The organism is Erythrobacter sp. W36, assembly GCF_057364935.1.
In genome coordinates this window covers 3,247,154-3,302,206 of the sequence record NZ_CP200281.1, presented here as the reverse complement: position 1 = coordinate 3,302,206, position 55,053 = coordinate 3,247,154, and the positions used below count along the sequence as shown (strand labels likewise).

58 protein-coding genes, 1 tRNA gene and 4 pseudogenes (2 of these 63 only partly in view) are annotated in these 55,053 nt (G+C 60.1%); 30 read left to right on the top strand and 33 right to left on the bottom strand.

Annotated elements, in window-relative coordinates:
• From hemH to AC0V6U_RS16305, 3 genes and pseudogenes are all read right to left on the bottom strand, one after another.
• On the bottom strand, positions 1-721 hold the 5' portion of the coding sequence (gene hemH, locus AC0V6U_RS16315; RefSeq protein ID WP_472644172.1) for a ferrochelatase. 314 nt of this gene lie to the left of the window's left edge; only the first 721 of its 1,035 coding nucleotides appear in the window; it begins with the start codon at positions 719-721; its stop codon lies off the left edge, out of view.
• A 34-nt stretch (positions 722-755) separates the two neighbouring features.
• Positions 756-3,032 (bottom strand): molybdopterin cofactor-binding domain-containing protein, encoded by a 2,277-nt coding sequence (locus AC0V6U_RS16310; protein ID WP_472644171.1) that lies wholly within the window; start codon positions 3,030-3,032, stop codon positions 756-758.
• 4 nt (positions 3,033-3,036) lie between these two features.
• Positions 3,037-4,039 (bottom strand): annotated as a pseudogene (locus AC0V6U_RS16305) (Mrp/NBP35 family ATP-binding protein).
• Positions 4,040-4,148: 109 nt separating this feature from the next.
• Here AC0V6U_RS16305 and hflK point away from each other — a divergent pair.
• From hflK to AC0V6U_RS16285, 4 genes are all read left to right on the top strand, one after another.
• Positions 4,149-5,159, top strand: coding sequence for a protease modulator HflK (gene hflK / locus AC0V6U_RS16300; RefSeq protein ID WP_486169528.1), 1,011 nt, complete (start codon positions 4,149-4,151; stop codon positions 5,157-5,159).
• Positions 5,143-5,310 carry a hypothetical protein gene (locus AC0V6U_RS16295; RefSeq protein WP_472644169.1) on the top strand — a complete coding sequence of 56 codons (168 nt, stop codon included), beginning with the start codon at positions 5,143-5,145 and terminating at the stop codon, positions 5,308-5,310. The genes hflK and AC0V6U_RS16295 overlap by 17 nt, the downstream gene beginning before the upstream one ends.
• 2 nt (positions 5,311-5,312) lie before the next feature.
• Positions 5,313-6,155, top strand: coding sequence for a protease modulator HflC (hflC, locus tag AC0V6U_RS16290; RefSeq protein WP_472645793.1), 843 nt, complete (start codon positions 5,313-5,315; stop codon positions 6,153-6,155).
• Between the two features lie 206 nt (positions 6,156-6,361).
• Positions 6,362-7,906 carry a Do family serine endopeptidase gene (locus tag AC0V6U_RS16285; RefSeq protein ID WP_472644168.1) on the top strand — a complete coding sequence of 515 codons (1,545 nt, stop codon included), beginning with the start codon at positions 6,362-6,364 and terminating at the stop codon, positions 7,904-7,906.
• Between the two features lie 162 nt (positions 7,907-8,068).
• Here AC0V6U_RS16285 and AC0V6U_RS16280 read toward each other — a convergent pair whose 3' ends face one another.
• From AC0V6U_RS16280 to AC0V6U_RS16260, 5 genes are all read right to left on the bottom strand, one after another.
• Positions 8,069-10,309: a transglycosylase domain-containing protein gene (locus AC0V6U_RS16280; RefSeq protein WP_472644167.1), complete on the bottom strand. Its 2,241-nt coding sequence runs from the start codon at positions 10,307-10,309 to the stop codon at positions 8,069-8,071.
• A 140-nt stretch (positions 10,310-10,449) separates the two neighbouring features.
• Positions 10,450-10,854, bottom strand: coding sequence for a peptide-methionine (R)-S-oxide reductase MsrB (gene msrB / locus AC0V6U_RS16275; RefSeq protein ID WP_472644166.1), 405 nt, complete (start codon positions 10,852-10,854; stop codon positions 10,450-10,452).
• Positions 10,855-10,997: 143 nt separating this feature from the next.
• The gene (locus AC0V6U_RS16270) at positions 10,998-11,669 is read right to left on the bottom strand and encodes a glutathione S-transferase family protein (protein ID WP_472645792.1); all 672 of its coding nucleotides are present in this window, start codon (positions 11,667-11,669) and stop codon (positions 10,998-11,000) included.
• A gap of 105 nt (positions 11,670-11,774) precedes the next feature.
• Complete coding sequence (locus tag AC0V6U_RS16265; RefSeq protein ID WP_472644165.1) at positions 11,775-12,224, bottom strand: hypothetical protein; 450 nt, start codon at positions 12,222-12,224, stop codon at positions 11,775-11,777.
• Between the two features lie 81 nt (positions 12,225-12,305).
• The gene (locus AC0V6U_RS16260) at positions 12,306-12,689 is read right to left on the bottom strand and encodes a hypothetical protein (RefSeq protein ID WP_486169527.1); all 384 of its coding nucleotides are present in this window, start codon (positions 12,687-12,689) and stop codon (positions 12,306-12,308) included.
• Between the two features lie 75 nt (positions 12,690-12,764).
• Here AC0V6U_RS16260 and AC0V6U_RS16255 point away from each other — a divergent pair, with 75 nt between their 5' ends.
• Positions 12,765-13,154: a VOC family protein gene (locus tag AC0V6U_RS16255; protein WP_472644163.1), complete on the top strand. Its 390-nt coding sequence runs from the start codon at positions 12,765-12,767 to the stop codon at positions 13,152-13,154.
• A 162-nt stretch (positions 13,155-13,316) separates the two neighbouring features.
• Here the strand turns inward: AC0V6U_RS16255 and metW are convergent.
• Positions 13,317-13,905: pseudogene (metW, locus tag AC0V6U_RS16250) on the bottom strand (methionine biosynthesis protein MetW).
• Positions 13,902-15,015: pseudogene (gene metX, locus AC0V6U_RS16245) on the bottom strand (homoserine O-acetyltransferase MetX). Before metX ends, metW begins: the two co-directional pseudogenes overlap by 4 nt.
• Before the next feature lie 84 nt (positions 15,016-15,099).
• Here metX and AC0V6U_RS16240 point away from each other — a divergent pair.
• Both AC0V6U_RS16240 and AC0V6U_RS16235 read left to right on the top strand, forming a co-directional pair.
• Complete coding sequence (locus AC0V6U_RS16240; RefSeq protein ID WP_472644162.1) at positions 15,100-16,200, top strand: pyridoxal phosphate-dependent aminotransferase; 1,101 nt, start codon at positions 15,100-15,102, stop codon at positions 16,198-16,200.
• Positions 16,197-17,108 (top strand): prephenate/arogenate dehydrogenase family protein, encoded by a 912-nt coding sequence (locus AC0V6U_RS16235; protein ID WP_472644161.1) that lies wholly within the window; start codon positions 16,197-16,199, stop codon positions 17,106-17,108. Before AC0V6U_RS16240 ends, AC0V6U_RS16235 begins: the two co-directional genes overlap by 4 nt.
• A gap of 185 nt (positions 17,109-17,293) precedes the next feature.
• Here the strand turns inward: AC0V6U_RS16235 and AC0V6U_RS16230 are convergent, their stop codons facing one another.
• The 4 genes from AC0V6U_RS16230 to ftsE are packed head-to-tail and all read right to left on the bottom strand — an operon-like array spanning position 17,294 to position 20,218.
• Positions 17,294-17,989, bottom strand: coding sequence for a lysophospholipid acyltransferase family protein (locus AC0V6U_RS16230; protein WP_472644160.1), 696 nt, complete (start codon positions 17,987-17,989; stop codon positions 17,294-17,296).
• Positions 17,990-18,000: 11 nt separating this feature from the next.
• Positions 18,001-18,546 (bottom strand): YdcF family protein, encoded by a 546-nt coding sequence (locus AC0V6U_RS16225; protein ID WP_472644159.1) that lies wholly within the window; start codon positions 18,544-18,546, stop codon positions 18,001-18,003.
• Positions 18,543-19,487 (bottom strand): cell division protein FtsX, encoded by a 945-nt coding sequence (locus AC0V6U_RS16220; RefSeq protein WP_472644158.1) that lies wholly within the window; start codon positions 19,485-19,487, stop codon positions 18,543-18,545. The genes AC0V6U_RS16225 and AC0V6U_RS16220 overlap by 4 nt, the downstream gene beginning before the upstream one ends.
• The gene (gene ftsE / locus AC0V6U_RS16215; protein ID WP_472644157.1) at positions 19,484-20,218 is read right to left on the bottom strand and encodes a cell division ATP-binding protein FtsE; all 735 of its coding nucleotides are present in this window, start codon (positions 20,216-20,218) and stop codon (positions 19,484-19,486) included. Before ftsE ends, AC0V6U_RS16220 begins: the two co-directional genes overlap by 4 nt.
• 73 nt (positions 20,219-20,291) lie before the next feature.
• Here ftsE and AC0V6U_RS16210 point away from each other — a divergent pair, with 73 nt between their 5' ends.
• From AC0V6U_RS16210 to AC0V6U_RS16100, 23 genes are all read left to right on the top strand, one after another.
• A complete protein-coding gene (locus AC0V6U_RS16210; RefSeq protein ID WP_486169526.1) occupies positions 20,292-21,374 on the top strand; it encodes a zinc-ribbon domain-containing protein in 1,083 nt (360 codons plus the stop codon).
• Positions 21,375-21,492: 118 nt separating this feature from the next.
• Positions 21,493-21,579: transfer RNA gene (locus tag AC0V6U_RS16205), tRNA-Leu, on the top strand.
• Between the two features lie 179 nt (positions 21,580-21,758).
• Positions 21,759-22,325: a sigma-70 family RNA polymerase sigma factor gene (locus AC0V6U_RS16200; protein ID WP_472644155.1), complete on the top strand. Its 567-nt coding sequence runs from the start codon at positions 21,759-21,761 to the stop codon at positions 22,323-22,325.
• Positions 22,318-23,106, top strand: a complete 789-nt coding sequence (locus tag AC0V6U_RS16195; RefSeq protein WP_472644154.1) for an anti-sigma factor — start codon at positions 22,318-22,320, stop codon at positions 23,104-23,106. Before AC0V6U_RS16200 ends, AC0V6U_RS16195 begins: the two co-directional genes overlap by 8 nt.
• 199 nt (positions 23,107-23,305) lie before the next feature.
• Positions 23,306-23,977, top strand: coding sequence for a DUF4331 family protein (locus AC0V6U_RS16190; RefSeq protein WP_472644153.1), 672 nt, complete (start codon positions 23,306-23,308; stop codon positions 23,975-23,977).
• Entirely contained in the window at positions 23,977-24,681 is a 705-nt protein-coding gene (locus tag AC0V6U_RS16185) for a DUF4331 family protein (protein WP_472644152.1), read from the top strand. Before AC0V6U_RS16190 ends, AC0V6U_RS16185 begins: the two co-directional genes overlap by 1 nt.
• Before the next feature lie 99 nt (positions 24,682-24,780).
• Positions 24,781-26,121, top strand: coding sequence for a tetratricopeptide repeat protein (locus AC0V6U_RS16180; RefSeq protein ID WP_472644151.1), 1,341 nt, complete (start codon positions 24,781-24,783; stop codon positions 26,119-26,121).
• 399 nt (positions 26,122-26,520) lie between these two features.
• Complete coding sequence (locus AC0V6U_RS16175; protein ID WP_472644150.1) at positions 26,521-27,171, top strand: helix-turn-helix transcriptional regulator; 651 nt, start codon at positions 26,521-26,523, stop codon at positions 27,169-27,171.
• A 324-nt stretch (positions 27,172-27,495) separates the two neighbouring features.
• The gene (locus AC0V6U_RS16170; protein WP_472644149.1) at positions 27,496-27,996 is read left to right on the top strand and encodes a hypothetical protein; all 501 of its coding nucleotides are present in this window, start codon (positions 27,496-27,498) and stop codon (positions 27,994-27,996) included.
• On the top strand, positions 27,993-28,604 hold the full coding sequence (locus AC0V6U_RS16165; protein WP_472644148.1) for a hypothetical protein: 612 nt from the start codon (positions 27,993-27,995) through the stop codon (positions 28,602-28,604). Before AC0V6U_RS16170 ends, AC0V6U_RS16165 begins: the two co-directional genes overlap by 4 nt.
• Positions 28,605-28,627: 23 nt before the next feature.
• Positions 28,628-29,665, top strand: a complete 1,038-nt coding sequence (locus AC0V6U_RS16160; protein WP_472644147.1) for a hypothetical protein — start codon at positions 28,628-28,630, stop codon at positions 29,663-29,665.
• Positions 29,666-29,808: 143 nt separating this feature from the next.
• Positions 29,809-30,540, top strand: a complete 732-nt coding sequence (locus tag AC0V6U_RS16155) for a C39 family peptidase (RefSeq protein ID WP_486169525.1) — start codon at positions 29,809-29,811, stop codon at positions 30,538-30,540.
• A 28-nt stretch (positions 30,541-30,568) separates the two neighbouring features.
• Positions 30,569-31,420 (top strand): hypothetical protein, encoded by an 852-nt coding sequence (locus tag AC0V6U_RS16150; protein ID WP_472644145.1) that lies wholly within the window; start codon positions 30,569-30,571, stop codon positions 31,418-31,420.
• Between the two features lie 28 nt (positions 31,421-31,448).
• Positions 31,449-32,042, top strand: a complete 594-nt coding sequence (locus AC0V6U_RS16145; protein ID WP_472644144.1) for a peptidoglycan-binding domain-containing protein — start codon at positions 31,449-31,451, stop codon at positions 32,040-32,042.
• A gap of 49 nt (positions 32,043-32,091) precedes the next feature.
• A complete protein-coding gene (locus tag AC0V6U_RS16140) occupies positions 32,092-33,468 on the top strand; it encodes a transporter family protein (RefSeq protein ID WP_472644143.1) in 1,377 nt (458 codons plus the stop codon).
• A gap of 203 nt (positions 33,469-33,671) precedes the next feature.
• Complete coding sequence (locus tag AC0V6U_RS16135; protein ID WP_472644142.1) at positions 33,672-34,193, top strand: LuxR C-terminal-related transcriptional regulator; 522 nt, start codon at positions 33,672-33,674, stop codon at positions 34,191-34,193.
• A gap of 47 nt (positions 34,194-34,240) precedes the next feature.
• The gene (locus tag AC0V6U_RS16130) at positions 34,241-34,576 is read left to right on the top strand and encodes a hypothetical protein (RefSeq protein ID WP_472644141.1); all 336 of its coding nucleotides are present in this window, start codon (positions 34,241-34,243) and stop codon (positions 34,574-34,576) included.
• Positions 34,519-35,394, top strand: coding sequence for a hypothetical protein (locus AC0V6U_RS16125; protein ID WP_472644140.1), 876 nt, complete (start codon positions 34,519-34,521; stop codon positions 35,392-35,394). Before AC0V6U_RS16130 ends, AC0V6U_RS16125 begins: the two co-directional genes overlap by 58 nt.
• 11 nt (positions 35,395-35,405) lie before the next feature.
• Positions 35,406-36,209, top strand: a complete 804-nt coding sequence (locus tag AC0V6U_RS16120) for a hypothetical protein (protein WP_472644139.1) — start codon at positions 35,406-35,408, stop codon at positions 36,207-36,209.
• Between the two features lie 333 nt (positions 36,210-36,542).
• Entirely contained in the window at positions 36,543-37,049 is a 507-nt protein-coding gene (locus tag AC0V6U_RS16115; protein ID WP_472644138.1) for a c-type cytochrome, read from the top strand.
• 80 nt (positions 37,050-37,129) lie between these two features.
• The gene (locus AC0V6U_RS16110; protein ID WP_472644137.1) at positions 37,130-37,810 is read left to right on the top strand and encodes a cytochrome b/b6 domain-containing protein; all 681 of its coding nucleotides are present in this window, start codon (positions 37,130-37,132) and stop codon (positions 37,808-37,810) included.
• A gap of 122 nt (positions 37,811-37,932) precedes the next feature.
• Positions 37,933-39,141 (top strand): Na+/H+ antiporter NhaA, encoded by a 1,209-nt coding sequence (gene nhaA / locus AC0V6U_RS16105; RefSeq protein ID WP_472644136.1) that lies wholly within the window; start codon positions 37,933-37,935, stop codon positions 39,139-39,141.
• 24 nt (positions 39,142-39,165) lie between these two features.
• Positions 39,166-40,035, top strand: a complete 870-nt coding sequence (locus AC0V6U_RS16100) for an alpha/beta hydrolase (protein ID WP_472644135.1) — start codon at positions 39,166-39,168, stop codon at positions 40,033-40,035.
• A 20-nt stretch (positions 40,036-40,055) separates the two neighbouring features.
• Here the strand turns inward: AC0V6U_RS16100 and AC0V6U_RS16095 are convergent, their stop codons facing one another.
• From AC0V6U_RS16095 to AC0V6U_RS16005, 19 genes and pseudogenes are all read right to left on the bottom strand, one after another.
• Positions 40,056-40,469 carry a hypothetical protein gene (locus tag AC0V6U_RS16095; RefSeq protein WP_472644134.1) on the bottom strand — a complete coding sequence of 138 codons (414 nt, stop codon included), beginning with the start codon at positions 40,467-40,469 and terminating at the stop codon, positions 40,056-40,058.
• 10 nt (positions 40,470-40,479) lie between these two features.
• Positions 40,480-41,913 carry a flagellar filament capping protein FliD gene (gene fliD, locus AC0V6U_RS16090; RefSeq protein WP_472644133.1) on the bottom strand — a complete coding sequence of 478 codons (1,434 nt, stop codon included), beginning with the start codon at positions 41,911-41,913 and terminating at the stop codon, positions 40,480-40,482.
• A 30-nt stretch (positions 41,914-41,943) separates the two neighbouring features.
• On the bottom strand, positions 41,944-42,429 hold the full coding sequence (locus tag AC0V6U_RS16085; RefSeq protein ID WP_472644132.1) for an EscU/YscU/HrcU family type III secretion system export apparatus switch protein: 486 nt from the start codon (positions 42,427-42,429) through the stop codon (positions 41,944-41,946).
• Positions 42,404-43,090, bottom strand: a complete 687-nt coding sequence (locus AC0V6U_RS16080) for an EscU/YscU/HrcU family type III secretion system export apparatus switch protein (protein WP_472644131.1) — start codon at positions 43,088-43,090, stop codon at positions 42,404-42,406. The genes AC0V6U_RS16085 and AC0V6U_RS16080 overlap by 26 nt, the downstream gene beginning before the upstream one ends.
• The gene (fliR, locus tag AC0V6U_RS16075; protein WP_472644130.1) at positions 43,087-43,884 is read right to left on the bottom strand and encodes a flagellar biosynthetic protein FliR; all 798 of its coding nucleotides are present in this window, start codon (positions 43,882-43,884) and stop codon (positions 43,087-43,089) included. Before fliR ends, AC0V6U_RS16080 begins: the two co-directional genes overlap by 4 nt.
• 21 nt (positions 43,885-43,905) lie before the next feature.
• The gene (locus AC0V6U_RS16070; RefSeq protein WP_472644129.1) at positions 43,906-44,178 is read right to left on the bottom strand and encodes a flagellar biosynthetic protein FliQ; all 273 of its coding nucleotides are present in this window, start codon (positions 44,176-44,178) and stop codon (positions 43,906-43,908) included.
• Between the two features lie 22 nt (positions 44,179-44,200).
• Positions 44,201-45,006: pseudogene (gene fliP, locus AC0V6U_RS16065) on the bottom strand (flagellar type III secretion system pore protein FliP).
• On the bottom strand, positions 45,003-45,311 hold the full coding sequence (locus AC0V6U_RS16060; RefSeq protein WP_472644128.1) for a flagellar biosynthetic protein FliO: 309 nt from the start codon (positions 45,309-45,311) through the stop codon (positions 45,003-45,005). The pseudogene fliP and the gene AC0V6U_RS16060 overlap by 4 nt, the downstream one beginning before the upstream one ends.
• Positions 45,308-45,631, bottom strand: coding sequence for a FliM/FliN family flagellar motor switch protein (locus AC0V6U_RS16055; RefSeq protein ID WP_472644127.1), 324 nt, complete (start codon positions 45,629-45,631; stop codon positions 45,308-45,310). The genes AC0V6U_RS16060 and AC0V6U_RS16055 overlap by 4 nt, the downstream gene beginning before the upstream one ends.
• Positions 45,628-46,548, bottom strand: a complete 921-nt coding sequence (locus AC0V6U_RS16050) for a FliM/FliN family flagellar motor switch protein (protein WP_472644126.1) — start codon at positions 46,546-46,548, stop codon at positions 45,628-45,630. The genes AC0V6U_RS16055 and AC0V6U_RS16050 overlap by 4 nt, the downstream gene beginning before the upstream one ends.
• The gene (locus tag AC0V6U_RS16045) at positions 46,545-47,123 is read right to left on the bottom strand and encodes a flagellar basal body-associated FliL family protein (RefSeq protein WP_472644125.1); all 579 of its coding nucleotides are present in this window, start codon (positions 47,121-47,123) and stop codon (positions 46,545-46,547) included. Before AC0V6U_RS16045 ends, AC0V6U_RS16050 begins: the two co-directional genes overlap by 4 nt.
• 32 nt (positions 47,124-47,155) lie before the next feature.
• Positions 47,156-48,445 carry a hypothetical protein gene (locus AC0V6U_RS16040; RefSeq protein WP_472644124.1) on the bottom strand — a complete coding sequence of 430 codons (1,290 nt, stop codon included), beginning with the start codon at positions 48,443-48,445 and terminating at the stop codon, positions 47,156-47,158.
• A 69-nt stretch (positions 48,446-48,514) separates the two neighbouring features.
• Positions 48,515-48,943 (bottom strand): hypothetical protein, encoded by a 429-nt coding sequence (locus tag AC0V6U_RS16035; protein WP_472644123.1) that lies wholly within the window; start codon positions 48,941-48,943, stop codon positions 48,515-48,517.
• Positions 48,933-50,300, bottom strand: a complete 1,368-nt coding sequence (locus tag AC0V6U_RS16030) for a FliI/YscN family ATPase (RefSeq protein ID WP_472644122.1) — start codon at positions 50,298-50,300, stop codon at positions 48,933-48,935. The genes AC0V6U_RS16035 and AC0V6U_RS16030 overlap by 11 nt, the downstream gene beginning before the upstream one ends.
• The gene (locus AC0V6U_RS16025) at positions 50,264-50,902 is read right to left on the bottom strand and encodes a FliH/SctL family protein (protein WP_486169524.1); all 639 of its coding nucleotides are present in this window, start codon (positions 50,900-50,902) and stop codon (positions 50,264-50,266) included. The genes AC0V6U_RS16030 and AC0V6U_RS16025 overlap by 37 nt, the downstream gene beginning before the upstream one ends.
• A complete protein-coding gene (gene fliG / locus AC0V6U_RS16020; protein WP_472644120.1) occupies positions 50,886-51,872 on the bottom strand; it encodes a flagellar motor switch protein FliG in 987 nt (328 codons plus the stop codon). The genes AC0V6U_RS16025 and fliG overlap by 17 nt, the downstream gene beginning before the upstream one ends.
• A gap of 18 nt (positions 51,873-51,890) precedes the next feature.
• Positions 51,891-53,534 (bottom strand): flagellar basal-body MS-ring/collar protein FliF, encoded by a 1,644-nt coding sequence (fliF, locus tag AC0V6U_RS16015; RefSeq protein WP_472644119.1) that lies wholly within the window; start codon positions 53,532-53,534, stop codon positions 51,891-51,893.
• A gap of 3 nt (positions 53,535-53,537) precedes the next feature.
• The gene (gene fliE, locus AC0V6U_RS16010) at positions 53,538-53,906 is read right to left on the bottom strand and encodes a flagellar hook-basal body complex protein FliE (RefSeq protein ID WP_472644118.1); all 369 of its coding nucleotides are present in this window, start codon (positions 53,904-53,906) and stop codon (positions 53,538-53,540) included.
• Positions 53,903-55,053, bottom strand: partial view of a sigma-54 interaction domain-containing protein gene (locus tag AC0V6U_RS16005; protein ID WP_486169523.1) — the 3' portion only. It continues 157 nt past the right edge of the window; only the last 1,151 of its 1,308 coding nucleotides appear in the window; its start codon lies off the right edge, out of view; its stop codon occupies positions 53,903-53,905. Before AC0V6U_RS16005 ends, fliE begins: the two co-directional genes overlap by 4 nt.

The window sequence follows — 55,053 nt, the reverse complement described above, 5'->3', positions numbered from 1 at the left end:
GACCTTCCAAGCGCTCCCGCAATAAGCGCGCGCTCTTGTGGCAATGGCAGTGATAGGGATCGCCCAGCTCCAGCGTGCGCATCGGCATTCCGTGGAATGACAGCAGCAGCACCTCAGGCTTAAACGTCAAAGCCTCAACCTGCCGCGTTAGATCTTCCGCGAGCGCATCGAGATAGGCCGGATCATCGTGATAGGGCGGCAGAAACCGCAAGGCCGGTTGCCAGCGCATTTCGCCTAGCACCCGCGCAACCTCGTCAAACACGGTCGCAGTCGTCGCGGCGCAATATTGCGGATAGAGCGGCGCGATCAATATCCGGTCACAGCCCGCCTCGGTCAGTTTTAGTAAGCGCTCTTCGATCGACGGTGAGCCGTAACGCATGGCGTATTCGACCTGCACATTCTCGCCCATCTTCCCGGCAATCACCTCTGATTGGCGCGCGGTGATATCGGCAAGCGGCGAGCCGCGCTCCGTCCAGACCTTCGAATAGGCCTCGGCGCTCTTCTTTGGCCGGGTGTTGAGAATGACCCCACGCAACAAAGGCTGCCACAGCAAGGCCGGGATCTCGATAACGCGCCGGTCAGAGAGGAATTGCTTAAGGTACGTCTTCACCGCGCCTGGTGTCGGCGCCTCTGGTGTGCCCAGGTTGATCATAAGCACGCCAACTGATCCGCTGGAGACCGGCGGGTGGTCGTTAGGCAGGAGCTGCGGCTGCCAGGTCATGAGCGTTTGGCGCTAAAAAGGCGATATTGTGCAATCATATACCGCCTGAAAGTAGGGGCAGGCGGCGAAGTCTCAAGCCCGTGGCCGAAAACAATGCATTCGCAATCGCTGGAGCGGCAACCGCTGCACCCAATTCACCGGGGTCAGCGGGGGCGGCTTCATTAGCGATAAACTCAACCTCGATCTCTGGGCAATCGGCCAAGGCTGGCAGGCCCAGCTCGTCCATATCGAGGGCCACTGGCATGCCCTCGGAGTAACGGATCGGCGCGCCCAGAGCGAGGCCTATGCCAAAGATCAGGCCGCCCTCAATCTGCTGGCGCGCGATGTCGAGGTTGATGATCCGCCCGATATCCACCGCCGCCGTCAGCCGCGTGACGCGCACGCCGCCCTCGCCCGCCCGCGCGGTGGCGATGCAAGCGATCCGTCCGCCCGTGGCCGCATCGCCGATCCGGTGGCAGGCGAGGCCCTGCCCGCTTTGATCCACGCCGCCATCCCACTCCGCCATTTGCGCCGCGCGCTGCAAACACGCCGCCAGCCGCACATCTTTCCCCAGCATAGCAATGCGGTATGACAGAGGCTCGCGAGAATGCTCGGCGGCAATCTCGTCGATCAGGCTCTCGGTCGCAAAAGCGGTGTAGCAATGCGCGTTGCCGCGCATCCGCCCGGTCGGCAGGCCAATCTCGGTCGGCACATGATCGACGATCACGCTGGGAATACCATAGGCCGGCACCGCGCCTTCGCAGACGAGTGCGTCTTTCGCGCCCGCCGTTTCGCGCATCGCGGCGGATGGCGTGAGATTTTCGAACAGCCGTTTGCCAAATTCCAAATTGCTCGGCGGGCAAGCGATCCGAGTGCGCAGGCCATCGATACGGCCCGATCCATCCGGCGATAGCTGTGTGCCGAGCAGCATTGAGGCAGGGGTGCGCGGGCGCGACTGCAATATTTCCTCGCGCCGCGACCAGACCAATTGCACAGGTGCGCCGTGGCTCTCGGCCAGCTCGCGAGCGATAAGAGCGATTTCAATGGCGTGATCATTCTCCAGACGGCGATCAAAACTGCCGCCCGCTGGCATGGGATACAGCACCACATCTTCAGGCTGGATCCCGATAGCGCGCGCCGCAGCAACACGGGCGCTCTCTGGCGCCTGGCTCGCCATCCACAGCTCCAGCGTGCCGTCTTCATATCTGGCAGTGGCGCTCGCGGTCTCAAGCGGCGCGGGGATAGCGGCCTCGACCTCATATTGGCGGGCAAAATCAATCCGGCTGATGCCTTCCTCGCCAAAGCCCTCGGTGGCGATGCGAAAGGAATCGCCGCCGGTGACCATCGTCTCAAGCCGGGCGGCAATGGCGCCGCTATCGGCGGGAAACTCGGCTGCGAATTGCGGCTTCATCGCAGCGAGCCCGCGCTGCGCCGCCCACCAATTGCTGGCGACGGCTGCAAGCCAGCGCTTGCCTTCGATCACGCTGATGATCCCGCGCCTGCGGCGCTTGTCAAAGCCGGTCAGCGTGGCTCCATCCACCGGGCCATGGCGGATCGCTGCATAAAGCATACCGGGCAGGCGCACGTCAGCGGCAAATTGATGCGTGCCGTCGACCTTTGACGGCATATCAATGCGCGGAAAGGCCAGCGGGGCTGTCTCCTCTCCGGGGACTGGCTTCTCGCCGGGGGCCGTTGTTTGCAGAGGCGGCGGATCGGGTGCTTCCTTCGTCGCAGCCTCAGCGGCAAGCTCGCCAAAGGTCACGCGTTCCTCGCCGTAGCGAACGAAGCCGTTTTCGACCACGCATTGCTCCCAGGACGCATCCCAGCGATCCGCAGCGGCCTGAGCAAGCATGGCCCGTGCGGCAGCCGCAGCGTATCGGCACGGTTCTTCAAAGGCGGCAATGCTGGTGCCATCCGCCGTGGCGGAGAAACGGCCATCGCGCGCAAATTTTGCCGCCAGAAACTCATCGCTCATTTCAGAGAGGCCCTGACCCCAGCCATCCCACAGCGCCGACCATTTTCGTGCGAGCGGAATGTTGGCATAGGCGCCGCTGACCGGAGCTGGTTCGACTGCAATCTGTCGCCAATCAGCGCCGAGTTCTTGCGCCACGATTTGCGGCAATAGAGTTGTGATCCCTTGCCCCATTTCAAGCTGAGGCACAGCCACGGTCACCACCCCATCCTCAGCGATTTTGAGCCAAGCATCAAACACATGCTCGCCCTCGCTCGGGATCAGCGGGCTGGGGAAGGTGCGCGGATAGAGCCACCAGGCAACCACCAATCCGCCGCCAACGGCAGCACCGGTGAGCAATCCGCGGCGTGTCAGCTCCATCGCGCTAGCCTGCCTCTTGCTCTAGCCAGCTGGCGAGCTGCTGCGCGATCAAGCGGAAGGCCGCCCCGGTATCGCTGTCTGTCGCCACGAGGTTGCTTCCTTTATCGCCCGCCACTCTCACATCCATGCTGAGCGGAATACGGCCCAGGAATGGAATGTCGAGCCGCTGAGCCAAAGTTTCAAAGCCGCCCTTACCAAACGGATCGCTCATTTCCCCGCAATGCGGGCAGGAATAGCTTAGCCATATTCTCAACCAGGCCGATGATCGGAACCTTGCCGGTTTCAAACAGCTGGCCAGCGCGCGCGGCATCAATCAGAGCGAGATCCTGAGGAGTGGAGACCAGGATAGCGCCATCGGGCTTATGCTTTTGCAACATGGAGAGCTGCACATCGCCGGTGCCCGGCGGCAAATCGATGAGCAGCAATTCGGTCTCACCCCAATCGCCTTCAACCAATTGGGTGAGGGCATTGCCAACCATCGGACCGCGCCACGCCAGCGCCTGAGCCGGTTTCGCAAGATTGCCCATGGATAGCATTTTGAGGCCATGCGGACTGTCGAGCGGGATCAATTGCTCGTTCTCTGCAACCGGTTTCTTGCCTTCAGTGCCGAGCAGTTTGGGCTGAGAAGGACCGTAAATGTCGGCATCGATCACGCCGACCTTGTGGCCCAATGCGGCAAGCGCGATGGCAAGATTGGCCGTCAGGGTTGATTTGCCGACCCCGCCTTTGCCCGAGCCAACCGCGACAATCCGGCGCTTCACTCGCTCTCCCATCAGGGCAACGCGAACTTCGCTGACCCCATGCAGAGGGCTGAGAGCAGCCTCTACCTGCTGCTCTGCATCTTTGCGTTCGCCGCCAGAAAGTCCCGTGGCCTCCACCACTACAACGGCGCGGTCTGCGACCATCCGAGCGGAAGTGATACGCTGCGCGAGGTCATCTCCGGCCTGCGCTTTGATAGCGTTCAGCAATCGCTCTTGGTCATCGGTGGCGTTTTTAGGCTCGCTCATGGTGACACGCCTCTAGCAGCAAAATCGCCCACGTAATCCTTGTTTTTGCATAGGGCCTGTTTTTCGCAAAAGGGCACCCTATAAAAGGCATATGAGAATTTTTGACGGTTTGAAAAAACGTTTCGTTTCGCGCTCCTCTGATGAGGGCACCGATGGCCTTGGCGCAATCGGCTTGGCGATGGCTGGCAAGAAGAACCCCTGGGGTTCAGGCGGCGGCGATGGCGGCGATGACACAGGCGACGGGGACAAGGGCGGCGGACCGCGCAACCCGTGGCTGCCGGGCGGCGGCGACGACAAACGCCGGTCAGCCAGCATCGAAGATATCTTCAAGAACCGCGGGCCAGAAGGCCCCAATCGCGGTGGCGGCGGCGGGCCAGGCGGCCCCAAATTCCGCCTGCCCGAGCGGCAAGGCGGCAAAAGCTGGTTGCCAATCATCGCAGTTGGCATTGGCGCGATCTGGTTGTTTTCCACCAGCTTCCACTTCATCCAGCCGCGCGAGCAAGCGGTCGTCACCTGGTTTGGCGGCAAATATTCTGAAACGCTCAATCCCGGGACCGAGCTCACGCTGCCTTGGCCGATCCAGCAGGTGAAGGCTGAAGACGTCAGCGAAATCCGCTCCGTCGACGTGCCGAAGAAACTGATCCTGACCGGCGACCAAAACCTCGTCGATTTGAGCTATCTCATTCGTTGGAACATCAAAGATCTGACGCTGTTTGAATTTCAGCTCGCTGAGCCAATTGAGACGGTTCAAGAAGCGGCGGAAACCGCCATGCGCTCCTCTGTCGCAGAGATGACGCTGGATGCTGTGATTTCCGGTGAAGGCCGGGCAGACATTGAACAAAACGTTCTAACCAGAATGCAAACCATTTTGGATGCCTATGGCTCCGGCATTGCCGTCCAAGGTATCGAAATCGATAAGGCCGACCCGCCGGAGCAGGTCATCGAGGCGTTTAACGACGTGCTCGCTGCGCAGCAGAACGCTGAGCAGGAAATCAACCAGGCCCGCCGCTATGCCCAGCAATTGCTGGCCCGCGCAGAAGGTGATGCAGCAGAGTTTAACCAGATCTATGGCGAGTATCGCCTTGCGCCAGAGGTTACCCGCCATGCGGCTTTATTATGAGACCATGGAGGCTGTTCTGGCGAACACCGACAAGACCATCATCGAAGCCGATGGGGTCACCTCTTACCTACCGCTGAGTGAAGTGCAGCGCCGCTCGAACCCGGCGCAAACTGCCACACCGGCGCAACCCGCACCGCAAGGGGGGCAATGATCATGGATGCAACTTGGCAAAAGTATCGCTTCGCCTTCATCGCACTCGGCGTGTTGCTGGTGGCTACCGCCTCCAGCCTGTTCATCGTCCCAGAAAGCAAGCAAGCGGTCATCATCCGCACGGGTGAACCGCATTCGGTGGTGAATATCTTCCGTCCAGACGTGCCGTTTGGCGATACGAAGGCGGGCCTGTGGTACCGCATTCCGTTCGTCGACCGGGTTCAAATGGTGGAGCGCCGTGTGCTCGACCTAGACATGGACAACCAGCAAGTGCTTACCAGCGACCAGCAACGCCTGCAGGTGAACGCCTATGCTCGGTTCCGGATCATCCAACCGGTGACGATGGTTCAGAGCGCGGGCGATGAAAACCGCCTGCGTTCGCAATTGTCGCCAATCCTTACCTCGGTTCTGCGTCAGGAATTGGGCCGCCGCACCTTTGCCAGCCTGCTGACTGCGGAACGCGGCAATGCGATGAACAATATCCGCGACAAGCTCGATGCTCAAGCGCGCCAGTACGGTGTGCAGATCATCGATGTTCGCATCAAAGCGGCCGATTTGCCGGAGGGCACACCTTTGCAAGCGGCTTTCACCCGGATGCAGTCAGACCGTCAGGAAGAAGCCGCAACCATCCGCGCGCAAGGCCGTAAGAATGCTCAGATCATTCGCGCTGAGGCAGAGGCAAATGCCGCCAACACCTATGCGGCGGCCTATGGCAAGGATCCTAGCTTTTATAACTTCTACCGCGCGATGGAGAGTTATCGCCGGACCTTTATCGACGGTAAGGGCGACAGCTCCATGGTCCTGTCGGAAGACAATGAGTATTTCCGCGAGTTTCGCGGGCAATAATACCCTCGGCTGGTCCTCTGGTGCCTCGCTGCACCAAGAATCGGCCGACTTCCGACGAACCGCCTAGCGGGTCTGACCGACTACATTTGTCGTTCAAACTGCGTTAAGTGCGTCTTGGGCCATTTTAGGGGCGTAACTGTTTAGCGTGCTCGCTCGTATTCATGAGGGCGTGCTAAGCGCAAACTTATAAAGAGGAACGAGAGGACGTGAACAAAGTGCGTTATGTTTATGGACTGACGAGTGCGCTGCTTGTGGGCGGCGCGACGATTTCGCTGGTGACCGGCCAGCCTGCTGGCGCACAAGTTGCGCAAAATGACGACCGGGTGATGAGCCAAGTGGTTCCGCGCGCAGGTGCACCGGCCAGTTTCGCGGATCTGACTGAGCAATTGCAGCCAGCGGTGGTCAACATCGCCACCCGTCAGCGGGTCGAGGTGCAAAGCCGCAATCCGTTCCAAGGCACGCCTTTCGCTGACCTCTTCAACCGCCGCCGCGGCGGCGGCAATGGTCAAGCTCAGCCGCAAACGCGCGAGGCGCAATCGCTGGGTTCTGGCTTTATCATTTCCGCCGATGGCTTTGTGGTCACCAACAACCACGTCGTGGCCCCGAACGAGCGGGCAACACTGGAAGAGATCACCATCACCATGCCTGATGGCACGGAGTATGAAGCTGAATTGGTGGGCGCAGACGCGGCATCCGATTTGGCAGTGCTCAAAATCCAATCAAGCAATGACTTCCCATTCGTGAAATTCGGCAATTCTGCTGAAGCGCGGGTCGGCGACTGGGTCGTCGCAATCGGCAACCCGTTCGGGCTTGGCGGAACAGTGACCAGCGGCATCGTCTCCGCTGTGCTGCGCAACACCGGTCAAGGCGGCGCATATGACCGCTACATCCAGACCGATGCCAGCATCAACCGCGGCAATTCCGGCGGTCCATTGTTCGACATGCAAGGCAATGTGATCGGTATCAACAATGCGATCTTCTCGCCATCCGGCGGCAGTGTCGGGATCGGCTTTGCCATCCCAGCAGAGATTGCAGTGCCAATTGTTGAACAGCTTAAGAGCGGCCAGGAAATTGAGCGCGGCTTCTTGGGTGTCAGCATTCAGCCGATCACTGACGATTTGGCCGACTCGCTTGGGCTTCAACGCAATCGCGGTGAGTTTGTCCAAAGCGTGCAGGACGATGGCGCCGCCGATGCAGCCGGCATTCAGGCGGGCGATGTGGTGTTGAAAATCGATGGCAAGGACGTGACGAGCGAACAGTCGCTGTCATTCCTCGTTGCCAATATCTCTCCCGGCACACGGATCCCGATTGAGCTGCTGCGTGATGGCCAGCGCCGCACGGTCAATGCAACCGTCGGCAAGCGCCCAACCGAGGCCGAGCTTCGCCAACAGCAAATGTTCAGCGAAGACGATGATGACGCTCAAATGGAGCCAGGCGATTCCGATGGCTTCATCGAAGAGAAGCTCGGACTTCAGGTTGTTGACCTGACCCCCGAGATCGTCCGTCAGCTGCGCGCAGAAGAAGGCACGACCGGGGTGGCAATCACTGCGGTCGATCCTAACTCCGACGCTGGCCGGAAAGGCCTGCGTCGCCGTGATATCATTCTCTCGGCGAACTATCAGGATATCTCCAGCGTGGACGATCTGCGCGAGATTATCACGCAGGCAGAGGCTGATGACCGCGATGCCCTGCTGCTCCGCATGCAGCGTCCGGGCCAGCCAGCGCGTTACCTGCCGGTGCGCCTGCGCTGATCTGAGCAGAGAAGTCGATCAAAGAGAGGGCGCTGCGGGCAGACCGCGGCGCCTCTTTTTGTATGGGCTTGTATGGGGCCGAATGGAAGCGGGCGATGGTGGTCCGCGATCGCCGGTTGCGCTCAGGCAAAGAGCCGAGGCCTGCGCCCTACCAAGCAAACGCTAATTGATGGAGATCAGGCCCTCTTGCCCTGTGCGGTCTTGCCGCGCTGGCGGCGGCGGAGGATCGCGCCTCGGCCCATCGCTTGGTGCCCCCGGATCAGGAGGCAGGTTCTGCCCAGTGGCTTGCTCTAGGAAGTCATCGCTCGCAGCCTGAGGCGGCTCTTGCGGGCCGCTAGGCTCGGTGCGCTCACCCTCAATACCGAACGGCACGTCACTTTCTGCCTCGCGCCGCCCCGGCTCGACCAGATTGCCTTGTTCATCGATGAAGTAATAATCGTCCGGATCGCCATAGAGGAACTCGTCATCGGGCTCGAGTTGCCATTCGGGCAGGTTGAGATCGGTATCAAACTTCTCGACCGGGCGATCCTTGACCGCATAGCGCATATAGGCGGCGAACGCCTGTGCTGGCGCGCGCCCACCCTGGAGGCCAGACACACGCTTGGCATCATCGCGGCCCATCCAAACGCCGGTAGTAACGCCAGACGAAAAGCCGACAAACCAGCCATCCTTGTTGGAGCTGGTTGTGCCGGTCTTGCCTGCAACCGGGCGGCCAATCTGCGCCGCGCGGCCTGTGCCAGTCGCGACTGCGCTTTGAAGCAGATCTGTGATGCCAGCGGCGACATAGTCAGGGACCAAGGTAGTCTCAGTCGCCTTTTCGTGCTTGTAGATCACCTCGCCATCCGCGCTCGTCACGCGCAAGATTCCGTAAGGCTCGACGGCCTTACCGCGCGCGGAGACAGCCGCGAATGCGCGGGTCATATCGATCAGACGCACCTCGGAGGAACCGAGCACCATCGAGGGGAAAGTGGAAATCGGCGTCTTGACACCAAACCGGCGCGCCATGGAGGCGACGGTGCCGAAACCGACCTCATTACCCAATTGCGCCGCAACCGTGTTAATTGAGAAGGCAAAGCTGGTTCGCAGGCTCGTCTCACCCACATTGCGGCCGCTGGAATTGCGCGGGGTCCAACCGTCAATCGTAACCGGCGTGTCGACCACGCGGTCATCCGGCGTGTAACCGGCTTCCAAAGCGGCGAGATAGACGAACAGTTTCCAAGAAGAACCGGGCTGACGCATGGCATTGGTAGCGCGGTTGTAATTGCTCTCGACATAGTCCGTGCCGCCCACCATCGCCAGGATCGCGCCGTCGCGGTCAAGGCTGACCAGAGCGCCCTGCGATCCATCCGGGGTGTTTGCATCAATCGACGCGGTTGCCGCCCGCTGCATACCCACGTCCAGCGTCGTCCAAACCTCAATCGGCTCGTATGTTTCCGGCAGCAGCAGGTCGAGCTGAGGCAGAGCCCAATCGGTGAAATAGCGCACCGAGTTTTGCCCGCTCTGCTGGCGCAAATTCACCGCGCTCACATCAACGGAGGCTTCCTCTGCGGTGATATATTTCTGCTCCTTCATCAGACGCAGTACCGTCTTTGCGCGCGCAACAGCGGCATCAACATCGGCGGTCGGCGAATAGCGGCTCGGTGCCTTTACAAGACCCGCGATGATCGAGGCCTCTGCCACGCTCAGCTCTTTGGCTGGGTGGCTGAAGAACTTGCGGCTCGCGCTGTCGATCCCGTACGCGCCGCCGCCAAAATAGACCTTGTTGAGGTAGAGCTCGAGAATTTGCTCTTTTGAGAACTTCCATTCCAGCGCCATCGCCAACACAGCCTCGCGTGCCTTACGGTCGACGGTGCGGTTGGAATTGAGGAACAGGTTTCTGGCAAGCTGCTGAGTGATGGTGGACGTGCCGCCCAGCCGCGCCCTCGATCCCGTAACTCCTTCGATAATCGCGCCGGTCAGGCGGATCGGATCGATCCCGTAATGCGAATGATAGCGGCGATCCTCCACCGCGATCATGGCGTTGGTCATATTTTTCGGGATCTCTTCGTAGGCCAGCCATTCGCCGAAACTTGGGCCGAGCTCGACAATCTCCGTCCCATCGCGCGCGCGCACCAGAATGGTTTGCGCGTTCTGGGTTGCTTTCAGTTGATAGAAGCTCGGCAGCTCGCGCGCAGCAAAACCGACCGCGACGGCCAGGAAGATCACGCCGAGAACAGCCGCTCCGCCACCCCACAGGACAATCCGCTTTAGCCATTTGCGAAACGCAGATGGCGGCTTTGCTTCTTTGGCCGACTTGCCTTTGCTCTTGCTGCTCGCCTGCTTGGAACCGCCCGCACGCTCAGCGGCGGCGCGGCGACTACCGCGCTTGCCTTTGTTTTGCAGTTGGTTTCCCCGTTTCGACATTACCGGCTTGGCCTATCCCTTTCGCGCCCAAAATCGCACGTTTTCACCCGCAATTGACCTGCATGGGTCTGTCCTAACCCGGCGTGAACAATATTCGCAATGCAGCCTGCCTCCAAAACGGGTTATTGCTGCAAAGCGCCTCAATCGTCCGAGGCGAAATTGAGGCTTGCAGAATTGATGCAATAGCGCAGGCCGCCTGCCTCTGGCGGGCCATCGGGAAAGACGTGGCCCAAATGGCCGCCACATGCGGAACACAGCACTTCGGTCCGGATCATGCCGAAAGACACGTCGCGCTTTTCCTCGACGGTCTCAGCATCCGCTGGCTTCGTGAACGCGGGCCAGCCGCATCCGCTGTTGTATTTCGCATCGCTCGCGAACAGCACCGTGCCGCAGCCAGCGCAGGTGTATTCGCCCTCTTCAAAATGCTTGTCGTATTGCCCCGTGAAGGCGCGCTCTGTGCCCGCTTCGCGCAGCACATGATATTGCTCTGGCGAGAGCTTTTCGCGCCATTCAGCATCCGTCGTAGTCTTCGGGTCAGTATTCATTGTCGCGCTCCATAATCCGCTAGCGCTAATATCGGTTCCTCGAAGATGAACCGCAAGGGCGACCGCCCGCCCGCAGCGACGCGATCTATGATCGCATGAGCGAGGAAATCGCACACCGGATGGTGTGCGGAAAACAAAAAAGCCTACCCATCGACCAGCGCATAATGCGCCGGGGGCTTGATCACATCCATGCGCTCAGTCAGCAGCGGGCGGAAGCTTGGACGGCTTTTAAACACTGCGTACCAGCCGCGCGTCTGCTCGTGCCCGGTCCAATCAATTCCGCCGAGATAGTCGGCAACCGATATCTGCGCGGCCGCAGCAAGGTCGGCCATGCTCATGGTCGATCCGGCAAGCCATGGGCGATTGTCGATCAGCCAGTCCATATAGTCCAAATGGCCATGAGCGAGCTTCATCGCTATCCGAAGAACCTTGGAATCCGGCGGCTGGCGCAGGACAATCCGCTTCTTCATCCGCTCCGACAAAAGCGGCGCAGTAACATCGGCGTAGAAATTTTCGTCAAACAAAGCGACCAAGCGGCGGATTTCCGCGCGGCCCGTTGCTGTGCCATTGATCATCGGCGCGGTGTCGACGGTTTCTTCAAAATATTCAGCAATCGCGCGGCTGTCGCTGATCACGATCTCGCGCTCCGCATCAACCAGAACTGGCGTGCGGCCAGCCGGATTGAGATTGAAGAACATGTCAGAGGCCGCCCACGGGTCTTCGCGCACCAATTCATAGGCGATATTTTTCTCGCCCATCAGCAGCCGAACCTTGCGGCTAAAGGGGCAAAGGGGGAATTGGTGAAGGCGGTACATAGCGCTTAGATTCATGCCTTAGCGCAGGCTCCGCGTCCACTGGATTTCGCGTAAAGTCTTGTGAATCGAACCAGCGGCCTACATTCGCAAGCCGCTGGCCGCATGTTAGCGCACGCGCGCCTCATCCAGCGCGCCCTTCATCCGCTTCGCCATATCGCGCAAAGCAGGCAGCATCAGCTCAAAACCTTCCGCCATTCCGCTCATTGTATTCATGGCGCGGGGCAGTTCATCCGATAATTGCTCGGGCAGCTCGTCCGCCTCTGGCGCGAGATCTCGCACGCGGGCGTCGGGATCAATATCGGGCCCTTGGCCTCCGGTTGCCTTGTCCAAAGCCTCAGCCATCGGCCCGATCGGCATTTCCAACACGGTGCCCAGCAAAACTTGCGCCATAGCGGCGGCCTGATCCTGAAAGGCAGGGTCGGACAGTTTCTCAGACAATTGCGAAAGGGAAGTTTCCACCTCGCTTGGCGGGATATCTGCCGCATCCTGCGCAAAGGCGATGGACGGGTTGGCAAGCGCCAACACAGCGGCGGCAGCAATAGGCAAAGCGCGCATGGAAAATCCTCCTGAAAATTTGGGTTGCCTTTAGTTAGTTCATTTTCAATGACCTTAACCTGAACAGATGATCAGAGGCGGCTACACACCAGACGCCTCCAACATCAGCAAGCAAGCAGGCATGATCTCATTCAAATTTCCATCGTCGACCAGAGCTTGGGCTTGGACAGACACCAATTGCGACACGCCATCGCGATTTAGCCCGGTCTCATCCATCAAGCCCGCCAGCGCGCGCACGAAAAATTCGCGTCCTCGCTCGCCCATTGCAGGCCATTTTTGCGCATCCGCATTGCCGTTTGCCTGACCATAAGCGACCAGCGAGAACGCCGCAGAGCAGCGCACAATCGCGCGGTTCTCGCTTGAGAGGCTAGCGGCGCTAGCAGCTTCATCAGCAACAGGTGTGAGGGCAGCGGCAGGGCCAGCTTGCGCCAGCAGCAGTGCGGCGATCATTGATAAAGAGCTCATATCAGTTGCCTATAGCAATCAATCTGAACGCCATGCTACCAGCTTCGTGGAGACTCACAGAGGAGACACCCCACAATGCTTAACCACATCATGATCGGTTCCAATGATATTGAACGGTCAAAGGCGTTCTACAATAAAGTTCTCGGCGTGCTCGGCGCGGGGGAGCCGATGGCGCATGTCAACGACACTGGGCAAACACGCCTGTTTTATATCCACGATGGCCACACATTCTCCATCAGCGAGCCAATCAATGGCGAGCCAGTGACCCCGTCGAATGGCTTCACTATTGGATTTAAGTGCAACTCGCTTGAGCAAATTCAGGAATTGCACGATGTCGCGGTCGCCAATGGCGGCACCAGCATCGAAGACCCACCCGGCCCGCGCAATGGATCGATGGGCACAATGAACCTGTGCTATTTCACCGATCCAGACGGCCACAAGGTTTGCGGCATTCACCGGCCATGATAAGTTCTGACTGACCGGGCCACCCGCGCCCTCCACCCTTCCACCCGGAGTTTAACCCGGCGTGACAATCCGGGTGGAAGGCCAACCACGGAAATCAGTCCCCCGGACTGATTTCTCTAAATGGTCGCAGGGCGCGGGTGGTTACGGCACGCCGATAAGAATTTAACGGCTCAGTTCGAACACAGCGAATTCGGCGCGCCAGTTAGCTGCTGGTGCGCCGATTTGTTTTTCATTGGCAAAAAACCAGCTGCGCTCGATCTCGCGCGCCTTTGGCCCGCGCCAATTCGCGAAAATCATCGATCGTCACATGGTGGATGTTTTGCGTTTCATACCAGCTTAGCGGCAGCGCGCTGGTCACCGGCATACGCCCACCAAACATCAGCGCCGCGCGGGTGCGCCAATGGGCAAAGTTGGGAAAGCTGACAAACGCCTTTGTGCCAACTCGCAGCAACTCATCCAGCATCCGGTCGGGCCGCTCAGCTGTTTGCAAAGTCTGGCTGAGGATGGCGTAATCGAACGCCTTGTCCGGATAGTTCGCAAGATCGCTATCGGCATCGCCCTGAACCACCGACAGCCCGCGCGCGACGCAGCGTTCGACCTGCGCCGGGTTGAGCTCAAGCCCGCGCGCATCCACGCCGAGCGTGCTCTCCAGCTCCGCCATCAAGGCCCCGTCGCCGCAGCCAATATCGAGCACGCGGCTGCCTTTCGCGACGTGCGCGGCAATCGCGGCGAGATCAGGTCTCAGCGTCATTCGAGGAACCCTTGCACGACGCGGTCGAGTGCGGCATGTTCGAGCAGAAAGCTGTCATGCCCATGCGGGGCGGAGAGTTCGACAAAGCTGACCTTTGCCCCGGCTGCGTTCAGCGCATGAACGATATGGCGGCTTTCGGCGGTGGGATAGAGCCAGTCGGTGTCGAAACTGACCAAGCAAAACCGCGAGTTTGTGCCTGCAAAGGCGTCCGCCAGCTTGCCGCTGCCCGGCGTGTCCGCGAATTCTTCCGCGAGGTCGAAATAATCCATCGCGCGGGTGATATAGAGGTAGGAATTGGCATCGAACCGCTGGGTAAAGCCGCTGCCTTGGTAACGCAGATAGCTCTCCACCTGAAAATCCGCGTCAAACCCGAAGCTTTTGGAAGAGCGGTCTTGCAAGCGCTTAGCCAAACTTCGCGGTCAGGCCCTCTTCGGAAAGATAGGTGATATGCGCCGCCATCCGCGCCACGGCGAGGCCATTATCAGGCGAGGCTTCGCTCGCATAATAGTCACCGTCATGCCACGCGGGATCCGCCATAATCGCTTGGCGGCCGACCTCGTGAAAGGCGATGTTCTGCGCCGAATGGCGCGCGGTTGAGGCAATCACCAAAACGCGCTCGGCCCGGTCCGGCCAATTGGCAGCGAGGCTGAGCGCCTGCATCCCGCCCATTGATCCACCCACGACTGTGTGAAGCCGCTCAATCCCCATGCCATCGAGCAGAGCGACAAGCCCGCGCACCATGTCGCGAATTGTGATAACAGGAAACCGCATGGCGTAAGGTTTGCCATCTGGCCCATCGCTCATCGGCCCGGTGGAACCCATGCAGCTGCCGATGACATTGGCGCAAATGACGTGAAACCGGTCTGTGTCGATCGGCTTGCCTGGGCCGACCATCCGCTCCCACCAGCCGGGCTTCCCAGTCACAGGATGGGGGCTCGCGATATATTGATCGCCGGTCAGTGCATGACAAATCAGAACCGCGTTGGTTTTGTCCGCCGCCAGTTCACCATAGCTCTCAAAAGCAATCTCAACATTGCTCAGCGCCTGCCCGCAATCGAGCGGCAGATCATCGGGGAGCGCAAAGCTCTTAGAGGCGGGCGGTGTGGCCATTGGGCTGCGGGGATTGGGCGAGCAACTCGCGAGTGTCAATTGCGCTGTTTTTTATCAGCAAGAGCGGTTATGCGCGCGGCTACTATGCCGACGCAACCTGAACTGAAGCCCTGGATCAACGAAATCCGCGCCTATGTGCCTGGCAAGTCCAAGGCCGACGATGGGCGCGAGCTGGTCAAACTGTCTGCCAATGAGAACCCATTGGGGTGCAGCAAGGCCGCGCTGGAGGCTCTGCGAGAGCCCGGCCATCCAGAGCTTTATCCTGATCCCGGCGCGCTGCCGCTTGCCGATGCGATTGGCGCATTGCATGGCATCAACCCCGCTCAGATTGTCTGCGGCACCGGCTCTGGAGAGCTACTGCACTGCGCGGTTCAGGCCTTTGCTGGACCGGGCGATGAGGTGCTGTTTTCAAAATATTCCTTCTCGCTCTACCCCTTGATCGCGCGCAAATTTGGCGCGACGCCTGTGTTTGTCGAGGATGATGATTTTGTCGTATCGGTCGACAACATCCTCGAGCGCGTTACCGACAAGACCAAGGTTGTCCTGCTGGACAATCCGAACAATCCGGGCGGCACCGCAATTGGCCGCGATGAAGTGCGCCGCCTGCATGCGGGTCTGCCGCCTAGCGTGCTGCTGGTGCTGGACCAAGCCTACGGCGAATATGTCGAGGACGAGATGGACGATGGCGGCCTCGAGCTGGCGGCAAGCGCAAACAATGTGCTGGTCACGCGGACATTCTCCAAAGCCTATGGACTGGCCGGTCTGCGGATCGGATGGGCCACAGGCGCGCCCAATTTGATCGATGCACTCAACCGTTTGCGCGGGGCCTTCAACGTGTCGGCCCAAGGGCAAAACGCCGCGATTGCGGCCTTGGCGGATCAGCAATTCGTTGCAAACTCGCGCAAGGTGAATGCAGCGGGTCGAGCGAAACTGGCAGGCGCCATTGCCGCGCTTGGCAATCATGGCCTGCGGGCCATTCCAAGCCAAGCGAACTTCATGCTGGTCCTGTTTGAAGGCGATGTCAGCGCCGAGAGCGCTCTCCAAGCCTTGAGCGAAGCGGGATATGCGGTTCGCCACATGCCGGGCCAGGGCCTGCCCAATGCGCTGCGCATCACGATTGGCAGCGAGGAGCATATGGAAGAGGTTGTCGCCACTCTGCGCGCGCTGTGCGGAGAGCCAGCATGACCATTCAGTCGGTCGCCATCATCGGCCTTGGCCTGCTTGGCGGCTCCATCGGCCTCGCGGCGAGCGAACATACGCCAGAGATCACGACCTTCGGCTATGATGCGGACCCCGCCGTTCGCGACGCCGCTCACAAGCGCGGCCTAACCAGCCAAGTTTGTGAGAGCGCCGAAGACGCCGTGCGCAGCGCCGACCTCGTCATTTTATGCGTCCCCGTCGGCGCGATGGCGAGCGCGGCAAAAGCTCTTGCTGGCGCGCTTAAGCCAGATGCGATCATCAGCGATGTTGGATCCTCCAAGACCAGCGTTTTGGTTGATCTCGCCGAAGCATTGCCCGGCCACACAATTATCCCCGCGCACCCCGTTGCCGGGACCGAGCAAAGCGGGCCAGAGGCTGGCTTTGCTTCGCTGTTCACCAACCGCTGGTGCATCCTCACCCCTCCAGATGGCGCAGATGCGGCTGCTCTGGAGGCGCTCAAGGGCTTTTGGACAAAGCTAGGCGCACGGATCGAGATCATGGATGCCGAGCATCATGATCTGGTGCTGGCCGTGACCAGCCATATCCCGCACCTTATCGCCTTCACAATTGTTGGCACTGCCAGCGATCTGGAAGAGGTGACACGCGGCGAAGTCATCAAATATTCCGCCGGTGGCTTTCGCGACTTCACCCGGATCGCCGCATCCGATCCCGTGATGTGGCGCGATGTGTTCTTGAACAACAAGGCTGCCGTGCTCGAAATGCTGGGCCGGTTCAGCGAAGACCTGACGGCGTTGCAGCGCGCGATCCGATCGGGCGACGGCGAAACGCTGGAAGAATTGTTCAGCCGAACGCGAACAATCCGGCGCAAGATTATCGAAGAAGGTCAGGACGATGATCGCCCCGATTTCGGGCGCGAAGATCATCACCTCTAATATTCCTCAATAGCGCCTGTTGACCGGCGATTCTTCGGCGCCGCAGGCGTCGCAAGCCTGTCCTGAGCGGCTGGCTTGTCCAGCCAGCCGAAGGGGGCCCTGTGCCCGCCCGGAGCGATGCGATCTTCGATCGCGTGAGCGAGGAAAGCCAAGTGAACGGATGTGAACAGCCGGCGCTTGAGGCCCTAAAGATTAAGCGCATTCATCGCTGCATGGACCCGCTGCTCCGCCTCTTCACGCGGTAGGCCGGGCGGGACCATCTCACCCACCTTGTAAGTGATCACGCCAGAGCGCTTGATCCAGCCGTGATAGAGCGGCCCGCTGTTCACGGCGACAGGCACCACCGGCAATTTGACCAGCTTATATATCCCCGCAAATCCAGCGCGCATTGGTGGGCTTTCGCCGTGCGGCACGCGTGTCCCCTCTGGAAAAATCACGAGCGGGCGTCCCTCCGCCACCATTCCCTTGGCCGCGCTTAGCATTTTGCGCAGAGCGCTGGCTCCGCCGTCGCGGGAAACCGGGATGAGGCCATAGATTTTCGCCGCCCGGCCCCAGCCGGGAATGTCGAACAGCTCCCGCTTCGTGAACACAGCAGGCCAGCGCAGCAATGTGGGTGTGTCAATCGCCTCAAAGAAGCTCTCATGCTTGATCACATAGAGCACGGGTCCGGTCGCAAGCTCGCCCTCGACTTCAACCGTGATCCCAACAATCACGCGCAAACACCAGCGGTGCCAATCGGTCCAGCGCCGCACAATGCCGCGCAGGGCCTCTTGCCGGAAAGTCAGCGCCAGAACAGCGGCCACGACCAGCATCGCGCTGACCCCGTAGAACACGGGATAGAACACCATGCTGCGTAATGCGCTAATAAGGCTCCTAAACATCGCCACGCTCTTTAGAGATTGACCACGCCCGCCGCCCAGCTCGCCAGCAGCTTGTGATATTCAAGAAACAGGCTGGAAAGGCTGGGGTTGGAGGTCACCGCATCGCGGACCACGACGACGCCATCGGGCAGCTTGCGTGACAATTCGCCAGCTGCGCGCCGCATGTGCCAATCAGTCGTGACCAGCCGCAGAGATTTGATCTCGTTGGTTTTGACCCACTGCGCCGTTTCCGAGGCATTGCTGCGCGTATCAACGGCAGCAAAGCCAAGCGTGACGCAGCATTCCATGCGCGCGTCATCAACGGTAAACTCGGCGGCGAATTCTGCTGGTTTCACCTCCCGGTCGACCCCGCTAACCAGCATCTTTTCCGCCGCACCGCTGTCGAGCACTTCCAGCCCGCGGGCGATCCGCCCTGCGCCGCCTGTCGGCACGATCACCGCATCGGTCTTGGCAGCCGTATCGCCGGACACCGGTGATGGTTGAGGCAGGGTTGTAGCAAAGGCCAAAAACCCGATCGCCCAAAACAGGAAGATCGCGGAAAGAATGCGTTTGATCACAGCATCCTCCGCAAGGCCATCAGGATGGTGTAACGTCCGGTCACCAGCGCCAATGCAACGCCCGCAAGCGGGATCAGCGCGATGATGATCCAATCGCTCATGCCCAAAACGCCGCCCGCGACCATCCCGCTGTCCAAAGCGGCAAATTGCCGCCCGAGCAGCCAGACCGCGCCCGCGCCGAGCCCCAACCCGACCAGCCCGCCAAAGGCCGCATCGCGCACGACCGAGCGCTGAAATATCCGTGTGATCTGAGCATCGGTCCCGCCCAGCAGGTGCATGATTTCAACCGTTTCACGGTGGTTGGAAAAGGCGCTGCGAGCCGCCAGCCAGACCGCTGCGGCGCAGGCAAAGGTCAGCAAGGCGATCAGGGCCAGCGCCAGATATTGCAGCGATGACAGCGCTGAATAGACCGGCTGCAACCACTCTGATTGCGCATCCACGCGTGCGCCCGGGACTTCGGCATCGAGCGCCGCCTGAAGCCGCGCGATTTCTGCTGGCCCGCTGGCGCTGCTCAATTGCACATCGATCAGCGCTGGGATCGGCAAATCCTGGCTGCCTGCACCATCGCCCAGCCAGGGGCGCAGCATCTCATCCAGCTCTTCTTCTGGCACCACCCTGAGGCTCGCCACGATGTCTTGAGCGGTCAGCACTTCAGCCGCTGTCGCCGCCTTTTGTTTCCGCAGCGTTTCATTCGCCTCAGTAATCTGGATCGTAACCGCGCCCGACAATTCAGCGCGAGCATTGCCCGTGAGATTGTTCAAGGCCAGCCCGCCAGCTGCCGCAATTACGACCAGAGCAATCATAATCGCAATCACCCACGGGATCGGCCCAGACAGCCGCGCCTGCGGGACCAATAGCGCAGCGGCGCTTCCCTTCAGCGGCCCTGGCGCCTTGGCTGGCGTGCTGTCGGCCAGTTCTGCTGCAAATGGAGGTGTGCTCATTGCCCAGCCCCCATCGGTCCGGTGCTGCGCGGCGGGAATTTCAGCGCGCCAGTTGGATCGGTGAGGCGCCCCTTATTGAGCCGCATAATGAGCGATTCTGGCACTTTTTTAAGCAAGTGCACATCGTGCGTGGCGACCACGACTGTGGTGCCCAATCGGTTCAGCGCCTCGAACAGTCGCAGCAGCTTGAGCGCCATTTCCGGGTCCACATTGCCAGTTGGCTCATCAGCGATCAGCATATCGGGTCGCCCAATCACCGCGCGCGCAATGGCAACGCGTTGCTGCTCCCCGCCGGACATCGTCGCCGGGCGAGCCTTTACCCTGTGCGACAGCCCAACCCAATCGAGCATATCATCGACCGGCTTTTGCAGCTCGCTTTCCGGCACACCGGCCAGCCTCAGGGGCAATGCGACATTATCAAAAGCAGTTAAGTGCTTTACGAGGCGAAAGTCCTGAAACACCACGCCCAGCCGCCTGCGATAGTTCGGCAATTGCTCCCGCGGCAGGGTGATCATGTCTTTGCCAAACATGCGAATGCCGCCGCGTGATGGACGCTGAGCAAGGTAGAGCAGTTTTAGTAGGCTGGTCTTCCCCGCCCCGCTGGCCCCGGTGAGAAAGTAAAAACTGCCAGGGAATAGCGTGAAACTGAGATCGCTCAGCACCTCAGGCTCGGTGCCATAGCGCAGCCCGACATTGTCGAAATTCACCGTATCGCCTGCGCGCTCGTTCATGGCCATGCCCCTATCCCATGCCCGCCGAGGGGAAAAGCCCATAGTGCTCCGCGCGCGAAACAAGCGCATCAATGTGGAAAAAAGCCAACATTTGCGGCCCAAAGGCCCCGATGCACTTGTGCGCAACTTACGGGCGCGTATTGCCATACTAACCATGATTATAGCCTGCCCCGCCTGCAACACACGCTATGTTGTCCCGGACAACGCCATTGGCGATGACGGGCGGACTGTGCGCTGCGCGAAGTGCAAGCACAGCTGGTTTCAAGAGGCGGTGTTCGATTTGCCGCCGCAGAATGAAGTCGCCGCGCCAGAGCCGGTTGCCGAGCCGGCACCGCCTCCTTCGCCGCCCCCGGCCCCACCACCGCCTGCTCCAGAACCTGAGGCAGATGCGGAAGAAGCGCCCAGCGAGCCTTCGATCAATCATTGGCGCACTAGCGACCGCCCCGCTGCCGCAACAGACGCTGTCAGCGCAGCGGCAGCCTCAGCCGCTTCGGCCATTCATCAAGACCGCACACCGCTCAGCCAACAGCCCGAGACTGAAGATCAGGCACCGGCCAGCGAACCCGCCGAAGACTTCGCTGAAGAAAGCGCCAATGCCGATATCGGTCCGGCCGCCTCCTACAGCGAGAGCAGCTATGACAGCGAGGTTGCCGACGAGACCGCTGATGCGGAAGACTATGACAGCGACGAAGGCTCGCGTTTTGATTACCGCCCACCCTTCACCGCGCGGCGCAACCCGCTCAAAATGTGGACCGCAGCAGCGGCAATCTTCGCACTGCTAGCCGCTGGGACCATCGCGGCGGTAAATTATTACGGCATGCCCGATTGGGCGCCGTTTAACCGGCCCGTCTTCGGGATTGGCCAATCCGATCTTGAACTGGATTTCCCCGCAGCAGAGCAGCGCACCGAGACCCTGCCGAGCGGCACAGAGATTTTCCGCGCGCGCGGCACCATCACCAATACGGGGCGCGAGACGGTTGACGTGCCCTCACTGCGCATCGTTCTGCGCGATGAGCGAGAGCGGATTGTATTCGATTGGAACGTCGCCCCGCCGCAGTCACAGCTGGCCCCGGGCGAGACCATGACCGTGACCGAGGCGATCACCGATGTGCCCGCCACCGCCCGCTTTGCAGAAATCGGCTGGGCGCCAAACTAAGCGCAATTTCGATGCAATTTTGCCGCGACACAGCAAAGTGCTTGCCGTGACCGATACCCCTTGCTAGGGGCGCGCTCCTACCGAGGGGCGAGGCGCTGCCTACCCCTACTGACTGTGTGCGGTCGTGGCGGAACTGGTAGACGCGCAACGTTGAGGTCGTTGTGGGCTAACGCCCGTGGAAGTTCGAGTCTTCTCGACCGCACCATACAGTCCTAATTTCCAAGCTTAGGCTATCGATGCCCGGCGAATACGCCGCCGCGCGCCTTTACGTGTACCCCTCTCAACGCGCGAAATCTCGAAACGCAGCACCAGACAGGCAACCTTTTTCTCGCCACTAGCGTACCCGCGCTAATTCTATAGTGTAGGATACATGCGAGGGCCTTTGTGAACGACCAGCCAGACCAGCTGCCCCATCAGGAGATTGCCGAGCTCTTGCATAAGGTGGCGGGCGGTGATCGCGCGGCGTTTAATGCGCTGTACGATGCCAGCTCGCGCAAGCTGTTTGGCATTTGCATGCGCATTTGTGGCAATTCCGAAGCCGCCGAAGATGTCACGCAAGAGAGCTTTGTGAAAATCTGGCAGCGCGCCGATCAGTTCTCCGCTGAGCTTGGCAGTCCGCTGGCCTGGATGGGCACAATCGCGCGCAATGCCGCGATTGATTGGTACCGCAAGCAAAGGAAAGGCGAAACCGCGAGCGATCAAGCGCTGGAACATGCAGCCGATCCAGCGGCCTTGGCAGATGAGGTGATGGACACTGCGCAGCAGAATGAGCGCATCATCCATTGCATCCAGAAATTGGGCATGGATCAGAAATCGCTTATCCTTGGGGCATTCTTCAGCGGCAGCACTTATCAGCAATTGGCGCTGCGCATTGGCGCGCCGCTCAACACCGTCAAAAGCCGGGTGCGCCGGGGCCTGATCAATCTCAGAAAGTGTTTGGAAAATGACTGATACTCCAAACATGCCAGAAGACCGTCAGGTGCTGGCCATAGAGCTGGCCTTTGGCCTGCTGGAAGGCGACGAGCTGGCGCAGGCAAAGCGGCTGCAATTGTCCGATCCAGACTTCGCAGCCCAGGTGCAGGTGTGGAGCCGCCGCTTTGGCGCTCTGGCCTCGGCCGTTCCCGGCGAGACACCTCCGTCCCGTCTCAAGCAGCGGGTCAATGAGGCGATTGATCGGCTTGATGGCGGCATGGGCGATACGCCTCATGCGGCCTCAGATGCAGTGGACAGCAGCCAGCCTACCAATGACAATCAGGCCAGCACTTGGCGGCGCTTGGCGCTCGCGGCGTCATTTTTTGCCGCTCTGCTGGCCGGATATCTGGCGTTTGATATGCTTGGCCAAACCGGCAGCGAGCCCCGTGAGATCATCGCGCAAGGCGGCGATGATGACATTGCAACGCGGCAATTCGTCGCGCAGCTGACTGGACCGGAAGAGGGCCAGTTTGTGCTGATCAATTGGCGCGAGGGAGCGGACACTCTGGAAGTGCGGGCCATCGGCCTTGAAGATGAAACGCTCGCGCCTGAGCTATGGGTGATCCCCGCGGATGGCGCGCCCCGATCGCTGGGCACAGCGCAAGGCGACGGCAGCGCGAACCTAACGCTTAGCGAGGCGCTGGCCCCATTCCTGATCGACGGCGCGACGATTGCTGTGACGATGGAAGATCCGGCCAATGCGCCGCATCAGGCGCCAACTCCGCCGATTATCGCAGTGGGAACTCTGCTGACGATTTAACCCTGTGCGCCGATTGCAGACAAGCACGCACCCAACCTTCGCTCAAAAATTTTGCGCCCCAAAGGCAACCTTTCTCAAAAACCCCTCGTAGGCGGTGCGAGAGTTGGATTTCGGCTGCCTGCGCGCAGGGCCATTGGCTGGAACCTGATCCTCTCAAGAATTGGCCGCCTCATGGCCGGTGCGATTGGAGGGAAAGCAGATGAGATTGCCGAACGAAAAATATCTAGCCGCGGGGGCCGCCATATTGGCTCTGCCCGCAGCCTATCAGCTGGCCGAGCAAGGCGGCGAGGCGGCAGACCACCTCGACCCGCCAGCCAGAACCAGCCCCTCTGCCGACGCAACGCCTGATGCTCCGGCTGACATTGCCGATGTCTTTGCCTTTCACGATGACCAGAACGTGGTCTTCATCCTGACCTTCGCCGGGCCGCAAGCGACCGACCAACCCGCCGTCTATGACCCCGCGGTGCGGTATCAGATCAATGTCTCCAACGCCGCGCCCCGAACCATCACGAATATTCCGATTGAGATTCAGTTTGGCGAGGGAGCCTCTGCCAGTGATGCCGCCTTTGGAGTGCGGGTTCGCGGCCTGCCCGGTGTCACTGGTGATCTGATCGGCGCGGTTGAAACCGACATTGTGCAAGGCGGCGTGCGCGTGCGCGCAGGGTTATTCGACGATCCCTTCTTCTTCGACCTTCAGGGGTTTCGCGACACCTTGAGCACCGGAACGCTCAGCTTCCAAAGCGACCGCGATTTCTTCGCCGGTCAGAACCTGACGGCGGTCGTCATCGAAATCCCGCGCGATCGGATCGCCAATGGCACCAATCTGATCGATGTCTGGTCCGCCACCAATCGTCTGGGAGGGCAATTGTAATGATCAAATCAGCTCTAAACGCCGCCTCGAAAATCTCACTGGCCGCCGCCGCATTGGCGCTCGCCGCCTGCGGTAACGATGAGGCGGATGCACCGCCGCCGGTGATGATGCCGCCGCCTATGCCTTCGCCAACCCCCGATCCGGTCGCCTTTGATGTGGGCCCCTGCCTCGACCAAATGGTGCCCGGAACCGGCGTGACTGTGGCGCAGGCGGTTGTGCCGGACACGCTGACCATCAACCTTGATGCACCGTCCGGCTTTCCCAATGGCCGCCGCCTCGAAGACCCGGTGATCGATGTGACCTTGGCGGTAATCTTTCTCGATCTGGCGGTGAATGGACCGGCCACTTTGGCGCAGGTGCCGGTGAACCCGCCCGCAAATGACCTGCCCTTCGCAGCGGGCTTCCCCTATCTCGCCGGTCCGCAAGGCAGCCCGCCGATCACCGCCGGGGGCGGAACGAACTTCACCTTCGACAATTCGCCGATAACCGATTTCGTGAGGGTGGACCGTATGGGCATGCCAGCGGTTGCCACCGCGCTGATCGGAACGGACCTAAAGGACACCTATAATGACGCCAGCCCGGTCGATGATGCGAACGGCGATTTCGTCCCCGAATTGTCGGCGCAGTTAACCGGCCTCACTGAAGCTCTGGCAGACGATCTGACCGGCCTTGGCCTTACGCCTTGCGCCGCGCCGTCCACCTGATCGCTCAGTGATGATCGGTTGGGGCAGAATGAGGCGTCCACCTATGCCTATCATTCTGCCCCTTCTTTTTTCGATTGGCTTTGATGAAAGGGGCCGCACATGCGTTCGCAATTCTTGAAACTGCCCGTGCTTTTGCTGTTGATGACCGGCCTGTTTGCGGGGCTCGCGTTCCTGCTTAGGCCCGCATCCGAAGCGCCAGAAACCCTTTTGTCCGCCTCTTTGCAGCCAGCCTATGGCCCGGCCAATTACGGCGAGGCGCTCGAACAGGTGGAGCGCGATCTCACCTTGGCGAATGAGCGGATCGCCCGCGCGCCGCAGCAATGGCTGGGCTATGAAGGGCTGGCCCTGGGCCATCTCATCAAAGCGCAATTGACCGGGTCATTCGCGGATATGAACGCCGCGCGGCAATGGATCGATACCGGGCTTAATCTCGCGCCGGAGGGCGGCGGGCCAGCTATCGCGGCAAGCACCATAAACCTCAGCCTGCACCGCTATCCCGCAGCACTTGAGCAGATCGAGGCCTATGGAAAGTTCGCGGTGAAACAAGGCACCGCAGAGCGCGCAGAAATGCTGGCGCAGGCGGGCGATGTCGCGTTCTATTCCGGCGATTATGATGCGGCGCTGGCGCAGTACAATCAGGCCTACGCGCTCGACCCCAGCCCCAACTCGACCTTTCGCCTCGCCACCTGGCACAAATATCTGGGTGAGTTCGACACGGCGATTGCGCTCTATAAGAAAGGCGCGCTGAGTGGGCGGCAGACCACGCCCGAATTGCTCGCCGCCTATCACTTGCAAATTGGAGCGCTGGAACTCCAACGCGGCAATTGGGACGAGGCGGCGGCCTATTTCGAGCGCGCCGATGAGCTGTTCCCCGGCTATTGGCTGGCCCAAGCCCATCAGGCGCAAATGCTGGCCGCGACGGGGAAACGCAAACGCGCCAAACAGATGTACCGCGCCATTCTTCAGGACAATGAGAACCCCGATGTGATGATGGCGCTGGCCAGCGTTCTGGAGTTTGAAGGCGAGGATACGAGCGCGAAAACATGGCGCGCAAAAGCCGCAAGCCTGTTTGAGGAGCGCATGAAAGCTCTGCCCGAGGCTTATTATGATCACGGGCTCGACTTGGCGATCACTGATGGGAATGGTGCGCTTGCGCTGGAGCTGGCCAAAGCGAATGACCGCGCAAGGCCATTTGGCGATGCGAAGATCGCTCTGGCCCGCGCCCATATCGCCAATGGCGATGCCGCCGAGGCGCTGACCATCTTGGAGCAGGTTGAGGCCTCTGGCTGGCAATCGGTCGAACAATACGCCGCGCTTGCCGAGGCTCACGCGATGCTGGGCAATGCGGCGGAGAGCGAGAAATATGAGGACCTTGCACTCAATCGCAATCCAAAAGCCATGACCGCCGAGGCCGATATGCTTGCCTTCGGCAGCCATTAGAGCGGCGGCATATACCCCTCTTCCATATCGTGATTCCCGGCAAAATCGGCGCTGCCTATTAACATTATTGTTAATCAGAAAAGTGCTCTCAACCCCCAAAATCTGCGACGAACGGCCATAAATGCAAGGTGAGTTGCATTGACTGCAATTCAAAACAGGCGCAGTCTTTATGGGTGTTCTGATGTCGCATCAGCGCACGTAGCTTTGGGCGCAAGCAAGCTACCATCCCTGAACCTTTAGGGCAGGGCAATTAGATAAAAACAAAACCATCGGGTCAGGTTTCGGCATGCGGTAAGGCGTGTTGCGATTCTGGCTGCATGGGCAATTTTTGGAAGACAATGCGTGAGGTAAGGTGCGCGTGAGGTCGGCTGGTGCTTAGCCACAGAGGGGCAATGCCAGATGATGAAGCAAATTGACACGCAAGGGCTGATAAACGGGGGGCACACGCTTAGCCGCGTCGTTCCGCCGCCAGCCAGCTTGCCTGCGATTGGCGCAGCCATGCACGGCACCGATGCGATCCTTTCCGCCCAGGAACGGCTCAACAAACGCACCCATGTCATGCTCGACCGGTCCGGCGCGATACTCGCCATTGGCGAACGGGCCAAGTCGCGGATCGCGGAGCTGTGCTGCTATTCGATCAGAGACGGCCAGCTGGTCGCCAATAAGACCGACGCCAAAGAGCCGCTGGAGCGTATGCTGAAGCTGGAAACAGGCGCGGTCGACAGCGCCATCGTGCCATGCAGCACCGTGGGCGGCCATGTTTTGCTGTCCGCCACCGGCCTTTGCCAAGACACCATCCTGTTCAGCCTGCACATCGCCAGCCCAGGCCAGGGCGCTGAGCTTGTCGATCTGACCAAGGCATTTGGTCTAACCCCAAGCGAGGCCCATGTGGTCGAGCTGCTGCTGGGCGGCCACGGCCCGTCAAAGATCAGCGAAGAGCTGAATATCTCGGTCCACACCGTGCGCGCGCACCTGCGTCATTGCTATGACAAACTGGGCGTAAGCTCGCGCGAAGAATTGTGGCAGACACTCGCGCCCTACCAGATTTAGGGGCGGTCGCCCTCGATCGGATGAGCCGCAGAGCCCCACCATGCCTGACATTCTAGTATGACTAAAAACTGACCTCCAAAGTGCTTGGCGGTCATGATTTCGCAATCATACAGTAATATATTGAAACGTGTCGTCTTTCTACAAATTTCCATAGTCACATTTGACTACTAAACCTGTGTGATGCGGCCGAAAACGAATCGGCTTATAACCTCAATCATATTCGATGAACGGGTCGTCTGGAGCAATCGCTCCTTCGTCTTGGTTTGACGGCAAACATGCCGCGTATGCCTTGATGAACCACTGTATTGAACAGGGATAGGCGACATGTATATTCTACAAACACTGCCAAACTTTGCGGCCCGCGCTAATATTCTAGCAGCTGGTGCCAGCCTTTTGGCGATCACCGCCGTCCCTGCCGCCGCGCAGGAAGGCGAGTTTCCTTCCAATAAAGATCAGCACCCTGGCGAGATCGTCTACTCTCGCGATGTGCCATATGGCACGGCGACCCGGCGCATTTCCCAAGGTCAGGCCAGCACGGTTGCACCTGATCAATCCAAACTCATCCTCGAAACAATGCTTATCGGCCTAGAGCCGATGTCCGATGCTGACCAAGCTGGTGTCACAGCCCCACTCTCCCGCACCCTGAATGTGGCGAACCAAGCGGTCAGCATCGGACTAACCCCTGTCACAGGGCCGCAAAGCTCTGGCGATTTCACCCGCTCTGAAAGCGGCGCGAGTTCCACTGGCGGCATTGTCAGGAGCGGCCTCAGCGTCCTGCCATCTGCGCTCAGCGTAATCTCTCGCACAGCGGGGAGCGGACAATGAAAACCGCGCACCTCCTTCTTAGCAGCGCCGCATTGCTGCTGCCCGTTCTGGCGGCGCCGCTCTCGGCGCAAGAGGCCGAGGCAGAGCAAGACAGCATCGAGATCGCAGCGGACACGCTCAGCGACAATGGCGGACGCGTGGCGGTGAATATTGTTGCTGGCGATGGCAACCAGCAATTGGGCAGCGCCATCGTCGCCATGGGTGACATCGCGATCACCGGCCACAGCGCCGAGCAATTGATGGACGCGCCCAGCGGCGCTGACCGCGCCACCTCGATCACGATCGGCGCAGGCGCGCTTTCTAACAACACCGGCATGGTGAGCCTCAATCTCACCGCTGGCACACACAACCAGTCAGCCAATTTGGCGGCACTGGCTTTAGGAAACAATGGAGTGGTCTCTGACCAGATGCTCGCCCAGTCGAGCGCTCCCACAGATCCGGCGGGTTCACCAGCCCAAGCCCTCACTACCAGCAATGATCGCATCGATATCGATGACGCCGCATTCGCTGGGAACAGCGGGCTTGTGCAGGTGAATGTTGTCGGAGGCGAGAGGAATTCCTCTGCCAACACCTTCGCGCTGAACATCTCGGCCGGGGGCAAACCTTGAACCGAAGCAATGGAGTAAGGACTATGAAAAAGGTAATGCTAGCTACGGTGGCGGTTTCGGCTTTGGCCGTAACTGCCCCCGCCATGGCACAAGACGGCGGCGAAGTTGGAGGCCAAGACGGCGAATCCAGCCTTGAAGTTGATCTTCGCTATGCGAACAACATCGACACCAGTGTGACCACCGATGTCACCTATGAGAAAGACGTCGCCCTTCGCGGTGCCGTTCGTCTCCGGGGAACCATCGACGTCGACAGCTCAGCTGTTGCGGTCACTGATGCGAAGCAATTCCTCACCGGTGTAGTGGTAAACTACCGCGAGGAAAACGAGCTCAACGGCGAAAACGGCTTTGTCGACGCTGTCTATGGGCCCGGCTATAGTGAGCCAGGCGATCTGCCAGGCGGCTTCCTCGATGGTGATTTGCAGCCGCAAATTCGCGCTGGTTTCTTCGCACCGATCATCAACACGGTTGATGAGTTCAACGTCGATTCCTCGGGTAACATCGGGGTCAACCTGGCGGCTGGTTATTTCAACCAGCAAATGAACAGCGCGTCGATTTCTGTGTCGGCAAACAGCGATCCTGAAGCATCAGGCGGCTGGGCGGAAGCGTCCACCACCGGACTGCAATCACTGATCGGTGTGGCACAGTTCGCCTCTGAAGACTTCCTCGACGAGGATGATCCCGAAGCAGGCGGCGGCCGCAACAACTTCCGCGATCGCAACACCATTCTTGGTGCGACGATTACGGGATCAGGCAATATCGGCGTCAACGTGGCGGCAGGCAGCCTCAATCAGCAATCCAACCTGATGACGCTGGCCACCGCAAACGATGCCGATCTGGCAGAGGCCAATGCTGGTCTGGTTCAAACCGCTCTGCTCAGCCGGGTTGAGCAGCAAGACAGCATCAACTCGATCTCTGGTCTCGATATCAGCGGTGCCTCAGGCAACATCGGCGTGAACTTCGCCGCTGGTGTCGGCAACCAGCAAACCAACTCGCTGACGATCGCAGCATCGCAAGGCGGCGGTGACGCCGGCGGCGGCGGCGCTCCTGGCGACGGCAGCTGATCAATTGCCCGCGCGGGCGGGGGAGAGGAGACCTTACCTTCTCCCCTCCCCCACCTTCCCCAGCCGCGCAAACGGCTTGGGGAAGGTCCCCCGCTCGCAAAAGCGAGGGGAGCCCTCTGCCCGAAGCATGGAGCAGGTTTACAATGTCTCAGAATTCACTCTTCCGGTCAAAAATACGCTGCCTAGCGTTGGCTGGCGTGTGCGCGGCGATACTCTCTGCCTGCAGCACCGCTCCGGCTGGAAAGACCCCGGTCTGGCTCGGCCAGATCTCCCCAGGTTCCCCCGTGATCAGCGCGCAGCCGCGCAGCTGGAAAGCGCAGAAATTCGATCATCTCGTGCGGCAAGAAGCCGACTTTAGCTGCGGCGCAGCGGTGCTCGCGACGATTTTCAACTATGCCTATGGGCACAGCACGACCGAGCGGCAGGTCCTGGTCAACATGCTCAAGATCGCGGATCCTGACATCGTCCGGCAAAAGGGTTTTTCGCTGCTCGATATGAAGACCTATGCGACGTCTCTCGGTATGAGCGCAGAAGGCTACCGGATCAGCTATGATCAGCTCGCCAGCCTGGAATTTCCCGCCATCGTCCTGATTGATGTGCGCGGCTACAAACATTTCGTCATCGCTCGCAAGGTCTTCGGAGACAGGATCGCGATCGGTGACCCGGCCCTCGGCAATCGCACCATGACCCGCGACAAATTCGAAAGCGCGTGGAACGGCATTGCGTTTGTCGTCGTGGGCGAAGGCTATGACCCGGACAGCGTTCTGGTCGACCCGCCCTCACCTTTGTCTGCGCGGCGTCTGCTGATGACGACCGCCAGCCTGCCCGCGACCGAAGCCGCCGAATACGGCTTTTCACCCGGATATGATTTTTAACCCCCCTACGGCCCCCAAGGAGGATGCCATGCGCACGCCAACAACCAGACAAACGGCTCTAAAATCGAGTGTCACAGCAGCGGCGCTCTCCCTCTCCCTCGTCTACGCCGCGGGCTCTGCTCCAGCAGCCGCGAAGGATCACTTTGCCGCGCTCAGCGATCTTGGCGCGCCGGTGGATGATGAGGAGCTGGGCGAGGTGCGCGGCAAGTTCATCCGGCCAGGCGAAGTGTCGTTCTTTGGCATTTCCATGGTCACCAGCTGGCAGGATGAAAGCGGGATCACCACGACCGCGCGGTTGATGTTCAATATCAGCTTTCTGGACAATGGCAGCGGCGGCGATCCGGTTCCGCAATTGCTGGTGGGTTGGACCCGCGAGGGCGACCCAGCGATGGATGTGACCGACAGCCATTCCGGCTACACCCCGGTCATCACAGCGCAAGAAGTGCTGCCCGTGGGAGAGCTCGGCAGCACGCAGGGCGCAGCGCAAGCGAACATCATCGCAGGCGCAGACAATTCCGCGATCAATGGCATGCAGATCGCTCTGGTCCCGTCGTCAGACATTGCCGCGCTCAATACCGATGGCCTCACCCCGATCACTGAGACAACCGGCACGTCCTTTGCCGATGGTGACACGCTGGAATTCCGTGTCGGCACCAATGAGCTAGCGCTCGCTCTGTCGGGCAATGGCGGCAGCGACAGCGCGCTGCAAAGCGTCGGCGGTGATCTTGGCCGGATGCTGCAGCAGACCACGATCAACAGCGATGGCAATCTGGTCGGCAACACCGCCGCGATCATCATCGGAACGGACATCGGATCGACTGAATTCAACGCCGTGCGCGCGACAGAGGCCCTGTCCGTGATGCGCGGCCACGGTTTTTAAAGCAGCAATTTTCAAAGGTGGTAAGGCCATGAAAAATCTCTCTCTCATCACGCTAGCGGCGGCTGTGTTTGCGGCATCCGCCTCCGCTCAGGCAGAAAACGCCAGCGGGCAATTCGCGGTCGAAGGACCGGGCAGGCTTTCCTGCGCCGCCTTCACCGATGCGCGCAGTGACAAGGGCTCGGCGGAATTCCAGCGCCTCATCGGCTTTGTCGAGGGCTATCTCAGCGCGGCCAACCGCTATGAGCCCAACACCTTTGATCTGTCACCGTGGCACAATGCGGCGGCGTTTGACCTGATCTTAGAGAAGCACTGCAGCGAAAATCCCGAGGACACGATCGTCGGCGTGGCGCAAAAAATGGTCTCGGCCCTGCGCCCAGTGCGCGTTGCCGACTATTCGCCAATGGTTGAGGTTGGCGCGGGCGAGAACCGCGCTTTTGTCTACAAAACCATCCTGCGCCGCACTCAGGCCGCCTTGCGTTCACGCGGGCTGTATGAGGGCGAGGAAAACGGCAGCTACTCGCCGCAAATGCGCGATGCGCTGCTCGCATTCCAGAAACAGAGTGATCTTTTTGAAACCGGCGTGCCCGATCCGGCCACGCTTTGGACGCTGCTCAATCCGTAACCGCGGATGAGCTTAACCAGACGGGTCGTCAGGTAAGGGGACGAAAGTCATGGACCGCACATATATACGAGCCGCCTTGATCGCGAGCAGTGCAGCCGCGCTCACGCTGCCGTTCTCGGCATCGGCGCAGGACCTCGAGACCGAGGTTGAGCAATTGCGCGCGCAAGTTGCTGAAATGGAACAGCGAGAGGCGCGCGCCAATGCCCGTTTGCAGGCGCTAGAAGCCAGGCTGCTGCGCATCGAGGCAGAGCCCATTTCACCCGGCGAAGCGCTGACCATCAGAGGCCGCGCTGTGCCAGCTCAAGCTCGGCCGATGACGCTCAACCCGTCGCTGGATAATTTGCGCGGCGCCTATCCAACCCTCAGCCGCGAAGGCGAGGCGAGGCTGGTGCAGATACAGCAAGCGGAAGACGCAGCCCAAGATCCCGGACTGGGCGATCAGCCAGAGGAAGAAAGCGTTCAAAAAGCGCCCGATGCCTCTGCCGCAGTTGAAGATATCGTTCAGGAACAACAGGGCCTCCAAACCAGCCGCTGGGGCGCCGATCTATCGGTAGGCTACTCCCGCTTCAGCGATGCCCGGATCAACCTCGATGGCTTCCTGGCATTGGATGCAATCTTCCTCGGCACGATCAGCATTGATGAAGTGGACGCTGACATTTTCACCAGCGAGGCGACACTTCGCTATGGTGTGAATGACAAGCTGTTCCTCGATGCCAGCGCGCCCTTCCTCTACCGCACATCAACCTTCCGCAGCGGCGGGGCAGGCGGCGCGGCCAACACGCCGGTTGAGGCGACCGTGAGCGATGGCGGGCTCGGCGATATGAGCGTCGGGGCGAGCTATCAATTGCTCGCCGAGACTTTGCGCCGCCCGAATGTCGTGCTGAGCGGCCGGGTCAAAGTGCCGACCGGGCAAGAACCGTTCGGGATCGATTTTGTCGAAGTCGTCGGCAGTGAGGGCAATCTGCAAGTGCCTGAGAAACTCGCCACAGGTAGCGGCGTCTATGGGGCATCGCTCGGCGTCTCCGTGCTCAAATCGCTTGATCCGCTGGTCGTGTTCGGCAGCGTGAATTACTTCCGCAATTTTGAGCGCAACTTTGGCGATATTGACGAGAGCCCTGGTCCGCAGCCGGGCCGGGTCGATGTCGGCGATGCCGTGCAATTGGGGGCGGGCTTGGCCTTTGCGCTCAATGACCGCTCAAGCATTTCAATGTCCTATTCGCAGCGTGTCGTTGGGCGGTCCCGCGTGCGGCTGGATGGCCAGGACTGGCAGCGGATCGTCGGCAGCCAGGCCAATGTCGCGCTGGTCAATTTGGGTGCCACGTTCTCACTGGGACAGCAGCTCTCGCTGGTTTCAACCGTCGGGATTGGCCTAACTGATGACAGCCCCGACATGGTGGTCGGTCTGCGCCTGCCATACCGTTTCTGAAAACTGCCCAAAGCAAGCCGGAGGACGCAAATGTCTTAGCTTCCCACTAAGTAGAAATGACCATTATGGCGGCATGTCAAAGCTCGCTTGACCGAGCGAAAACAAACACTTTGCGCTGACTGATGGTCAAAACCGATCAATTCTGGACGTGTCTATGGCGCAGCGCTTTTGCCCGAATCGGGCGATTCCGTTAACCATGATACGTGAAAAATTCAGATCCCCAGACTATTCAGCGGCAACACGCAGCCGACTTGCTCGCCAGTTTGACGGACCGTCAGACAGAGGTGATGGAGCATGCCGCCGCCCATTTGCCCAATAAAGAAATCGCCCGCAAACTCGGCCTATCGCCCAGCACGATCGAGCAACGCTTTCAATATGTGAAGGCAAAGCTCGAAACCTCTGACCGCGCATCAACGATCCGCGAATATGTTCGCCTGCGCACCATATGCGGCAAAACCGCATATGGTTTTTCCCATCTCGATCCAGAGCCTGAACTTGACCAATTCCAGTCTCAAGACGCGGTTCAAGACGATCGAGCGGCGCGGCCGAATAAGGCTGCTGATGACTATTCATCGCTCGATTTTCCGCCCTCGCGCCTTGAGGTATTGGATGGAAAATACGGCCCTTGGTGGCGGTTTTTGGTGATCTTCACAATCGCCTTCACAATCGCCGCAACAGCCCTGATTGTCACCGCAATCAGCGTAACAATGGGCGATATTCTCTAACCATGCCTGCAACCCCTTAATGCACGTTGGTGCGCATGGAGAATATTATGAAAATGACCGCACAAGATCACGAACTCGCCAATCAAATCAGCGAACTCAATCACCTGCTGGCGGCCGATACTGACACCAATCTGGGCCAAATTGGCGAACTGCTGAGCCTCGCGACCAAAGCCCGGATCGAGATGGACGTCGATGTCATCGACGGCCAGCGCCCGATCGGCCATCTCACCGATGCGATGCGCAGTGTCGCCGAGGCGCGCAAGAGCCTTGCATTGGCGCACGCCGCGATGGATAAGATTATCAAAGAGACGAACGGGCCTTGGGAATGCCCAGACCGCGCGTCGGCTTCAACACCAGCACAATTGCTAAAGATCGCGAGCTAAAACCCTTGTCACTGCCAGACTTCAGCGAACCCGGCATCTTGCTGTACTACAGCATTTGGTTGGGCGCGCTGGGTCTGGCAGCCTTTCGCGGCGGCGCCCCTGAAAGAGCTGGGGCCAGTTTCGTGGCCGCTACGTTCCTGGTGCAGAGTATAGCTTACGCTTCCGTAGCCCCTAAGTTCTGGGAAGTAGATGCAGTCGGCCTGTTAGCCGACGCAATAGGCTTTGTTGCCTTTGGAGCTATCGCGCTCAACGCAAAGAGAATTTGGCCTTTGTTTGCCGCTGGGCTGTATCTGATCAGCCTATCAGCTCATTTTGCACGCCAAGTGGAAGACGACGTGGTTGCCTTGGCTTACACAACCATGTCAGCGGTACCCTCTGGAGTAGCGTTGCTGCTCATAATTTTTGGCACATTGTTTCACCAAAGACGGCTCAAGAAATCAGGCGAGGACCTACCCTGGGCTGATTTTGAGCTGTGGCGAGAATTGTGGCGAGCCCCATCCAAGCAATATATCGACGAGCATAGGATGGCGTTTTCGCGCAGTTGGATCGGAGCGCCGGTCGCATCCTGTGGTTTGCTGCTGATCTGCTATTGCATCAGCGCTTTGGTGATACCCGAAACCCCAGAAATCGCGCTCGGCACGGTGACCGCTCTGTCGGTCATGGGTCTTGCCTCAATCGCTGGCGGGTTATGGCTGCACCAGCGCGAAACAGCGCGACACTTGGCTGAGACCAAAGCATTTCGCGACAAATGGAAATTCGGCGTACCAATGCCGCAATCCGCCATGCGGCTGAAAAACCAGCGCAACCATCCAAAATAGCGAGATAAGACTTGGCATTGCCAGATTTCAACGAGCCGAGCGTTGTACTGTTTTTCAGTATTCTAGCTTTGGCTGCCGTGTTGTCATTCTGGCGAGGCGGGGCGCCGGAGAAATCCGGCGCCTTTTTTATGGTTTGGATGATATTCATCCAGAGTATCGCCTATGGCTCTGTGTCAAATCGGTTCTGGGAAGTAGACCCAGTAGCATTGCTCGGCGACTCGATTTTGTTTGTAGGGTTCGGAGCAATCGCGTTAACTGCAAGAAGGATCTGGCCATTGTTTGCCGCTGGCCTGCAGTTGATCAGCCTTTCAGCGCATTTTGCGAGACAAGTCGAAGATGATATTATCGCTTTAGCTTACGCAACGATGAAGGTTGTTCCCACAGGCCTGGTGTTGTTGCTCTTAATCATGGGCACATTATTCCATCAACGCAGGCTCAAGAAATCAGGGGAAGACCTGCCCTGGGCTGATTTTGAGTTGTGGCGGGAATTATGGCGAGCGCCATCCAAGCAATATATCGACGAGCATAGGATGGCGTTTTCGCGCAGTTGGATCGGAGCGCCGATCGCATCCTGTGGTTTGCTGCTGATCTGCTATTGCATCAGCGCTTTGGTAATACCCGAAACTCCGGAAATCGCCCTCGGCACAGTGACAGCTCTGTCGGTCATGGGTCTTGCCTCAATCGCTGGCGGGTTATGGCTGCACCAGCGCGAAACAGCGCGGCATTTGGCCGAGACCAAAGCATTTCGCGACAAATGGAAATTCGGCGTGCCCATGCCGCAATCCGCCGCTGCGGCTGAAACTAGACTGGCTTAAGCGTTCGTAAGGCGCGGCGTAGCCAGCATAGATTTTCCTACGCGGCTGCACTTTGGTATTTCAGCAGCCATGCTGGCCTGCCCGAAACACCAATCTTGGCGCCTTGTTTTGAGCTTGGAACGGCTGACCGCCAAAAGTCACACTTCCTACAGGTTGATGGCACTTAAGCCTCTGTACTTAAATATGAAATCTCAAAAGTCACACTTTCGCAAATCGCATCTGTGTTCCAAGCCCCAAACGCCCCGCTCAAAGTCCGTGCAAAATTACCGAGGCATTTCAGCCACAAACGTGATAGAGGCCTTGCCGTCATACCCTCGCAAAAGGAGCCGCTCTATGTTGTCCCACCGTCTTTCCCGCCCTGTTTTGGCCTTCGCAATGATCGGCGCATTGGCCGCCTGCGGCGAGACCGCTGACGATGCAGCGGCGCCTGAGGCGGTCGAAGTCGCCAGCGAAGACGCCTCGATCATCGAGGTTCGGCAGAACAACTTTGAGGAAATTGGCGACGCGTTCAAAGCGATCCGCGGACAACTCGAAGCCGAAGCGCCAGACTTCAGCGTGATCGAAGCGAGCGCAAACACGATCAACACCAATGCGCAAAAGATCCCAGACCACTTCCCGGAGGGGACCGGCGTGGATTCGGGCGCAGATACTGAAGCGCTGGAAAGCATTTGGGAGAAGCCTGAAGAGTTCGCTGCCGCTGCGCAGAAGCTGGTCGACACCAGCGCGGCCTTGGCAGCCGCCGCTGGCACGGGCGAAATCGCCGCAGTGGGTGAAGGCGTGAAGAACATGGGCGGATCGTGCAAAGCCTGCCACGACAACTTCCGCCTCGATAAGGACTGAGTAAGGCGCTCTGGCTGAGCGGCGCGGTTAGCGTGCAGCTCGCTGCAAGAGCAACTCTCGAACCGGCTCAGGAGTGATCCATGTTGCCGCAGAAGACACCGATTTGGGACTGGCCCGTGCGGCTCTCGCATTGGGGCTTTGCGCTGCTCGTCCCTACTATGTGGTGGACCGCCGAAAACGGCGAGATGGGCTGGCACATGCGCCTTGGATTGGTGCTGCTGGCGCTGGTCCTCTTCCGCATTCTATGGGGCCTAGTCGGCAGCCAGACGGCGCGCTTTGCCGGCTTCCTCCGCACACCGATCGCAGGCCTGCAGGACCTCATAGGCCGTCACAAACGCAGCCCTTCGGCGATTGGTCACAGCCCTTCGGGCGGGTGGAGCGTAGCCGCCTTGCTGCTGATGATGCTCGCTCAGGCCGGCATGGGCCTGTTCGCAGGTGACCCCTATGACGGCGCGACAGGACCGCTCAATTCGCTAGTCGGAGTGATGACAGCTGACTGGCTGACCGACTGGCATGAGACCGGCTTCTGGGTGCTCGTCGCCCTAATCGCACTGCACTTGCTTGCAGTGTTCGGATACCAGTTCCTCGGCAAGCGTGACCTCATCGGTCCGATGATCACCGGTTCGCGCACGTTCGATAGGCCAGTGGCGGGCAACAGCGGCGGGTCGACATTCAGAGCGCTTGTGTGCCTGGCATTGGCGGGCGGCGTCTCGATGGCAATCGGAACCGGCATGGCCGCGCGTTGGCTAGGCGGCGGATAACGGTGCAATCTCAGTGCCTTCGCTCAAATACGACGCATTCACTCCGATTTTCGGGAAACAGCGGCATAATCAAGCGTTAGGTCAGAAACGAAATACACATTTTGACCTGAGGGAACTGATACGTGATTAACAAAGTGAGCGAAGCCCTACGCGACTTCCTCAAGCAGGAAAGCGCGGGCGGCATAGTCCTGATTGCGGCGGCGGCACTGGCTCTGCTGGCCGCAAATTCGCCTTTCGCCGCCGCCTATTTCGATGGCTTGGGCACGCAAGTGACCGTCGCGGTTGGCAGTTTCTCCATCGATAAGGCGCTGATATTGTGGATCAATGATGGCCTCATGGCGGTGTTCTTCTTCCTCATTGGATTGGAAGTGAAGCGCGAGGTTATCCAAGGCCAGCTCTCAAGCTGGGACAAGGCCTCGCTCCCGCTCGTCGCGGCGATTGGCGGCATGGCGATCCCGGCGCTCATATTCCTGTCAATCAATTCAGGCACCCCGGCAAACCAAGCGGGTTGGGCGATCCCAGCGGCAACCGACATCGCCTTTGCGCTCGGCATCTTGTCGCTGCTTGGCCCGCGCGTGCCCGTGGCACTGAAAGCTCTGCTGCTCGCGATTGCGGTGATCGACGACATTGGCGCGATTGCCATCATCGCCCTGTTCTATTCAGGCACGCTCGACACCGATATGTTGATCGGCGCGGCGGTCGCCTTTGCCGCGCTGATTGCGGTCAACCGCATGCGGATTGGGTCCAGCATTCCTTACGTGCTGCTGACCATAGTGATGTGGGTCTTCGTGCTGAAATCCGGCGTTCACGCAACACTGGCAGGTGTTGCCGCGGCAATGACCGTTCCGCTGGTCGCTCGCGGTGGATCAGAGCCGCTGCTGCGGATGGAGCATGCCCTACACCCGTGGGTAGCGTTCATGATCATCCCCATCTTCGGCTTTGCCAATGCTGGTGTCAGCCTGACCGGTATTTCACCAGCTGATCTTGCGGCGCCGCTGCCGCTCGGGATCGCACTCGGCCTGTTGATTGGCAAGCAGATCGGCATCTTCGGCTTTGCCTTTGTCGCTGTGAAGGCAGGCTTCGCCAAGCTGCCAGAGGACGTAAACTGGCGCCAGATCCACGGTCTCTCCCTGCTCGCAGCCATCGGCTTCACCATGAGCCTGTTCATTGGCAATCTCGCCTTTGCAGACCCGGCTCAGGTTGATGCGGTCAAGCTGGGCGTGTTGTCAGGATCGCTGGTGTCGGCTTTGGCAGGCTTCTTCTTGCTGAAGATTTCCCTGCCTAAGGAGCCTGCACAGGCTCCGGCAGAAGCTGCAAGTGTTGCGTCCTGATTTGAGGGGCTTACAGCACGGGGCATGAGAGAGCCCGCGCTGAAGACAATCGAAATTGGGGGCCGCCGCCTCGCCTATTGGGAATGGGGCGGCGGCCCCGAGGATCGCGGATCGCCCCTGGTCTTTGCGCATGCAACGGGCTTCCATGGCCGGGTGTTTGATCCGATTATCGAGCGCTTTGCCGAGCGGAGCATCATCTCGCTGGACCTGCGCGGGCATGGCCAGTCAGAGGGCGGTCCAATCGGCAATTGGGCTGAAATCGCCGATGATATCGCGGCCATGCTTGCCCACCTCGGCCTGAGCCAAGTGATCGGAATTGGGCATTCGATGGGCGCGCATGCAATGCTGCAGGCGGCGCATGACCATCCGCATCTCTTCAAGCAGCACATTCTGTTTGATCCAACCGTGCTGCCGCCTGAGTTCTATGAACTGGGACAAGACCTGTTCACTGCTGAGAACCCTCATCCGGCGGTGCGGCGCAAGCGCGACTTTGCCTCGGCTGAGGCGATGATGGAGCGGTTTGAGAACCGTGAGCCTTACAGCCTGTTCGACCACCGTGTCTTCGCCGATTATTGTCAATATGGGCTCCTGCCTGCCGAAAATGGCGAGGGAATGGAGCTGGCCTGCTCGCCCGAGGTCGAGGCAGGTGTCTATGCCAGCAGCCGCAGCAACAGCGGCATTCATGCAGCCAGTACCAAGGTGGGAATCCCAGTGCTGATCGTGCGGGCCAAGCAGACCGGGCTCAGCGACTTCAAATCCTCGCCGACCTGGCCGGGATTGGCATCAGCGATGCCCAATGCGACCGACATGCATAGGCCGGACCGCACGCATTTTCACCCGCTGGAAGACCCAGAGGATGCCGCGCGGATTATCGCCGAGGCTCTGCTCGACTAGGCCCCGCCAGCGCATTGCGGCTATGCCGCCTCGGGGACGCTCCCGTTGACGTTGCCCGGCTCATTCACCGACCGTGCCGCTTGCAAAAGATCGTTGAGATCACCGCGCACGGCCACGATTTCGTCCAGTATCGGCCGGGCCAAATTGCGCCGGATCTGCGCAGCTAGCCCGCCGTAGAACTGCACCAGAGCCTCGCGCAAAGGATTGTCGGAAGCAACCCCGCGGCACAGCCACAAGGTGATCCCATGCGCACGGGACAGGGGATCGCGCGCGGCCGACCCGCCGACTGCGCAGGCAAGCTCCGCCTGGCGCAAAGCTGTAACCGCCTCCTCCAGACAAATCCGGGTGAGGTCATCGCCGCCGGATGCTTCAATCCGGGCATCAAGGTCAACCTTGCGATACGCCGCAGCGGGATTTTGGGAAAATGGTCTCATATCCTATTCCCTAATTGCGGTTGAGGTCAGCCTGCGCCTGCAGGAAGTCGAGTGTCGACTGTGATGCGGTGACCCGGCGCTCAGCGGCCAAGAGGTTGCTGGAGAGCCGTTCGCGCAGGCGCTCCTGCTGCTCGGCAATTTTGATCAGGCGATCTTCATTGTTTTCAATCTGGCTTTGATATCGGGCCACCGACCCGCCAAGTGAACCCGGATCGCCGCTGGTCGTGTTGGCGCGGGTTAGATTGTCCATGGTCGCAAACAGGCCAAACGGGCCGGTGGTGAACATTGCCGCCGCTGCCTCTGGCGAGGCCGCTAAGGTTTCGTTCAAACGCTCCGTATCCAAACGGAACGTGCCATCGCGGTTGAGCGAGAGGCCTATGTCGCCCAGCGTTCGCGGCTCGCCTTCGAGCGCCGTTGGCATCACGATCTCGCTGCTCAAACGGCCCAAATCGCGCCTCAGTTCACGCGCGCCAGGGTCCGCGCCCAGTTCGCCGCTGAACGCATTGGCGCTTTCGTTCAATTGCTGTGTCAGCTCGTTAAGAGCGGAGACGAAATCACCCATCACGCCGGTGATCGCCGAGGTGTTGTTTGAGAAGCTGATGGTGGTGGGCTCGCCGACATTGGTCGCGGTCAGCTCCAGCGTCATGTTCTCAGGCAGGCCGGTCACGGTGTTGCTGGCGCTGCTGATCTCGACCGTGTCGAGCGAGAAAAGTGCATCGCGAGAGGATTGGCGCAGTTCGCCACTGTCACTGGCTGGATTCCAAGAGAGATAGCTCAAATCGCCTGGCGTTGCGGTCGGCGAAGCGGCGCTGCTCTCGCCCTCGATCACGAAGCCATTGGCTGCGCCTTCTTCGCCCTTGATCACCAATTGCGCGCCATTCGTCCCTTCGGCGACATAAGCGGTGAGCGCGCCCCCGCTGGCGCTGGTGATTTTGCCGGCCAAGCTCTCCAAAGTGTCGCTGGCCTCGACCGCGATTTCGAGCGGGGTGTTTGAGGTGTCCTCGGTGAAGCTCGCGCCATCAACCGTGCCGAAGCGGAACCGCAGGGTGCCCTCTCCGACGCTGTCTTCGCCGCTGGCGAAGGCGCCCGACGTGAGCAATTGCTCCTGCGCGAGCTGACTGACTTCCAGCGAGTAATTGCCCTGCGGATTGGTGCCCGCCAAGACCGACGCACTTGCAACTGCGCTGTTCGCGACATTTACCGTCGGGGCGAGGTCACCATTGCGGATCCGATCACCCAGCGAGCTCGTCAAATTGGTCAAGGAATTGCGCAGCAAGGACGCCGCCGAAATCCGCGCATCGAGCGTTTGGTTGCGAGTCTCCAATTGCTCCCGGCGAAATCCAAAGCTGGCCTCGGAAATGTCATTGGCGAGCTGAGAGAAGTTGATGCCGCTGCCGACACCAAGGGTTGCGATGATTGAAGAGCCGGGGTTTGTCGTTTCCATGCCTCATAGGACGGCGCGGGGCGGGCAGGTTTAAGCGGTGTTCTTTGCCTCTTTTGCGCGGCCATCGGCGTCGAATTGCAATTCGGATGGGACTTCAATCGCCGGGCGGCGCGGTTTCTCGCCGCGTTTGAGCGACATGACGAACGCCACCAGCGAGGCAATCGCGATATAGAGCTCCTCTCGCACCATCTGATTGGCGCGCGTGGTGAAATACACCGCGCGCGCCAATTGCGGATATTGGAGAACCGGAAGATCGCGTTCAGCGGCAATCTCTCGCATCGCCAGCGCGGTTTCATCCCGCCCCTTGGCGAGCACCACTGGCGCGGGCGCGAGTGCCGGATCGTAGGTAAGCGCGACTGAGAAATGGGAGGGGTTTACGATCACGAACTGCGCATCCGCCATCGCCTTCGCCACCCCGCCTCGGGCCAAATCACGTTGTCGTTGGCGCCGGGCCATGCGCATTTCCGGCGAGCCTTCGGTTTGCTTGGTCTCATCGCGCATATCCTTGTGCGACATCTTCAGCTTGCCAATGCTGGCGCACAAGCTGGATCGGGTAGTCGATCATGGCAATGATAAGCAGGCCGATCGCGAGCAGGCTGAGCAGCGTCACCATCGAATCCCATGCAAAGGCGAGCTGCGATTCCAGCTCGCCGCGCCCTAGGCCAAGCAGGTTGGCGATATTGCCGCTGACCCACCACCATGCGATCCCGCCAAGTAGCACGAGCTTCAATACGCTCTTGCCAAGCTCAATCAGGCCCTGCGTGCCGAACATCCGCTTTAACCCGGATCCCGGATTGATACGCGATCCTTTAAACGCCATGTTCTTTGGCACAAACCGGCCATCGCCTAGCAGCAATTGCGAGGCGGCAGTGATGATGATCACAACCACGCCCAGCACAAAAATCGGTGGCAACAATTCGTCGCGGGCAAATCCTATCATCGCCATGGGAGCGACTGCGCCGATTGTCCCATGATCGAACCGGAAAGAGGCGTAGGCGACCGCATAAATACCGTCCAAAAGCCACGGCCCGATGAACAAAAGAGCAAAGCCGCCGCCAGCAATTGCCGCCGCCGTTGCCACTTCGCGGGAGCGCAGAACATCGCCTTTTTGCGCGGCATCCTTCTTGCGTTTTTCAGTGGGTTCAAACTGCTTTTCGCCGGAATTGTCTTCGCTCATGATGCGCCCGCCTGTGGGCTGACAAGACGCGCGACCTCCGCGAGCGCTATCTCGATAACGCTGGTCATCTGCTCAATGACGATGGGCATGACGATGATAAGCGCCGCCAGCCCAGCCAGAGTGCCCGTCGGCAGACCAAGGGCAAACAGGTTGAGCGCAGGGGCCGAGCGCGAGATGACGCCAGTTACCAATTGCACCAGCAGCAAGACCAGAACTACGGGCAGCGAAATCGCCGCTGCGACGGCAAAGCCGTAGCCAGCAAACATCACCATATCGCGCGCATTGTCCGCGCCAAAAGCAAACTCGCCCGCGGGCAGCACGCGGTAGCTCTCGATCAGCAGGTCAAACCACAGCAAATGCCCGCCAATCACGAAGAAAAGCAGGTTGAGCAGCAGCGTGAGATATTGCCCAAGCGCGCCCGATTGTGCCCCGCTGTTGGGGTCAATCGAAGTGGCGATGGCCAGGCCCATAGTCCCAGCGATCTGCTCACCGACGAGCAACGGCACTGTAAAGGCAATCTGCAAGACAAAGCCCAAAGCGACGCCGATCAGCACCTCTTGAAGCAGCGCAAGCACGGCCGCAAATGACATCATCTCTGGCGGGCTAGGCAAAGGCACCCAGGTCGCGACGAAAAACGCCAGGACAATCGCCAGCATCGCGCGCATTTGCATCGGCACCGCGATGCCGCCAACCATTGGCGCTGCAAGCATGGCCGCTCCAACCCGGACGGACAGGAACAGCAGAGCCCACAGCTGCTCCTCCAGCGAGCCAAATCCGGGATCGAGTAAGAGCATCTTGGGTCAGCCGCGCGAGCGCTAACCTGAAACCAGGGCGATTTGCGCAAAGATCTCGCGCATGAAATCGCCCAGCAGCGCCATCATCGTGCTGCCCAAGACCACAAACACGATGGCGACAAAGGCCAGCTTTGGCACGAAGGTGAGGGTCTGTTCGTTGACGGAGGTCGCGGCCTGAATGATGCCAACGATCAGGCCGACTGCCAGCGCGGCGAGCAGAACAGGGGCGGCAATCAGCGCCGATACCCATAAGGTCTGGTCGGCGAGCGCGAGCAATTGTGCGTCTTCTTGCATGGTATGCTTTGCCCTTCTGGCTCTATCCAAAGCTCATGGCGAGCGAACCCATCAGCAGCGCCCATCCATCAACCAGCACGAACAGCAGCAGCTTAAACGGCAGCGAGACGATCGTCGGTGACAGCATCATCATACCAAGGCTCATCAACACGCTGGCGACCACCAGGTCGATCACCAAAAACGGCAGGAACAGCATGAAACCGATCTGAAATGCGGTTTCGAGTTCGCTGGTCACAAAGGCGGGAAGCAGGATCGAGAACGGCACATCATCGGGACTGGCGAATGGAGCGACGCCGGCGATATCGACGAACATGATGAGGTTCGCCTCGCGCGTTTGACGCATCATAAATTCATGAAAGGCCTCGCCAGCGGCGGCGATTGCGCCGTCCGCACCAAGTGTGCTCGAGCAGCATAGGGTTCGATCGCATTGGCGTTCACCACGCTTAGCGTCGGGGCCATCACAAACATTGTCAGGAACAGCGAGAGGCCGACGAGCACTTGGGTCGGCGGACTGCCCTGTAGCCCAAGCGCTTGCCGCAAGATTGATAGCACCACCATGATCCGCAAAAAGCTAGTCATCATCAGCACCAGAGCGGGCAGGATGGTGAGCAAGCTCATCAGGATGAGCAATTGCAATGAGAAGGTCAGCGGCGTGTCTTCCCCGCTTTCGCCATTGCCCAAAGCCCGCTCTATCGCGGTGCCAATGCCTGGCGTTTCCAGCGCAGGCGCGGCGGCGGTCGTTGGGGCTGCCAGTGCTTCAGCAGGCAGGCCAATACCAAGTCCGATACCGCTCAGAAGCAGTGCAAAGGCTAAGCCCATGCGGATCATTTCACCTCGCCTGTATCAAGCGAAAGCGCACTATCTTCCGCCTCGGTCCGGGCATTCGCTTCACCCAGCCTAACCATGCCCTGCCGCGTGCAGCCAAGCAGGATTTCCCGGTCATGAAACCGCACAACCGCAAGCCGCATACCCGGGGCAAGCAGGCTTGTTTCGACCAATTGCATCGTGCGCCCCTGCGCGCCCGCTTTGTTCAGCCGGGTTTGCAAATATCGCGACAGCTTAAGGCTGCCCCAGATGAGCAGCGCCATCAGCGGCAGAAGCAGCGCAAGGCGCAGGAAGTATTCGCCCATCATGGCGCGGCATCTCCTGCAGTATCGTCCGGCACAGGCGCCTCCGCCGGTACGCTGGCATCGGCCGCTGGTGCTTCTTCCCCCGCAAGGCTGACAATCCGCAGGGCAAAACGCCCATCTTGAGCGACAACCTCACCCTTGGCGATCTCGCGCCCATTGGCGGTCACATCGAGCAATTCGTCGGTCAGGCGGTTGAGCGGCACGACGCTGCCTTCGCCCAGCGCGAGCACATCCTTGAGCGGCAACTCAGTGCGACCAAGCTCCACCGCAAGGCGGACTTTCACTTCACCAAAACGGTGCAAAGGATTGGCGGAGATGGTCATGAAGGTAGCCTTTCGTGGCTAAGACGAGTGACTCGGATGGCCATATGTTCGTCCAAAGTGCCGACAGTCCCGCGGGCGAAGGGTTGATCATTCACCTGGAGCGGAATTTCGCGCGGCATGGAAAGCGGGATTTCATCGCCCGGACTGAGGTTCTCTAGCCCATCAAGCGACAGCTCAAATTCTGCCAAAATCGCATCAAGCGGCAGGGGGATATCGGCGAACGGTTTGGAGCGAGGATCAGCGGGTCCTCGTGCCGCCGCTAAACTGGCAGCATCCGAATTCAGGCCCGGCAACAAACCATCAAATTCTGCCGCTGGCAGCGCGATTCGCATCGACCACGGCTCTGTGCCCTCTGGCCCAAAGCTGAGGGAGAGCATCACGCAATCGCAGTCCGCCTCAAAGGGTTTGAGCCGAATGGCGCTCTCGCTGCGCACCACGACGTCGCCCGTTTGAGGCGAATCCGCACCGTCCGCCGCGCGCGAGATCGCTTGCGCCGTGACCAAGGCCAACCGGTCGATCAGGATCGCCGCTGACCTTGGCAACACATCGGGAGCCTCCGCTGGTATCTCTCCTTTGCCGCCAAACGAGCGGTCGGTGAGCGCCATGGCGTTGGCCAAATCAGCCGACAGCAACAGCGTTTGCTCCGCCGCGCCGCAGCGCAGCAGGCAATTGACCGCAACCGGGCCGATTTTGGCAAATATATCGCGGCCTTTCACGGGTTCAGGCTCACCCAGACTGACCACCAATTTTTCGCCCATGAAGATCGGCATCAAGTCGGCCTCCAGAAACGCTGTCACATCGCGCCGCCAAAGGCGCAGATATTCGGCCCGCTCCTCTGGACACGGCCCGCGCTCCGTCAGCTCCGGACAATGCTGAGCCAAGGCGCGTTCTGGCGCGAAGGAATGGTGCATATTCATTGGACCAGCAGCCCTTTGAAATGCACCGATTCAATGCCGCCAAATCCCTCTTCGGCCTCAAGCACATCATTAATCGCTTTGGTCAGACGGTTAGACAGTCCCTTTTTCCCTTCGACCGAGAACAAGTCCTCTTCGGGCGTCGCGGCCAGTTGCACCAGAATGGCAGAGCGGATCGCCAGCTCATGCTGTTTCACCCATTGGAGCACACGCCCATCATGCTGGGTCGAGACGGCCAGATCGGTCTGAATCAGCGAGGGCGAATTGAGCAGGTTCGAGGTGAAATTATCCTCAAAGCTGTAATAGGCGGTGCGATATTCGCTTCCGCCTTCGCCATGAACGACCGCGCCAGCATCATCATCGCCCGCTGGCGGTGGGTAGGGATCGGCTTCTCCTTTGCGGACCAATTGCGGCACGTCTGGCTCTTTTGGTCCGCCAGCATCCCCGATCAGCCCAGCAGCAAAGGCGCCGTAAGCCCCGCCCGCACCCACCGCGAGCAAGAGGACAGCGCCGATGATCATTTTCATCTTGCCGCCCTTGGGCTTTTCCTCATCATCTTTGTCTTTTTTCTTAGCCATCAGGCTTGGTCTCCGAAGATTGGATCAAAAATTCAGGCGAACAGCCCGCGCACGCCTGTTTCGACGGCGCTATCGAGCTCTGTTTGAAGGCTAGCGGCAGCGGTGCTTTGCTCGTCATGCTCACTAGGCTCAGAGGGTTGGCTTTGCGGGTCATCTTGCCTCGACCCTGTGGCTGAGCCGAAGGCGCCAAAATCACGCTGGGATTGGCCCGATTGCGCGCCTTGGCCTTGGCTGCCCTCAGAACCGCGCTGACCAGCGCTGGCGGTGTCGCTGGCGGCGCTAACACCGCGCTCGGCCAGCATGGCCTGCACAGCTGGGACGAAGCCTGGGTCGCGGTTCGACAGAGTGGCTCGCATGTCGCCGGTGGCGGCATCAATCCGCATGCTCACCAGGCCAAATTCGGCATGGCGCATTAGGATTTCGGGCCGGGCTGTCTTGCTCGCCTCGCGGGTCTGCACAATCTGCTCGAGCGATTGCTCAAGCGCGGCAGCACCTCTGCCATCAAGCGCCGCGCCAAAGGGGCTGGCGGCCGCGTTTGGAGCGGAAGATGGCGCGCTTAGCGATGTCACAGGGACCGCGCCAGTGACCTGAGAGGTTGCTGCCTCAGCGCTTGGGGTCGCTGAGTTAAGAGCGGTTGCCAGCAATGGGTTTTGACCGCCGAGCATGTCAGTTACTGCAGCCCGAATAGGCTTGTCGCTCGCTGGTTTGGCAGGCTCTCCGATGGCTTTCAGCGCGCTCGCCAAAGCGCCTCCCGGCAGAGTGACAGGAATGGGCTGACCTTGCGCGTCGGCGGCAATCGCGGACTTCGCAGCGCCGTCTGGCGTCGCAGTAAGTGGAGCAGTCACTTGATCGAGCGGAGCCGATGGTAGAACGGCGGGATTGGGCGCGGCAGCCGCCAAGCTGGCTGGGGGCGCAGCTTCTGATTGCTTGGTCGCGGATTCAAGCGGCCTAGAAACCGGAATGTGATCTGACTTCAAGGCTGCATCGCCCGTTCCTTCGAGACCGGCGCTGGCAGGCGGCAAGGCATTGCCGCTTTCCGGCAAGAGCTCGCCAATTGTCTGACCGGGCTCCAGCGAGCCGTGGTCGGTTAATGGAGCCGCCTCGCCTATCGCATCAGGCAGCACGGGCACTTCAGAGGTAGGTTCAGCGATTGGGCCAATGCTTAGCAAGGTGCTAGCAGATGCCTCCAAAACCTCAGAGAACTGGCCTTCGGGCGCCAGCCCAAGACCTTCCGCCACCCCTGCCTCGCCGCTCGGCGCATTGTCAGCCACCTGGTTTGCAGACGGCAAAACTGTGCCGAGCAGCACCAGCGCTCTTGGCATTTTGGGCGGTGGGAAGGGCCAAATTCATCGCTTTCTCCGCAATTCGTGACGTGACTGAGCTTTCTCAGCCTAACGGAGCAATTTGCGTGCCAGCATCGCTTGATCCGCAGTCTCACGCAGTTGCACGGTGCGATTTTGTTCACGCTTTTCACTGGAGAGATGATCCTCCAGGCGCTCAAGCCTTTGCTCGCGTTCCGCCAGTCTCTGCGCAGCCAATCCGCGCTCATCTGCCGCGAGCGCGCGTGATCGCTCAGCCTCGCTCGCTATGCCGGCAAGCGAGCCCGCGAACCGCGCAGACTGGATGAAGTCGCTCCCCTCGAGCTCGCCCGCTGTGCCACTGTAAGTACGGGCCAGCGTCTTGCTGCGCTCGGCCAGATTGGCTGATTGAGTCTCAGTCGCCTGAGCATTCGCTAGGGTGCCAATTGCCTCACGCCGCGCAATCACAGCGATGCGGTGTTGGCGCTGAAGCGTCTGCAATCGGCGCGCATTACGCGCCATCGCTTAGTACCTCCGACAATTCGGCGAAGCTCTGGGCAAGCCCAACCTTTTCGCCGCGCTCCTGCTGAAGGAAGGCATCGACTTGAGGCCCAATCCTGAGCGCTTTGTCGAGCAGCGGGTCTGCGCCTGCGCGGTAAGCCCCCATCAAAACAAGGTCACGATTTTCTTCTCGTACGGCGACCAATCGGCGAAGTTGGCGGGCATGCTCGGCCTGCTCAGCACTCACCAAATCTGCCATAACCCGACTCAGCGAGGCAGGTATATCGATCGCAGGATAGTGCCCGCGCTGCGCCAGATCTCGCGACAATATGATGTGACCATCTAGGATCGCGCGCGCCGTGTCGACCACCGGGTCCTGCGCATCATCTCCATCCGCCAGCACTGTGAAGAGACCTGTCACCGCCCCGCCGCTACTGGCTGAATTACCTGCCCGCTCAACCAATTTGGTCACGGCAGCTAGTGCAGACGGCGGATAGCCACGCGCTGCACCGGGCTCGCCGAGCAAAAGCGCCAGTTCCCGCGCAGCGTGAGCGACGCGGGTGAGGCTGTCCATGATCAGCATCACGCGCTTGCCGCGCGCCCGAAAATACTCCGCAATGGCGCTGGCATATTGCGCCGCTCTGAGCCGGAGATTGGGTGCATGATCCGCTGGGACCGCCACGACCACAATGCCGCCGCGCTGCGCGCCGGACATATGCCGCGCGACAAAATCAGAGACCTCCCGCGCGCGCTCCCCAATCAGAGCGACCACAGTTATGTCGGCCTCTGAATTGGCGGCAATCATATCGATCAGTACGGATTTCCCGACACCGGACCCCGCGATCACACCAAGCCGCTGGCCTATTCCCATGCTCGCAAGAGCGTTAATCGCGCGGATCCCGCAGTCAAACGGCTCGCAAACAGGCGAGCGTTCTAGCGCGCCTTCGCGTTGCCCAGCCAGCGGCCAATCCTCGCGCAGATCAATCGGCGGACCGCCATCAATCGGATCGCCCAGCCCGTCCACCGCGCGCCCAAGCAGGCCCTCGCCCACTCGGACATTGCCGGGCGAACCGAGGGCGCGAACGCACGCATTTGGACGCAGCAGCACAGTATCACCGAGCAGCATCATCAGCGAATGACCAGCGCGAAAACCGATAACTTCGGCAAGGCTTTCCGCCCCGCCATTATCGCTCTCAATCGCGCCAAGCGTACCGATGGGTAGCGGCAAGCCAGAAACCTCGACCAATCCGCCATCGCACGCGACCACGCGGCCAGTCAGCACCGGCGCGCTGCTGACACGGGCCGCCCGCATCCGCTGCAATTCCAGTTGAAGCTCGGCGATCATACCGCCAGCGCGGCGGCGATGGCGCGGCTCCATTCACGAGGGCCATCGCGCACAGCGCCATCGGCCCCTTCGAGCCGAATGTTGCCGCGGCCGAGCATTGCGTCGGCTTCGATTTGCCAATGGTCAGCAAAATCTGCGCCCAGCACCGCGATGTCTTCAGGGTTGAGGTGAAGCTTACACTCTGCCGCTACGCTACCGAGCCTTTCGGCAGCCGCCTCACAGCGCCCAGCCAAAGCCTCGCGATCAATCGCGTGCGGTTCCAATACTTGCTCACAGAGTTTCAGGACCGTGTCAGCCAGCTCGCTAGCGAGCGTGTCTAAAGCGGCCTGATCCAGCGAGCGAAAGGCTAGGCGCAGCGCGCGTTTGTGCTCTGCCGAAAGTGCGGCCTCTGCCTCCGCAGCAGCGCGGCCAGCGGCTTCGCCTTCGGTATAAGCAATTGCGACCGCGTCGGGTTCAGGTTCGGGAAGGGCTTCGCTATCCGTCTTTGGCTTTGGCTGTGACACGAGCGGCATCTGATCGACAAAACCCGCGCTCGCCCCAATGGCCTCGATCCAGCTTGCACCTGCGGATTTCGCCGGAGTTTCAGTGCCGGCGCCTGCCTGTACAGCAGCGATCCAATCAGACGAACTCGCCATCATCGCCTCCGATCACAATTTCGCCTTGCTCTTTCAGCTCACGGGCCAAGCCGACGATCTTGCGCTGGGCCGCCTGCACCTCTGCCCGGGACAATCGACCGCGCAGCTCGATCTCATCCTTCACGCCGTCCGCAGCGCGGCTCGACATGGCAGCGAAGAATGGAGTGCGTTCTTCGTCCGTGATGCCCTTGAGCGCATCGACCAGAGCCTCGTTATCGACATCACGCAGCAGGCGTCCCATGCCTTGCGGATCAAGCTCAAACAGCATTTCGAAGGTGAACATTTCTTCTTCGATCGCAGCGGCGAGATCAGCATCCTGCTGAGCAATCGCTGGCAGAACGGTTTGTGCGACTTGGCCTGCGGCGAGGTTGATGAGGTTCGCCGCCTCTCTCGGCCCGCCGATCTGCAACGCGCCGGGACCAAAGCTCTGGCCAATGCGCTGGGACAGCAAACCGTCAATCATATCCACGGCATCGGGTGACACTGGTCCGATCTTGGCAACGCGCGAAACCACAGAGGTTTGCAAGTTGTCTTCTAGTGCTGACAAGACTTCCGCTGCGGGTTCAGCTTCAAGCATCAGCAGCAAAGCAGCGATGACTTGCGGGTGCTCGTCCTCGATCAGCTTCACCAATATCTTAGGTGCCAGCCAGCGCGCCATTTCAATACTGCGCGGGCGCTGTTCCGGTTCGATGCGCTGCATCATGCTTTCCGCTTTGGTTGGGCCCAAAGACTGCTCCAGCATGGCGCGCACTTGAGCTGGGCGATCTTGCGCGGGCAGAATCTCGCGGTCTGCCTCGGTGACGAAATCGGCAAGCGCCTCAGCAATCTCATCCTGCGCAATCTCACCCAGAGCGCACATGGCAACGCCCAGACGCTCAAGCTCATTGGGGCCAAGATGCCCGAGCAGCTTCACCGCCTCATCATCGCCAAGCAGCATCAAAAAGACAGCTGCGCGCTCGATCCGCTCCATGGTTCCGGCTAGGCGCGTTCATTTCGCGCCTGCTTGATCGGGTGCCTGCAACATGCGCTGCAAGGTCGCTACCGCCCGCTCTGGCTGAGAGGCCGCCAATTGCCGCGCAAGCTCAACCTGCTCTGGTAAGTCGCCGACCGACGCCGCTACACCAGCGGCGGTGTCTTCATCGCTCGCACCTGCTGCGTTTTCGTCCTTGCCGTCGTCGAGATCATCATCTTCATCACCATCTGTTTTCCCAGCGCCGCGCACCCGTTTGATGAGAGGCCGGACCGCCAGCAGCAGCACCAGAAGGACAGCGATAAGCGCGGCCACATAGCGCAGCACTGTCGCAAACCACGGGGTCTCATAGAAAGCAGGGGCCTCCATTTCGGTGGTTTCAAATTTGCTAACTACAACCGTCACCAGATCGCCGCGATCTTCGTTTGCTCCAACAGCAGCAGTGACCAATGATTGCACCTCTTCGGCGGTGAGCGGGGCGGCGGCCGCGAGTGCTTCTTCGCTCAAGGCGACGGCAACGGAGAGTTTCACCAGGCTGCCTGGACGCGAATTTGTGACCGCGACCTCGCGGTCCAATTCAAACGCGCGGCTGGCCGAACTTTCTGAGCTGCCAGCGGTATTCGCCGCTTGCTGCGGGTTTTGCGGATCGGGCGCCCCTTCGACCACTTCTGTGGGCGGCGGCGGAGTATTAGCCAGCACGCCCGGTACGCCGCCCGCGCCGCCCTCTGTCGTGCTGGTGGCATTGCGCTCTGTTTCGGTGCGCAAGGCGCCTTCGGGATCGTATGTCTCGCGCGCAGAGGTGACCTCGTTTTGGTCGAGCTCGACCTGAACCTGGCTGGAGAAATTTCCATCGCCAAGCAGCGGCATCAGCAAAGCATTCACTTGCTCGCGCAGCTTCGTTTCAAATTCGCGCTGCAGCACCAGACTGTCGAGCGTTCCGTCGCGCTCCGAGGACAGCAACCGGCCGTTTTGATCAACCACGCGCACTGCATCGGCGGACATGCCGGGCACAGAGCCGGAGACGAGATTGACGATAGCCTCCACCTGATCCTGCGTTAGCGAGCGGCCACCTACCAGCCGCACCATCACGGAGGCGCTGGGCGGATTGGCATCACGCACAAAAACGGAGCGCTCCGGTGTGGCCAAATGCACCCGGACCGCCTCAATCCCGTCAATCTCCTGGATGGTGAGCATCAGCTCGCGCTCCCGCGCTAAGCGCAATCGCTCGCCCTCCAAGGTTCGGCTGGAACCCAAGGGAATAGAATCGAGCATTTCAGTGGAGCTTTGCGGAGCTGCCAAACCGGCATCACTCGCCACCAGCATTCGCGCGCGGTAGACATCGTCCTCCGCCACGGTCAGCATGCCGGTGCCATTGTCGATATTGTAGCTGATCCCGCCCTGCTCCAGGGTCGCGACGACCTGCGCACGCTCACCGTCAGAGAGATTGCCATACAGGATCCGCTGCGGCCCTTGCGCAATCGCCAGATAAAGCGCGGCGACAATCGCAATCGCGCCCACGCCAATGATCGCCGGAAGGCTGCGACGGAAGGCTGGATCGCTCGTCAGTGCAGACAGCCGCTCACGCCAAGTTCCTTCTCCTGCTGAAGGAGAGGCGCTTTGCGTCAAGCCATCTTGAGCCATTGGCAGGCCAGCATCAGCCACCTATCAGCCCCCCATCCGCATGATTTCTTGATAGGCTGACATCAATTTGTTGCGCACCTGAAGGGTCGCTTCAAAGGCTACGCTGGATTCCTGGCGTGCAAGCATAACCTGCGCGATGTCGGTCACCTCGCCGCGTTCATAGGCGGCCTGCATTTCGCTCGAACGGCGCTGGGTTGCGCTTACTTCTTTGAGCGCGTCGCCAAGTGTGTCGGCAAAATCAGTCGTTGGATTTGTAGCGGGCGCAGCACCATTGGCGCCGTCGACAACGCCGCTTGCCGCGCGCACATCTTTGAGCGCTTGGCTGCGGGCCATCACTTCTTGGCGCAGTGCCATGACATCTTGAATGCCAGAGGCTGGGCGAATGGAACTCATGCCTCAGCTCCGGCAGCAAGCAGGCCAGATTCGCGCATTGACGCAAGGCGATACCGCAAAGTCCGCTCTGAAATGCCCAGCGCGCGGGCAGTGCGAGCCCGGTGCCCGCCGCAGCGATCAAGCGCCTCCATGATGGCCTGCGCCTCAGAAGCAAAGGCAATGTCAGATAGCGAGCTTGCATCTTGAATGGCTGGTTCCGGCCAAGCCGGCGCCCCGCCCGCCAGCGCTCGAAGAGAGGCTGGACCGGGCGTTGCCACAGGATTGCGAGGCGCGGTTGCCGCGCCAAGACATGGCTCTGCGACAGCTTCATCAGTAGCGAGACTGCGCACAGGCTGATCAAAGACAATATGCTCAGAGCCAATGCGCGGCTCATCGCCTGCCAATAGGATCGCGCGGCGGATAACATTTTCCAGCTCGCGCACATTGCCGGGCCAACAATGTCCTTCAAGCAGCGCAAGCGCCTGGCCGGTTAGCCAGCACGGCTGCCCTTTGCCGCATGCATGGCGAAGCAACATTCCAAAGGCGAGCGGCGCAATATCACCGCGGCGATCACGCAAGGCGGAGAGTTCGAGGGGGAATACGTTCAAACGATAGAGCAGGTCTTCGCGAAAGCGGCCTGCCTCGACCTCAGCTGCGAGTGTTCGATTGGTGCAGGCGATAATGCGCGTATCGACCTTGACCGGCTTGGTCGCGCCAAGGGGTAGCACTTCGCCCTCTTGCAAAGAGCGCAGCAGTTTTGCCTGAAGCGCGAGAGGCAATTCGCCAATCTCGTCGAGCAGCAGAGTTCCGCCGTCCGCCGCTGCGAATAGGCCTTCGCGCGCTTCGCCTGCGCCGGTGAAGGCCCCTTTGCGGTGCCCGAACAACAGGCCTTCGAGCATTGCCTCGGGCATGGCCGCGCAATTGACCGCTACAAACGGACCCTTTGCACGCGCGGAAGAACGATGCACGAACCGCGCGAACACTTCTTTACCGGTGCCGGTTGGCCCTTCGAGCAACACCGGGATCTCGCTTTGCGCAATGCGCTCTGCCAATGTCAGAAGCGCAAGGCTTTGCTCGTCACCAGCGATCGGCATGCCGCCATGGGCGGAGATTGCCAGCACCGCAGCTCGTGCAGAGGCAAGCGAGCGATTGTTGTAAGACAGTTCGA

What these genes read in the sequence shown, in the direction of transcription:
- fliG (WP_472644120.1), bottom strand. Translation starts at nt 51,872, where the DNA reads ATGGAGCGGATCGAGCGCGCAGCTGTCTTTTTGATGCTGCTTGGCGAT.
- AC0V6U_RS16095 (WP_472644134.1), bottom strand. Translation starts at nt 40,469, where the DNA reads ATGAGACCATTTTCCCAAAATCCCGCTGCGGCGTATCGCAAGGTTGAC.
- AC0V6U_RS16055 (WP_472644127.1), bottom strand. Translation starts at nt 45,631, where the DNA reads ATGACCATCTCCGCCAATCCTTTGCACCGTTTTGGTGAAGTGAAAGTC.
- AC0V6U_RS16145 (WP_472644144.1), top strand. Translation starts at nt 31,449, where the DNA reads ATGAAAAATCTCTCTCTCATCACGCTAGCGGCGGCTGTGTTTGCGGCA.
- AC0V6U_RS16085 (WP_472644132.1), bottom strand. Translation starts at nt 42,429, where the DNA reads ATGTCGCACAAGGATATGCGCGATGAGACCAAGCAAACCGAAGGCTCG.
- AC0V6U_RS16035 (WP_472644123.1), bottom strand. Translation starts at nt 48,943, where the DNA reads ATGGCGCGTAATGCGCGCCGATTGCAGACGCTTCAGCGCCAACACCGC.
- AC0V6U_RS16070 (WP_472644129.1), bottom strand. Translation starts at nt 44,178, where the DNA reads ATGCAAGAAGACGCACAATTGCTCGCGCTCGCCGACCAGACCTTATGG.
- AC0V6U_RS16125 (WP_472644140.1), top strand. Translation starts at nt 34,519, where the DNA reads ATGCCCAGACCGCGCGTCGGCTTCAACACCAGCACAATTGCTAAAGAT.
- AC0V6U_RS16280 (WP_472644167.1), bottom strand. Translation starts at nt 10,309, where the DNA reads ATGTCGAAACGGGGAAACCAACTGCAAAACAAAGGCAAGCGCGGTAGT.
- AC0V6U_RS16265 (WP_472644165.1), bottom strand. Translation starts at nt 12,224, where the DNA reads ATGCGCGCTTTGCCTATTGCTGCCGCCGCTGTGTTGGCGCTTGCCAAC.
- AC0V6U_RS16270 (WP_472645792.1), bottom strand. Translation starts at nt 11,669, where the DNA reads ATGTACCGCCTTCACCAATTCCCCCTTTGCCCCTTTAGCCGCAAGGTT.
- AC0V6U_RS16155 (WP_486169525.1), top strand. Translation starts at nt 29,809, where the DNA reads ATGTCTCAGAATTCACTCTTCCGGTCAAAAATACGCTGCCTAGCGTTG.
- fliR (WP_472644130.1), bottom strand. Translation starts at nt 43,884, where the DNA reads ATGCTCTTACTCGATCCCGGATTTGGCTCGCTGGAGGAGCAGCTGTGG.
- ftsE (WP_472644157.1), bottom strand. Translation starts at nt 20,218, where the DNA reads ATGAACGAGCGCGCAGGCGATACGGTGAATTTCGACAATGTCGGGCTG.
- hflC (WP_472645793.1), top strand. Translation starts at nt 5,313, where the DNA reads ATGGATGCAACTTGGCAAAAGTATCGCTTCGCCTTCATCGCACTCGGC.
- AC0V6U_RS16235 (WP_472644161.1), top strand. Translation starts at nt 16,197, where the DNA reads ATGACCATTCAGTCGGTCGCCATCATCGGCCTTGGCCTGCTTGGCGGC.
- AC0V6U_RS16180 (WP_472644151.1), top strand. Translation starts at nt 24,781, where the DNA reads ATGCGTTCGCAATTCTTGAAACTGCCCGTGCTTTTGCTGTTGATGACC.
- AC0V6U_RS16185 (WP_472644152.1), top strand. Translation starts at nt 23,977, where the DNA reads ATGATCAAATCAGCTCTAAACGCCGCCTCGAAAATCTCACTGGCCGCC.
- AC0V6U_RS16190 (WP_472644153.1), top strand. Translation starts at nt 23,306, where the DNA reads ATGAGATTGCCGAACGAAAAATATCTAGCCGCGGGGGCCGCCATATTG.
- AC0V6U_RS16115 (WP_472644138.1), top strand. Translation starts at nt 36,543, where the DNA reads ATGTTGTCCCACCGTCTTTCCCGCCCTGTTTTGGCCTTCGCAATGATC.
- AC0V6U_RS16310 (WP_472644171.1), bottom strand. Translation starts at nt 3,032, where the DNA reads ATGGAGCTGACACGCCGCGGATTGCTCACCGGTGCTGCCGTTGGCGGC.
- AC0V6U_RS16220 (WP_472644158.1), bottom strand. Translation starts at nt 19,487, where the DNA reads ATGAGCACACCTCCATTTGCAGCAGAACTGGCCGACAGCACGCCAGCC.
- AC0V6U_RS16030 (WP_472644122.1), bottom strand. Translation starts at nt 50,300, where the DNA reads ATGGAGCCGCGCCATCGCCGCCGCGCTGGCGGTATGATCGCCGAGCTT.
- AC0V6U_RS16170 (WP_472644149.1), top strand. Translation starts at nt 27,496, where the DNA reads ATGTATATTCTACAAACACTGCCAAACTTTGCGGCCCGCGCTAATATT.
- fliE (WP_472644118.1), bottom strand. Translation starts at nt 53,906, where the DNA reads ATGAGTTCCATTCGCCCAGCCTCTGGCATTCAAGATGTCATGGCACTG.
- AC0V6U_RS16230 (WP_472644160.1), bottom strand. Translation starts at nt 17,989, where the DNA reads ATGTTTAGGAGCCTTATTAGCGCATTACGCAGCATGGTGTTCTATCCC.
- AC0V6U_RS16175 (WP_472644150.1), top strand. Translation starts at nt 26,521, where the DNA reads ATGATGAAGCAAATTGACACGCAAGGGCTGATAAACGGGGGGCACACG.
- AC0V6U_RS16080 (WP_472644131.1), bottom strand. Translation starts at nt 43,090, where the DNA reads ATGAGCGAAGACAATTCCGGCGAAAAGCAGTTTGAACCCACTGAAAAA.
- AC0V6U_RS16100 (WP_472644135.1), top strand. Translation starts at nt 39,166, where the DNA reads ATGAGAGAGCCCGCGCTGAAGACAATCGAAATTGGGGGCCGCCGCCTC.
- AC0V6U_RS16045 (WP_472644125.1), bottom strand. Translation starts at nt 47,123, where the DNA reads ATGGCTAAGAAAAAAGACAAAGATGATGAGGAAAAGCCCAAGGGCGGC.
- AC0V6U_RS16150 (WP_472644145.1), top strand. Translation starts at nt 30,569, where the DNA reads ATGCGCACGCCAACAACCAGACAAACGGCTCTAAAATCGAGTGTCACA.
- AC0V6U_RS16025 (WP_486169524.1), bottom strand. Translation starts at nt 50,902, where the DNA reads ATGGCGAGTTCGTCTGATTGGATCGCTGCTGTACAGGCAGGCGCCGGC.
- AC0V6U_RS16295 (WP_472644169.1), top strand. Translation starts at nt 5,143, where the DNA reads ATGCGGCTTTATTATGAGACCATGGAGGCTGTTCTGGCGAACACCGAC.
- AC0V6U_RS16240 (WP_472644162.1), top strand. Translation starts at nt 15,100, where the DNA reads ATGCCGACGCAACCTGAACTGAAGCCCTGGATCAACGAAATCCGCGCC.
- AC0V6U_RS16255 (WP_472644163.1), top strand. Translation starts at nt 12,765, where the DNA reads ATGCTTAACCACATCATGATCGGTTCCAATGATATTGAACGGTCAAAG.
- AC0V6U_RS16160 (WP_472644147.1), top strand. Translation starts at nt 28,628, where the DNA reads ATGAAAAAGGTAATGCTAGCTACGGTGGCGGTTTCGGCTTTGGCCGTA.
- AC0V6U_RS16110 (WP_472644137.1), top strand. Translation starts at nt 37,130, where the DNA reads ATGTTGCCGCAGAAGACACCGATTTGGGACTGGCCCGTGCGGCTCTCG.
- AC0V6U_RS16260 (WP_486169527.1), bottom strand. Translation starts at nt 12,689, where the DNA reads ATGAGCTCTTTATCAATGATCGCCGCACTGCTGCTGGCGCAAGCTGGC.
- AC0V6U_RS16040 (WP_472644124.1), bottom strand. Translation starts at nt 48,445, where the DNA reads ATGCCAAGAGCGCTGGTGCTGCTCGGCACAGTTTTGCCGTCTGCAAAC.
- fliD (WP_472644133.1), bottom strand. Translation starts at nt 41,913, where the DNA reads ATGGAAACGACAAACCCCGGCTCTTCAATCATCGCAACCCTTGGTGTC.
- AC0V6U_RS16130 (WP_472644141.1), top strand. Translation starts at nt 34,241, where the DNA reads ATGAAAATGACCGCACAAGATCACGAACTCGCCAATCAAATCAGCGAA.
- AC0V6U_RS16195 (WP_472644154.1), top strand. Translation starts at nt 22,318, where the DNA reads ATGACTGATACTCCAAACATGCCAGAAGACCGTCAGGTGCTGGCCATA.
- AC0V6U_RS16165 (WP_472644148.1), top strand. Translation starts at nt 27,993, where the DNA reads ATGAAAACCGCGCACCTCCTTCTTAGCAGCGCCGCATTGCTGCTGCCC.
- AC0V6U_RS16050 (WP_472644126.1), bottom strand. Translation starts at nt 46,548, where the DNA reads ATGAATATGCACCATTCCTTCGCGCCAGAACGCGCCTTGGCTCAGCAT.
- msrB (WP_472644166.1), bottom strand. Translation starts at nt 10,854, where the DNA reads ATGAATACTGACCCGAAGACTACGACGGATGCTGAATGGCGCGAAAAG.
- AC0V6U_RS16140 (WP_472644143.1), top strand. Translation starts at nt 32,092, where the DNA reads ATGGACCGCACATATATACGAGCCGCCTTGATCGCGAGCAGTGCAGCC.
- AC0V6U_RS16060 (WP_472644128.1), bottom strand. Translation starts at nt 45,311, where the DNA reads ATGATGGGCGAATACTTCCTGCGCCTTGCGCTGCTTCTGCCGCTGATG.